General features: G+C 28.3%; 32 protein-coding genes, 1 pseudogene and 1 other annotated feature. Of the genes and pseudogenes, 31 read left to right on the forward strand and 2 right to left on the reverse strand.

The genetic code is table 11. From position 1 onward, the window contains the following. The first annotated feature begins 52 nt into the window (after positions 1–52). From HUJ77_RS02040 to HUJ77_RS02100, 13 genes are all read left to right on the forward strand, one after another. Positions 53–550 (forward strand): hypothetical protein, encoded by a 498-nt coding sequence (locus tag HUJ77_RS02040; protein WP_291706905.1) that lies wholly within the window; start codon positions 53–55, stop codon positions 548–550. 71 nt (positions 551–621) lie between these two features. Continuing rightward, positions 622–2,658 (forward strand): hypothetical protein, encoded by a 2,037-nt coding sequence (locus HUJ77_RS02045; RefSeq protein WP_291706906.1) that lies wholly within the window; start codon positions 622–624, stop codon positions 2,656–2,658. Between the two features lie 71 nt (positions 2,659–2,729). Beyond that, positions 2,730–3,236 (forward strand): hypothetical protein, encoded by a 507-nt coding sequence (locus HUJ77_RS02050; RefSeq protein WP_291706907.1) that lies wholly within the window; start codon positions 2,730–2,732, stop codon positions 3,234–3,236. 20 nt (positions 3,237–3,256) lie between these two features. Beyond that, entirely contained in the window at positions 3,257–3,943 is a 687-nt protein-coding gene (locus HUJ77_RS02055) for a hypothetical protein (protein ID WP_291706908.1), read from the forward strand. A 145-nt stretch (positions 3,944–4,088) separates the two neighbouring features. After that, a complete protein-coding gene (locus HUJ77_RS02060) occupies positions 4,089–13,862 on the forward strand; it encodes a DUF5011 domain-containing protein (protein WP_291706909.1) in 9,774 nt (3,257 codons plus the stop codon). 115 nt (positions 13,863–13,977) lie between these two features. Continuing rightward, complete coding sequence (locus HUJ77_RS02065) at positions 13,978–14,472, forward strand: hypothetical protein (RefSeq protein WP_291706910.1); 495 nt, start codon at positions 13,978–13,980, stop codon at positions 14,470–14,472. Between the two features lie 383 nt (positions 14,473–14,855). Then, complete coding sequence (locus tag HUJ77_RS02070; RefSeq protein ID WP_291706911.1) at positions 14,856–15,152, forward strand: DUF2628 domain-containing protein; 297 nt, start codon at positions 14,856–14,858, stop codon at positions 15,150–15,152. 162 nt (positions 15,153–15,314) lie between these two features. Beyond that, entirely contained in the window at positions 15,315–17,237 is a 1,923-nt protein-coding gene (locus HUJ77_RS02075; protein ID WP_291706912.1) for a PrkA family serine protein kinase, read from the forward strand. Between the two features lie 4 nt (positions 17,238–17,241). Next, positions 17,242–18,417 (forward strand): sporulation protein YhbH, encoded by a 1,176-nt coding sequence (gene yhbH, locus HUJ77_RS02080; protein WP_291706913.1) that lies wholly within the window; start codon positions 17,242–17,244, stop codon positions 18,415–18,417. Between the two features lie 2 nt (positions 18,418–18,419). Next, positions 18,420–19,790, forward strand: a complete 1,371-nt coding sequence (locus HUJ77_RS02085) for a SpoVR family protein (protein ID WP_291706914.1) — start codon at positions 18,420–18,422, stop codon at positions 19,788–19,790. A gap of 71 nt (positions 19,791–19,861) precedes the next feature. Next, positions 19,862–20,404, forward strand: a complete 543-nt coding sequence (locus tag HUJ77_RS02090; RefSeq protein ID WP_291706915.1) for a rubrerythrin family protein — start codon at positions 19,862–19,864, stop codon at positions 20,402–20,404. 11 nt (positions 20,405–20,415) lie between these two features. Beyond that, a complete protein-coding gene (locus HUJ77_RS02095; protein WP_291706916.1) occupies positions 20,416–21,129 on the forward strand; it encodes a hypothetical protein in 714 nt (237 codons plus the stop codon). A 21-nt stretch (positions 21,130–21,150) separates the two neighbouring features. Further along, on the forward strand, positions 21,151–21,516 hold the full coding sequence (locus HUJ77_RS02100; RefSeq protein WP_291706917.1) for a hypothetical protein: 366 nt from the start codon (positions 21,151–21,153) through the stop codon (positions 21,514–21,516). A 71-nt stretch (positions 21,517–21,587) separates the two neighbouring features. Here HUJ77_RS02100 and pssA read toward each other — a convergent pair whose 3' ends face one another. Next, a complete protein-coding gene (gene pssA / locus HUJ77_RS02105) occupies positions 21,588–22,109 on the reverse strand; it encodes a CDP-diacylglycerol--serine O-phosphatidyltransferase (RefSeq protein WP_291706918.1) in 522 nt (173 codons plus the stop codon). 246 nt (positions 22,110–22,355) lie between these two features. On the opposite strand from pssA, the gene HUJ77_RS02110 reads away from it, so the two are divergent. The 9 genes from HUJ77_RS02110 to HUJ77_RS02150 all read left to right on the forward strand — a co-directional run bounded on the left by HUJ77_RS02110 (position 22,356) and on the right by HUJ77_RS02150 (position 32,532). Next, entirely contained in the window at positions 22,356–23,240 is an 885-nt protein-coding gene (locus HUJ77_RS02110; protein WP_291706919.1) for a YegS/Rv2252/BmrU family lipid kinase, read from the forward strand. Between the two features lie 368 nt (positions 23,241–23,608). Then, positions 23,609–24,868: a CBS domain-containing protein gene (locus HUJ77_RS02115; RefSeq protein WP_291706936.1), complete on the forward strand. Its 1,260-nt coding sequence runs from the start codon at positions 23,609–23,611 to the stop codon at positions 24,866–24,868. Positions 24,869–24,937: 69 nt separating this feature from the next. After that, positions 24,938–25,165: a binding site (T-box leader), on the forward strand. Between the two features lie 87 nt (positions 25,166–25,252). Then, positions 25,253–26,161, forward strand: coding sequence for a cysteine synthase A (cysK, locus tag HUJ77_RS02120; RefSeq protein WP_291706920.1), 909 nt, complete (start codon positions 25,253–25,255; stop codon positions 26,159–26,161). Positions 26,162–26,267: 106 nt separating this feature from the next. Then, a complete protein-coding gene (gene epsC / locus HUJ77_RS02125; protein WP_291706921.1) occupies positions 26,268–26,852 on the forward strand; it encodes a serine O-acetyltransferase EpsC in 585 nt (194 codons plus the stop codon). A 22-nt stretch (positions 26,853–26,874) separates the two neighbouring features. Continuing rightward, positions 26,875–27,861, forward strand: coding sequence for a tRNA epoxyqueuosine(34) reductase QueG (queG, locus tag HUJ77_RS02130; protein WP_291706922.1), 987 nt, complete (start codon positions 26,875–26,877; stop codon positions 27,859–27,861). Positions 27,862–27,896: 35 nt separating this feature from the next. Further along, complete coding sequence (locus tag HUJ77_RS02135; RefSeq protein ID WP_291706923.1) at positions 27,897–28,601, forward strand: lysophospholipid acyltransferase family protein; 705 nt, start codon at positions 27,897–27,899, stop codon at positions 28,599–28,601. A gap of 8 nt (positions 28,602–28,609) precedes the next feature. Next, positions 28,610–29,260 (forward strand): endonuclease III, encoded by a 651-nt coding sequence (gene nth / locus HUJ77_RS02140; protein ID WP_291706924.1) that lies wholly within the window; start codon positions 28,610–28,612, stop codon positions 29,258–29,260. A 145-nt stretch (positions 29,261–29,405) separates the two neighbouring features. Beyond that, positions 29,406–30,311, forward strand: coding sequence for a D-alanine--D-alanine ligase (locus HUJ77_RS02145; RefSeq protein WP_291706925.1), 906 nt, complete (start codon positions 29,406–29,408; stop codon positions 30,309–30,311). Positions 30,312–30,432: 121 nt separating this feature from the next. Continuing rightward, positions 30,433–32,532 (forward strand): sodium-translocating pyrophosphatase, encoded by a 2,100-nt coding sequence (locus HUJ77_RS02150; RefSeq protein ID WP_291706926.1) that lies wholly within the window; start codon positions 30,433–30,435, stop codon positions 32,530–32,532. 193 nt (positions 32,533–32,725) lie between these two features. Here HUJ77_RS02150 and HUJ77_RS02155 read toward each other — a convergent pair whose 3' ends face one another. After that, entirely contained in the window at positions 32,726–33,745 is a 1,020-nt protein-coding gene (locus tag HUJ77_RS02155) for a hypothetical protein (protein ID WP_291706927.1), read from the reverse strand. Positions 33,746–34,046: 301 nt separating this feature from the next. On the opposite strand from HUJ77_RS02155, the gene HUJ77_RS02160 reads away from it, so the two are divergent. The 9 genes and pseudogenes from HUJ77_RS02160 to HUJ77_RS02200 form a co-directional block, all read left to right on the forward strand. Continuing rightward, complete coding sequence (locus HUJ77_RS02160; RefSeq protein WP_291706928.1) at positions 34,047–34,760, forward strand: response regulator transcription factor; 714 nt, start codon at positions 34,047–34,049, stop codon at positions 34,758–34,760. Further along, on the forward strand, positions 34,750–36,339 hold the full coding sequence (locus HUJ77_RS02165; RefSeq protein ID WP_291706929.1) for an ATP-binding protein: 1,590 nt from the start codon (positions 34,750–34,752) through the stop codon (positions 36,337–36,339). The genes HUJ77_RS02160 and HUJ77_RS02165 overlap by 11 nt, the downstream gene beginning before the upstream one ends. A gap of 68 nt (positions 36,340–36,407) precedes the next feature. Next, positions 36,408–37,349 carry a glycoside hydrolase family 25 protein gene (locus tag HUJ77_RS02170; protein WP_291706930.1) on the forward strand — a complete coding sequence of 314 codons (942 nt, stop codon included), beginning with the start codon at positions 36,408–36,410 and terminating at the stop codon, positions 37,347–37,349. A 192-nt stretch (positions 37,350–37,541) separates the two neighbouring features. Beyond that, positions 37,542–39,047 carry a VanW family protein gene (locus HUJ77_RS02175; protein ID WP_291706931.1) on the forward strand — a complete coding sequence of 502 codons (1,506 nt, stop codon included), beginning with the start codon at positions 37,542–37,544 and terminating at the stop codon, positions 39,045–39,047. Positions 39,048–39,177: 130 nt separating this feature from the next. Further along, positions 39,178–40,014 (forward strand): Cof-type HAD-IIB family hydrolase, encoded by an 837-nt coding sequence (locus tag HUJ77_RS02180; RefSeq protein WP_291706932.1) that lies wholly within the window; start codon positions 39,178–39,180, stop codon positions 40,012–40,014. A 52-nt stretch (positions 40,015–40,066) separates the two neighbouring features. Further along, on the forward strand, positions 40,067–41,071 hold the full coding sequence (splB, locus tag HUJ77_RS02185; RefSeq protein ID WP_291706933.1) for a spore photoproduct lyase: 1,005 nt from the start codon (positions 40,067–40,069) through the stop codon (positions 41,069–41,071). Positions 41,072–41,206: 135 nt separating this feature from the next. Continuing rightward, positions 41,207–41,668: a tRNA (cytidine(34)-2'-O)-methyltransferase gene (locus HUJ77_RS02190; protein ID WP_291706934.1), complete on the forward strand. Its 462-nt coding sequence runs from the start codon at positions 41,207–41,209 to the stop codon at positions 41,666–41,668. Positions 41,669–41,683: 15 nt separating this feature from the next. After that, complete coding sequence (locus HUJ77_RS02195) at positions 41,684–42,520, forward strand: DegV family protein (protein WP_291706935.1); 837 nt, start codon at positions 41,684–41,686, stop codon at positions 42,518–42,520. A gap of 249 nt (positions 42,521–42,769) precedes the next feature. Next, positions 42,770–42,978: pseudogene (locus HUJ77_RS02200) on the forward strand (CTP synthase); the annotation flags it as partial.

A 42,978-nucleotide genomic window follows, 5' to 3' on the forward strand; every position in this document is an offset into this window, starting at 1 on the left:
AATATATAGAGTTGTTTGTAGTATTAAATAATTTATTAAGGAGATTTTAATTATGAAGAATAAAAAACTTGTAATATCTATATGTTCTTTATTATTAATATTATTAACAATTGGAACAGTAATATATGTTAAGAAACAGTCAGATGAAAATCTTGGCAAAGGTCTATCAGGATATATTCTTGCTACTGGTGTAGAGCCGGATTTAACAGAAGAAGAAATTGCAGCCTTATTACAAAAACAAGTAGATGAATCCAAAGTTGTTTTTAGTATATATACTGAGCCAGTATTTGAAGGTAAAACAGGAACTATAATGTTTGCTAATCCACAAAATAGCGCTCATAATATAGACTTAAATGTTACAGTAGGTGGAAAAACAGTTATAAAAACTGATAAAATAGCTCCAAATCAATATATTGAAGAAATTCAACTTATGGGAAGAGCCTTAAAGAAAGGTACACATAAAGGAAATGCTTTAATTACAGCATATAAGCAAGATACTGGAGAAATGGTTGGACAAGTTGCTGTTGAATTAGATATAACATCAAAATAGAAATATTGCAATAAAAATTATCTTTTAATAATTCTTCTTAAATTATTCTAATACATAAACAAGGAGGGGAAATGAAAAAAGTAAATGATACTTCAAAGAGAATTGCTTTATTTCTAGGTGGAAAAAAAATAATTTCAATCTTTTCAATTATCGGTATATTACTATTATTTCCATTAGGTAAACTTATATATGATAGATTTTGGTCTAATCATAATGGAGCAAGTGAAGGAACTGTTAATAAAGATTTAACCCAAGGTACAATATATACAGATGTAGAGAAGGCTAATAAAGAGGATGAAAATATTTCAGAATATACTCTTGAAGAGGGGTATAGTGAAGTAGAGAATTCTACTGATTATAATAATAGCGGAAGTAATAGTGGAAGTTCAGCATCTTCTTATTTTGATTATTCTTCATTAAGTGGGAATAGTGTAATTATTTCAGAAGGGGACTCTTTTGAACCAGTAAGGGCTTTAAATTTAAGTGCTATAGATAAAGATGGAAGCAATATAAGTAATAAAATAACAATTACACAAAATAACGTAAATGCTGAAAAACCAGGTCATTATTCAGTTTCAGCAAGTGTAAAGTTAAATAGTGGACAAACACTTCAAAGAACTTTTAGTGTACAGGTAAAAGCTACGGACTTAAATGTTACAGTAAATTCATTTAAGGCAAAGGAAAGTGAAGTAACAAAGGGAGAAAATATAATTTTTGATCTCAATATTAAATCATCTAAAAGCTATGTTAAAGTTAGTGCTGTAAATATAAATGGAAAAGAATATCCAGTATATACAGATGGTACTAATGTATTTACAAAGACTCAAAAGTATAAAGTGAAAGTAAATAGTGGTGATTTAATAGGAGTTAATGATTACAATCTTACTTATATAAAAATGTCTGATAGTAGCATAATAGATGTATATAATAAAGCTACTTTGGAAATATTAAAATCTGAAGCGAAAATAAAAGATTTTAAATATGAAACTAACTTTGCAGCAAAAAATATAATTATGAATTTTAATATTGAAGATTTAGATAATTCAGCTTCTAATTTAAGACTTGAAGTCTATAAAGAAAATGAATTAATTTCTACAAATTATCTAAATAGAAAAGAATCATATGAAGAAAAAGTTATGACATATACTAATGGAACTTATAAAATAAAAGTTTTAGCAGATATAAATCTTCATTCAGCTGTAAATGAAGAAAATACTATTTTAAATAAAGTTCTTTTATCACAAAATATAAATGTTATTAATGTTGATGAAACTTCACTTACTGGAAGTGATATAGAAATCGTTGAAGGTGAGGATTTTAATATTGATTTATTAAATATTAAAGCTAAAGATGTAGATGGTGAAGATATAACAGATCAAGTAATAATCAGATATAACAATGTTAATAATAATGTTGCAGGAAAGTATAGTGTAATTGTGAATGTTACTAATAAAAAGAATAGAAAAATTGAAAAGACTTTTAATGTTACAGTAGTTAAACCCGTAATAACTGAAGAATCAGGTAATAATGATGATTTAGGAGCAGATTTATCTACTATTTTTGTTTTAGATAGAAATACTAATGAAGTTAAGGGAAGTAGAGCATTAACTAGAGATACTATTTCTGGAAATGATACAGAAACTTTAGATTTTAATGTTATTGTAACAGGTAATATTACAAAAGCTGATGGTACAGCTGCAAGTGGAAAAATTCAAGTAGAAGTTCCAACTAGCTTATCATTTTCAATTGATCAAAAAGGAAACTTCAATGGAACTGTATTTAATATAAAGAATTCTAGTGAAAGTGAAATTTCAGTATCAGTTGGTCAATTTAAAGAAACTAAAGTTGATTCAGGAATAACAGTTAGACCTTTAACAGAAGATTTAACAAGTATGGATAGGTCAAATATTCATCTATATCTGCAAGGAGATACTATAATAGATTTAGGTGGAAATATATCTGAAGATAAAGAGTTAGTAGCTATACCAGCATCAGATTCAAAATCAGTACAATTACTTGGGAATTCAGGTAAGGCTGATGGAAGTGAAGTAGATGCAAATGGCGCAAGTGAAGAGTTTAACTTAGTATTTAAAATTAAAAAAAGATAACTTTGAAAATTTATCTTTATGGAAGCAAAATATGTATTATATAACATATTTAAATAGGAAGTGATAAATATATGACTAAAAAGAACATATATACATTAAAAATAATTATAATCTTAGGAATTATAATATCCATAGCTTCCTTTGTGATTATAAATATAAGCAAAAAAGATAAAGCAAATGTAAAAGGAGGAATTATTTCTCAGGGAATGATTTCTGGATATACAGAAGATGAAATAAAAGAAATATTGCAAAGAAAAGCTGATGAATCTACATTTTCTTTTGAAATTAACTCAAGACCAGTTTTTAAAGATGGTGCATCAGAAGGTAATCTTAGAATTGCTAATCCACCATATAATAAATATTCTATAGAAGTGGATATAACATTAGATGATAATAATCAAGTAGTGTTTAAATCGGGTGAAATACCTCCATATCATTATATTGATAAAGCTAAGCTAAGTAAAAAGCTAAAGGCAGGAGAGTATGATGCAACTGCAACAATAAGTGCATTTGATTCAGAAACTGGTGAATTTAAAGGGAAAAGTACAGCTAAATTAGTTATAAAAATTGAAAGCTAAATATTATAGGAGACATATTTATGAAGAAAAATAAATTGAAGTATATAATATTTATACTTGTTTTATTTATAGCTAATATTCCATATTATACATTTGCAGAAACTACAAATAATAATACAAATACTACACCAAATACTATATTAGAAGGTGAAATTGGGGAGTGGGATCCTAATATGGATGATGCTCCTGATTTTAGCGAAATAACAGATATAGAAGGTAGTATTCCAAACGAAGGAGAATACGTTACAATATCAGTTACAGTTCCAATAGCAATGGAGTTTTATGTTCTACCTCACAGTAACTTAGCTTTTGGTAGTTTCTATTCTCCAGAATATACTATAAAAAATAATGGAACTAAAACTGTAGTTGCTAAAATTAATTCATTTTCTATGGAGAATAGTGAGGAAAGTGATACTAATACTCCATTATATATAGAAAAAGTTGTTGGTGGAGATGGAAAAACTCAAATGGAGCTTGGGATGTGTGAAGTTAAAAGTTTAGATTCCACTGGAAAATTAAAAAGAGTAGATTTAACTCAAATTGATAATTTGAGAGATGAAAATAGAATACTATGTGAACTTCAAACTAATGAAATGAAAAAAGTTAAGTTTGTTTCAGACAATTGGGAGTTACCACAGTTTGAATCTAATAAAGATACTGCATCCTCAAGCTACATTGTAGGTTTTGAGTTTTCAATAAAAAATTAAATTATTATGAAATCTTATTATATAAATTGGTTAAGAGAATTCATAAATGCCTCATAATTAAATAATATTTTATGAATTAATATAGGCTAGATATGCAATATATTACATCATAATATATTTTATAGAGAGGAGGGAGTAGTGTTTAATGAGACTAAGAAGATTTATCTCTACTATCTGTTTGGTTACTTTGATGGTACAAAATATACCAGTAAATGCCGTGACTAGCCTTTCTGAAAATAATAATTCTCAAATACTTGATAATGGAACTTTAAATGAAGTGATAAGTAACTCAGAAGATATAACAAATGTTAATGGAAGTGAAAATAATATTTCTGAGACATTAGATGAGGAAATATCAAATAAAGAAGTTGTAAATTCTGAAAGTATTACAAGTAATAAGAGTGAAATTAATAAAGAAGAAATATCTAATTTAGAAAGTACTGTAAGCAAAGAAGATAGTGAAAATGCTATTACTAAAATAGTAGGCTCTGAAAATATAAGGATTTATTTAGGCGAAGAAATAGACTATAAGGATGGAATAAAGGCTACAGATACTAATGGAAAAGATATAACTGATTTAGTAACTGTAGAAGGAAAAGTAGATAATTCCAAAGTAGGAACTTATGAGCTTAAATACTCTGTTAAAGACGAGCTTGGAAATACAGCTACATTAATTAGAAAAGTTAAAGTTCTTAATAAGAATATATTTAACGTATATGTTGAAAAAGTAAATGAAGAAACAAAAGAAGTAAAAAAGGAAACTTTATTTACATTTTATCTTGATAATAAAGATTCGAAATTTGTAGTTGAAAACCAATCTTCAAATATGATAGATCCTTCTAAAGAAAATGAAGTAGCTTTTGAAATTAAAGTAATAGATAAAGACAATAAAGAAAAGCTAAAAATAGAACTTTTAGGAAAGGATACTGGTAATTCTAATAAGTTAGAGGCGTTAAAAGAATTAAAATATTCATATGGAGATTATATACAAATAAAGCCAATGCAGATTGGATTAAGTATTGAAGGACCTATATTAGGGGACATCAATACTGAAAAAGAAGATTATTCAGATGGAATAGATAATTTAGACTATATTAATAATGTAAGATTTAAAATTGTAGAAGATGGAATAGAAGCTATATACAACAAAGCTCCTGAAATTAGAGGACTAGAAGCTATGGATAATCTTTTAACTACAAGAGAAGAACAGTTAAAAGGTGTTGAAGTAATAGATGATCATGATGGTGTGATATCAAATGAGAAGATTGTTATTACTGAAGAAAAAGATAATAATGGCAATACTATTGCTTTAAGATATTCAATAGAAGACAGCTGGGGAAGAAATACATCTATATTAAGAGAGCTAAAAGTATTAGAAGATAAAGAAGAAAAAATACAAGAACAATCTATAACCTTTAATACAAACATATTAATAAATAATATTATAGAAGTACATGGTTCGGAATATCCTGATGGAGATACCTTAAGATTTAAATTAAGATTTAATCAAAATTCTAATAAAGTGGAAATATATGATAGAGATTCAAGGGTATTTGATAATAAGATAAAAGATACATACTTTAAAATTATCATATATACTAAAGCTGGTACAGTAAGAAAAGTATTATCTCTTAATGGTTCAGATAGAGCTGATAATAAACTTTTAGATGAGTTTAATGGAACATCATTTACACTTGGTGATCAAATATATATCTATCATGCAAAATCTGATACAAAACTTAAAATACAAGGTAGTATAGAGGATGCAGACTTCTCTTATAATGAGGGGATTCCAGCAGATAAGTTAGAAGGTCATAGATTTCAATTATTAAAAAGTGGTTTTAAGTATTTAACTAATGAAGCTCCAGTAATAACATGGGAGAATCAAGATGAAAAACTTCAAATAACAAGAGGAGAGCATATAGACTTATTAGCTGATATTTCTGTAAGTGATGATATTGATGGAAAAATAAACAAATCTGCGGTATCAGTAACTGCATATGACCCTAATAGATTAGGAGATCAAACTGTTACATATACTGTTAAAGATAGCTGGGGAGTAATTGGAACAGCAACAAGAACTATAACTATTGTAGCAGATAGTAATATGGCGAACACATTTATGAATATCATGAGTAGTAATGGAGTAAGTACTATTTTCACCTTAAGATTTGATGATGTTGACAAAAAAATTATATTAAGTAATAGGTCTAATGAAAAATTAAATACAGAAAACCCAAATGAATTATCTTTCAGGATAAGAATATTTAGTAAAGCTGGTATTACAAAGAAAGATATTAAACTTAATGGGGGGGATTCTGGACTAAATAGTGCTTTAGATCAATTAGATGACTATAGATTTACAAGTGGAGATACAATAGAATTATGGTCATCAACTCCTGAAAACAGCATAAAAATTATTGGTACCATAGATAAGGATCCTGAAATAACAGAAGATTATGAAGATGGTATACAAGATGAAAAATTTATGAAGGATGTTAGATTTCAATTAGGTGGTGCTACTTTAAAGGCTATATATAATGATGCCCCTGTAATAGTATTTAATGATGATTTAACAATAAAAAGAGGAGAAGAATTTAACCCATTAAGATTTATAAAAGAAATAAAAGATGATCATGATAACTTAAATATCAATCTTGTTAGAGTTAAGTATAACAAGGATGAAGTGTTCAAAGTTGGAAAACATGAAATTCAATATACTATAACAGATAAATGGGGAAAATCATCTACTGTAATAAAAGAAATAGATGTGCTTACGAAAAATAAACTAGAACAAAATACAATAAGTTTGCTTAAGAATGATGAAACAAATAAGCCAATAATTACATTATATTTTGATGATGTTGAAAAATTGATATACAAAGAGATAGTAAATAATGAATTTATATCAGGTGATTTAAATTCAGATGTATTTATTATAAAAGTATTTGATGATGAAGGAATTGAATTAGGAAAATCAATCATTAAAGGGAATGAATTTTTAGATGAATTCTCTTTAGAAGAAATAACTGATCTAGATATAGATTATAATTATATGATTAGTATAACTGGATATCAATACAATAAAGTTAGTATTAATGGAGATGTTATAAGTTCTAAAAATCATAATTATTCAAATGGTTTTGAAGATGATGATCAAATGATTAATACTAGATTTAAAGTAACAGAAAATGGTTTAGAAGCAGTATATAATGAGGCACCTGAAATTCATGGAATTGAAGAGATTTCTATTATGAAGAATAGTTTATTTGATAAGTTAGAGAATGTTTATGTAACAGATGACCATGATTTAACTATCGATAATTCAGAAATAGAATTTATAGGTGAAATAGATACTTCAATAGTAGGAACACAAACTATTAAATATAAGGTAACTGATAGTTGGGGAAGAAGTGTTGAAGTTGAAAGAAAAATATATGTAAAGCCAGTAATTGAAAGTAATACTATTGAGTTTAATAATTCAAATAATGAGTTAGCATTTAAAATTGGTTTTGACTTTAAGACTTTCAGATTTAGCATTACAGATAGAAATGATCAACCATTAGATCAATCAAATGAAGATGTGGTATTTAGAATTTCAGTATATAATGCCAATAAAAAGCTTATTAAAGAAGTATCTCTTTTAGGAAGTGATACTGGAACTTCAGATAAACTTGACGAATTAAAAAATATACCTATAGGATTTGAAACCTATATAAGATTATGGGCTTCAGATAGTACTAAATTAAGTATAAAAGGTAATCTTATAAAAAGTGATAACATAGATGAAAACTATGAAGATGGTATTCAAAATATTGACTTTATGGATAATGTTATCTTCAAGGGGTCTATAGATGGATTAATGGCTGTATATAATAATCAACCAGAAATAACCGTTATTGATGAGGAATTATCAATATACAAAGGTGATGATTATAGAAGTGATTTATTAAATGCTATTACTATAACTGATCCTGACGAAACTATAGAAAAAGAATCCGTAGAAATTACTGTTAAAAAGGTAATAGATGATATTCCAGAAGAAAATCCAATGAGTTTAGATTCTATATCTGATTTAGGTGAATATGAAGCAGAATTTACAGTTACTGATAGCTGGGGAAGAGAAGATTCAGAAAAGAAGAGATTTACCTTACTAACGTCCATAGATAGAAATGAAATAATATTTGGTGGACATAATAAGAATATAGGAAGGTATACTGCTTTTAAAATTGGTTTTGACTCAGAAGCTATGCAAATAAAATTAAAAGATAGAAGTGCTTTACCTATGAATAATCAAGCAAGTAATTCCAGGTTTTATGTAATATCTGTATATAATGCAGATGGTACTCTTAAAACCGGTAGTCAAATTGTATTATCAACTTCAGATGCAGCAACTTCAACTAAGTTAAATCCATTACAAAATTTAGAATTTCAGTATGGAGACTATATTGAAATGAATGCCTATCAAGCATTTAGATTAAGTATTTCTGGTGTAGTTAGAAATGCATTAGAAGATTATAGTGACGGTATTTTTTACTCAGATGACTTTAATTATACTAGGTTTTATATAACAGATTCTGGTTTAGAAGCAGACTTTAGGCCAGAAGAACTTCAAGAGGGTCAATCTATTTTAGAATATGGAGGAACTCAAGGAGGTTTCCCATTTAAAATACAATTTAATCACAATGATGGAAGTGTTACCTTCCCAGCAACAACTACCTTCTATTGCTATGGTACTTCTTCTGTTGTATTTAGGTGTAGTTATTATAATAGTCAGGAAAATCAACTATATACTTATTCATCTGCTGGAGGTTCTAGTGGGGTTAGTAGTTACGTGAAAGATAAGCTTGCATCAGGATTTAATGATGGAGATTACATTAATATTGAATTGATAAATATTCCCGAAGAATTTACAGGGGTCCGTGTAAGAGGAGCAATATCAGAAGAAAATAAATCATATGCTGATAAAGTAGAAGGTCATAACGATATTAAAAATGTTAGATTCTATTTACGAAGAAATGAAAATCAAAGATATTTAGATCCTGTTTACAATTATGGACCAGTATTTAGTGGAGTTGAAGATATTAATATATTTGAAGAAGATATGGCAACATTTGATCCTAGAAGTGAAGTTAGCGTTACTGATGATATTGATGAAACAACACCACAGTTCACTGTAGAAGGACCACCAAATTTATCAAGTGTAGGAAAATATGTTTATACATATAGATCTACAGATAGTTGGGGTAGAGAAACAGTAGTACAAAGAAATGTTTATGTTAGACCTAGTATATATAAAAATAAAATTATGTTATATGCTAAGGAAGCAACAAAATCAACATTAGATATTACATCAGCAGAAATTGATCCAGCTTTTGAAATTTTATTTGATAATGAAACTAATAAATATGTTTTAAATAATCAAAAGGATACAATGATAAATGAAAGAATAGGTGATGGCATTGCTTTTAAAATATCAATATATGGGCCTAACGGAAATGAAAAAGCTACAATTAATCTTCAAGGTAATGATAAAGGGACATCTACTAAATTAGATATTTTAAATGAAGTTAATTATGAAGAAGGAGATTATATAAGATTATGGGCTTCAGAGCCTAAGAACCTAATAATAACAGGAGATATAGGCAAAGAAGAAGGTATAAATAATCAAGGTTATTATAATGAAGATTATAATGATGGTATAGATGATGATGATTTTATGAATAATGTAGCATTTATAGCTAATAATTCAGGATTAACATCAATATATAACGAAGCTCCTAAGATAATTAATGTAACAGATAGAATAGTTTTCTTTGGAGATGAACCAGAATTATTATCAGGAATTGTAGTGTCTGATGATAAAGATAATGATATAGAAGTAGAAGATATTAAGATTATTGGAGAAGTAAATCAAGACGAAATAGGAATATACTCAATAACTTATGTATTAACAGATAGCTGGGGAAGAAGCACTAGTCAAGATGTTAGAGTTATTGTAGTATCAAAAATCAGTCAAAATACTATAGATGTTTATGGTAATTCATCCAATAATACTAATGAGAAAAAATTCACTTTAAGATTTGATGTAAATACTTATAAGATAGTAGTTGATAAAAATTCAAATAGCACAAATTCCACAACATCTACTGAAAGATATTTTGAAATAGTAGTTAGGAATAGAGATGCAAAAGAAAAATTAAGAATAACATTAAATGAAAATGAAATGTCATCAAGTAGTGAAATTGATAAATTAACTCAAATAAACTATGCTAATAATGATACTATTAGTGTTTATTCAATAAACCGAAGTAATGTTAGAATTAATGGTAATATTGAAAATAGTAATGGAAAGACATTTGATAATGGTTTTGAAAGTGAAGAATTATTCGAAAATGTAAGATTTAAAATTACTGATAGAGGATTTGAGTTAATAGAGCGTGAAATATTACAAGTTGCAATTAATGGTGATTTAACTATTAAAAGAGGTGACTTAAGTCATATTTATGACGGTTTAATGATATCAGCTAATAACCCAGATAACTATTATGGAATTCAAGTTGATGTTCAAGGCTTTAATGAGAATATTTTAGGAGAGTACAACGCAACTTATTTATTGACAGATAGTTGGGGAAATTTAATAGAAATACCAAGAAAAATAACAGTAATAGAAAGAAATACCTTAGAAGAAAATAAAATTAGATTATTAGATAGCAATAATGGAAATTCTCAATTATTAGAATTTAATATGGATACTATTAATCAGCAAATAATAGTTAATAGATCTAATAAAAGTTATTCTGGAAATATTGAAGAATTAATGACATTAAATCTATATGATGAAAATGGTATTACAAAAGATATTATTACAGTTACTGCCACTAACTTAGATTCACTTTCAGGGTATGCTGTAGATTATAATTATGGAGATTATATTAGTGTTTCTGTATATAATAAGGAAGAAGGAATATCTATAACAGGAATAATAGAAGATCAAAATGAGTCATATGAAGATGGAGTATCAAATTCAGATAATATTGATTATGTAAGATTTATGATTAAAGAAGATAACTTTAAAGCAGTATTCAATAACGCACCAATATTAGAGGTAGGAGAAAATCTTACATTATATAAAGATGAGTCTATTGACCTATATAAAGGTGTTATAGCAAGAGATGATGACTTACATGATTCAGTTATATCAGAAGCAGATGTTCAAATTAATACAGATTTAGATATTACTCAAATAGGTAATTATAAAGCTATATATAGTGTAGAAGACACTTGGGGAAGAAAGACAGTTAAAGAGAGAAATATAACTGTTAAATCATCCTTAGAGAACACGAAAATTCAATTTTTTGAGCCAACATCAGAAGATCCTAAGTTTGAAATTCATATAGATAATACTAATAATAATTTAGTAGTTAATAAGAATTTTAATATTTTAGACTATTTCAAAATAAATAGAGGTTCAAATGATGAAAAGTTATATGAATTAAAGTTATTTGATTCATATGGAAATATTAAAAAGTCTATAGTAATTATGGGCGATATGAATGAACTACAAATAGATGCTGAGTTAAGAGCCTTTGATAACACTATATATGAATATGGTGATTATATAAGTGTATATGCTAGTGATTCTAAAAATGGTGTTAAAATTTTAGGAGCTATAGATAAGGAAACTATAATTACAGAAGATTATTCAGATGGTATAGATGATCCAGACTTTATGAATAATGTAAGATTTAAGATTAATAAAGAGGCACTAGGAGCAATATATAATGAAGCACCTAGTTTGCAGATTTTAAATCCTGAAGAAACAATAGAAGTATATAAAGGTGATAATCACAATTATGGAGAAAATACAATAATAAGTGATGATCATGATATTGATATTGGAGAATCAGACGTATCAATATCAGAAGAAGATAAAGAAAAAATGAATACATTAGGTACTCATAGAATTAATATTATTCTTACTGATAGTTGGGGACGTAGTGTTCAGGCTGAAAGAATATATAAAGTTAAGTCGGCAATAGATAGAAATATAATTACTTTTGGTGGACATAAGAAGGGCGAAGGAAGATTTACTGCTTTTAAAATGAGTTTTAATTCAGAAACTATGCGAATACAATTAAGTGATAGAAGCTCTAATGCTATGAATAATGAAGCAAGTAGTACCAGGTTTTATGTAATATCTGTATATAATAAAGAGGGTACTCTTAAAACCGGTAGTCAAATTGTATTATCAACTTCAGATGCAGCAACTTCAAGTAAGTTAAATCCATTAAATAATTTACAATTTGAGTATGGAGACTATATTGAAATGAATGCCTATCAAGCATTTAGAGTAAGTATTTCGGGTGTAGTTAGAAATGCATTAGAAGATTATAGTGATGCTGTAGATATGGCAGATGATTTCGAGTACACTAGATTTTATATTACTGATGCTGGATTAGAAGCAAGTTTTAAACCAGATTATTTACCTGATGGAAATGAATCAATTATAGAATATATTGGTACTTCGGGTGGGACACCTTTTAAAATAAAATTTAATCATGTAACTAAGGAAGTTACATTCCCAACTACAACAGGATTTTATAACTATGAAGTTGGTAGATCAGCAGCCTTTAAAGTTATATATTATAGCAGTGAAGATGGAATAGAGCATACATATATATCTATGGGATCGGATACTGGAGTTAATAGTGGGTTAAGAAGTAAACTTTCTTCAGGATTTAATGATGGAGATTATTTCAAATTTGAATATATAAATGTTCCAGAGAATTACTATGGAGTTCGTATAAATGGTAAAATTGGATTTGATAGTGATACTGATGAAGAACTTTTACTTGAAGATTTTACTGATGGTATTCAAAATAGAAGTATTCTTGAAAACACTAGATTTTATTTAAATAAAGATGGTGAGCAAAATATAAAACCTGTTAAAATAGGTTCCCCAAGTATATTAGGTGTAGATGATAGAGAAGTTCTTCAAGGAAGTGAATTTGATGAATCTGAAGGAGTAACAGCTATAAACTATGATGGAACAGAATTAACTGGTCAGATCATAATAACTGGTCAAGTTAATACTGGAAGAATAGGTTTAAATGAAATTAAGTATCAAGTTACAAACTCTGAAGGAGTAACAACTATTGTATATAGGAATGTTAATGTTTATTCTCAAGCTGTTCTTACGGTAAGAGATATGAATAGAGCTCCTGTGGAAGAAGGCAGTATTATTACAGAGGAAGAAAAAATTAATTATCTAAAATCAATAGTAGTTGCAAATGATTCAGATGAAGGTGATATTTCAGCTAATATTGAAATAACGGATACTAATTTTAATCCTGATGTATCTGGAACTTATTACGCTAATTATTCTGTTACAAATAGTTTTGGAAAAGTATCAACTTTAGAAAATGTACAGATAGAAGTTATAAGAACTATAAATGTATCAGTACCTACAGTTGTACCATTCCAAGTAGTTACAAATTTAATTAATGAAGAAGCAGATCCGTTTGTTTCAGGAATGTTAAAACTTACTAATAACAGAACCAGTGATGTAAGAGTATCTGTAAAATCATTCACTAAGGAAGCTGAATCTGGAAACTTAGATATTGTTGATCCAAATTCACTTGATTGGGAAAATTTAAATGAAGAAGACTCAATGAGTAAAATGGCATTAGGAATGTTTGTTAAGGAAGGGCTAAGAGGAGATAATTTAACTACTAAGCAAAATCCTCTATGGTTCTCAAATAACATGACAACTAAAACATTTATAGGAACTTTACCAAGAGCTACTAGTTTATCAGAACCTTATGAAGCAAAATTAAGCTTTACAAGTAAGCATGGTAATAACTTCATAGGAGGAAGGTCAAAAGGTAATTTCCAATTAGTTTTTGAGTTTGAATAAAAAATTCTGTCTAGAACTTTTAGTTCTAGACAGTTTTCTATTAATGAATTTTAAGTGAAAAAACTAGGTATAATATTTATAGGAAATTAATTTAATATAAAAATAAAGGAGAAATATGAGTAATTCAAATAATAATGTTAAGAAAAGAATTGAAAAAAGAAAAAAAAACAAAAAACAAATTAAAATATTAATGGTTATTTTGGTAGTGATAGTCTCAGTTTTAGCTTGTGGAATAGCTATAGCTAATAATAAAGAAAATAAAGTGGAGAATACTGTAAAGGATTTACCTTTAAAAGTAGATTCAACTCCTATAACTTTTAATATAGTAGAAGAAAATAAAACTAAAGTATTAAAAGCTACTTTTAAAAATGAGTCAGAAGAAACTATAAACAGAATTACTTTAATATTGAAATTAAAAGATACTGGAGAAACTATAGAAATGAAATATAATGAAGCTGTAGCTGCAGGAGGAACATCTAATGCATTTTCAGGAAAAGCTCCGAAGTCAGGAAAGCTAGAAGATGTTGAAATATTAAAATATAAGATTTCTTTAGCAAGTGGAATTTATATGGAATATGATGTGGAATTAAGGCAATACAATTGGTCATAATAAAAAGCTGTATGTAAGTATTTAAAAACTTATATACAGCTTTTTATTTAGGAATTTATATCATTTTTACTTATATCTCTCCTTGGATTTAAATTAATTTATGGTGATAAAAAACAAGTCTTTGATGGGTTAATTATTAAATTATCAAATTTTACAGCTTAAACTAATAAAAAATCTGTAGATATGCATGGTTCAATTCTCATAAATTAACAAAAATAATACTGAAAATAAAATTTTATTATAATTTATAATAAAAAAATGAATTATAAATTTACTTATATAATTATTTGTCGAAATACTTTAATAATAAGTACTATATGTTTATAATATTAACGTGAATTAAACAAAAATTATACCATATTTAACTTAATAGGGGGATTTTTATGAATATTACTTTGAAGAATCAAATAGGACAAATAAAACAAGTTAAAGTAGGCTTCTCATGGACAATGTTTTTCTTTGGATTTTTTGTTCCACTTTTTAGGGGTGACTGGATGTATATGATTATCACATTAGGTGCTTCATTTGTAACTTGTGGTATATCATGGTTAGTATTCCCATTTATATATAATAAATTATATATAAATAATTTAATTAAAAAGGGATGGAGACCTGTTGAAGCTGGAAGCCAAGCTATTTTAAAACAAAAGAATTTTGGAGATATTGAATTAGCTAGATAAAATAAAATGGGAGCTGTTTAACAGCTCCCATTTTATTTTATCTAGCACACTTTTTAAGTTTTAGCATACTTATAGAAAATTAAGGGATATATTTATACCCTAAATATTTGTCATATATAAACATGCAGAATGAATATATTTTATAAAAAGGGGGGAGTCATTTTGGATTTCAAGGAATTTATAAAAAGTGATAGAGAAAGCAGAAATAGAGATAAATTTGAAGGAACATTTCTGGATTATTTAGAAATAGTTAAGTCTAACCCTGATATAGCAAAGCTTTCACACGGACGAATCTATAACATGATAGTTAGTAAGGGAGTAGAAGTGCTAAAAGGTGAAGAAAATCCTAAGGTTAAAAAGATATATGGCAATGATTCTATAAGAAAATATGGATTCTTTAAGGATGATTTCTTTGGTATTGATAAGATAATTATGAAGATTGTAAACTACTTTCATTCAGCTTCTATGAATGGAGAAGAAGCAAGACAAGTATTATATTTAGTTGGACCAGTTGGTGCAGGAAAGTCTTCTTTAGTTGAAGCTTTAAAGAGAGCATTAGTAGAATGTGAGCCAATTTATTCCTTAAAGGGATGTCCTATGCATGAAGAGCCTCTACATTTGATACCAAGTCATTTAAGACCAGAATTTGAAAAGATGTTAGGAACTAAAATAGAAGGAGATTTATGCCCTGTATGTAGGTATAAATTATTAAATGATTATAATGGAGAATATGAAAATTTTCCAGTAGAGAAGAAAGAATTTTCTATTAGATCAAGAAAGGGAGTTGGTGTAGTACCACCTGTAGACCCTAACAATCAAGATACTTCTATTTTAACAGGTTCAATAGATATTTCCAAAATGGATATTTATCCAGAAGATGATCCAAGAATTTTTTCATTAAATGGTGCCTTTAATGTTGGAAATAGAGGCTTAGTTGAATTTATAGAAGTATTTAAAAATGATGTTGAATATCTTCATACAATTATTACTGCAACTCAAGAAAAGTCTATTCCATCACCTGGAAAGGGCTCTATGATTTATTTTGATGGAGTTATAATTGCACATTCTAATGAAGCAGAATGGAATAAATTTAAGTCAGACCACACCAATGAAGCTATATTAGATAGAATTGTTAAAGTTGAAGTTCCATATTGCTTAGAACTTGATGAAGAAGTTAAGATTTATAAAAAGATATTAAAGAAGAGTAATTTCAATGCTCATATAGCGCCACATACTATTGAAATTGCAGCTATGTTTGCAATTTTATCAAGATTAGCAGCTTCAGCTAAGGTAGACCCTATAACTAAGCTTAAGATATATAATGGAGAAGAAATAGTAGAAAAGGGTGGAACTAAGAGAATAGATATAAATGAGCTTAGAGAAGAAGCTGGCTCCTATGAGGGTATGAAGGGAATTAGTACAAGATTTATTATAAAGGCAATAGATAATGCCCTATCTAGTTCAGAGCATAATTGTATTAATCCACTAAGTATAATGGAAAGTATAATTAAATCTGTAAAAGAATTAGATATTGCAATAGAAGATAAGAAAAAGTATCTAGGCTTTATTCAAGATACTATAAGAAAAGAATATAACAAAATATTAGAAAAAGAAATTACCAAAGCATTTATTCATTCCTTTAGGGAACAAGCAGAAAGCCTTTTTGATAACTATATAGATAATGCAGAAGCCTTTGTTAATAAGAGCAAAATAAAGGATACATCTACTGGAGAAGAATTAAATCCAGATGAAGAATTTATGAGAAGTATAGAAGAGCAAATTGGAGTTTCAGAAAATTCCTCTAAGGGCTTTAGAGCAGATGTAACTTCATATATGTTCTATTTAGTTAGAAATGGAAGCAAAATAGATTATTCTTCTTATGAACCTTTAAAAGAAGCAATAGAAAAGAAGCTTATGGCATCTGTAAAAGATTTATCTAGAATAATAACTAAATCTAGAGTAAGAGATTCAGAGCAAGCAGAAAAATATAATTCTATGGTTGAGGAAATGCAAAATAATGGATACTGTCTACATTGTTGTGATGTAATACTTAAATACGCAGCAAACAACTTATGGAAGGATTGATATAATGGCAATCTTCAGAGACAATACAGATAATCCATTGGAGCATGATAGATCTATAGAAGATAGAAGAAGACATAGGCAATTAGTAGAAAAATCTATAAAAGAAAATTTAGGAGATATACTTTCAGAAGAAAGTATAATAGGTGAAAGTAAAAATAAGAAATTTAAGATTCCAATTAGAGGAATAAAGGAATACCAATTTGTCTTTGGTAAAAATAATAAAGGTGTTGCAACAGGAACTGGACAAGAGAAGCGTGGAGATAAAATTGGTGATGGTGGAAAAAGTTCTGGGAATTCAGGTAATACAGGAGCAGGTAATTCTCCTGGGGAAGATGTATATGAAACAGAAATAACCTTAGAAGAACTTATGGATTATATAGTAGAAGATTTAGAATTACCTAATTTAGATAGAAAAAAATATTCAGAGATAATAACAGAAAGTTCAGGTAGAAGGCGTGGATACCAAAGATATGGAATAAATCCAAGACTTGCTAAGAAGAAGACTGTTATATCAAAGATTTCAAGAAAACAAGGTCAAAAAAGAGCATTACTTGAAGCAGGAGTAGATAGTAAAATAACTAGATTTCCATTTAAAGATGAAGATCTTAGGTATCATAGGATAAAAAAGAAACCTAAGAAGGAAAGTAATGCAGTAATGATTTTTATTATGGACGTTTCAGGCTCTATGGATAGTAGTAAAAAGTATATGGCAAGATCATTATTCTTTGTTTTATCAAGGTTTATAAAAAGAAAATATAATAACATTGCCTTTGAATTTATATCTCATACAACTGTAGCAAAAGTAGTAAATGAATTTGAATTTTTTCATAAGGCAGAATCAGGGGGAACTTATATTTCTAGTGGAATTAATGAAGCTTTAAAGCTAGTTAGAGAAAAATATCCACCAGAAATGTGGAATATTTACCCTGTTTATGCTAGTGATGGGGATAACTGGAGCGAAGATAATGAAAGAGCTATGAAGTCTGTAAGAGAATTATGTGATATAAGTAATATGTTTGGATATGCTGAATTACTACCTTCTACTTATTCAACAACTATGTATTATAGATTTAATAAGGAAATAACCTGTAAAAACTTTGTATCTGTAATAGTTAAAGAGAAAAAGGATTTATGGATAGCTTTAAAGGTAATGTTATCTAAGGAGCTAAAGGAGGAGTAAAGATGGAATACACTATTAGAACTTTAGAAGAGTGGAATGAAATAATTGAAGGTAAAGCAAGAGAGTTTGGTCTTAATTGTTATCCTCAAGAATTTGAAATAATAGGTTTTAATGAAATGCTAGGATATGAAGCCTATTTGGGTATGCCTTCAAAATATCCTCACTGGAGCTATGGTAAGGCCTATGATAAAAATAAAACTCTTTATTCATTAAATATGACAGGACTACCTTATGAAATGGTAATAAATTCAGATCCTTGTCTTGGATATTTAATGAAGGAAAATACATTACTACTTCAAATCTTAACTATGGCTCATGTATATGGACATAATGACTTTTTTGCCAATAACAGACTTTTTATAGAAGGCACAAAGGCAAAATCAGTTTTAGAGATGTTTAAGCTAGATGCGGAAATAATAAGAGGCTATATTAATGACCCAAGTATAGGATATGAAAGAGTAGAAAAGGTACTAGATGCAGCTCATGCAATAAGATATCAAATACCTAGAACCATTGGAATTAAGGAACTATCTGAAGAAGAAGTAAGAAATAGTATTATTTCAGATTATAATTCTAAAAAAGAAAATAAAGGTATCTTAGATGTATATGAAGAAGTTCCATTTCCAGATGTATCTAAGATTCCATTAGAACCTTCTGATGACTTATTAGGCTTTATTATAAAATATGGCTCCTTAGAGGAATGGGGAAAGAATATATTAAAAATAGTAAAAAGAGAAACCCAGTATTTTTTACCTCAAATTGAAACTAAGATAATGAACGAAGGATGGGCAAGCTTTTGGCATTATAATATATTAAAATCCTTAGATTTAGATGAAGGACTTCATTTTGAATTTCTAAAAAGACATAATGATGTAGTTGCACCTATTTTAGGAGGACTAAATCCTTATTATATAGGTTTTAATATTTTTCAAGATATAGAAAGACGATATGGCAGAGAAAAGCTTTTTGAAGTTAGAAAAAATGAAAGAGATAGTTCTTTTATTAGAAGATATTTAACAAAGGAGCTTTGTAAGGAACTTAATTTATTCCAATATGCTAAAAAGAGCTTTGATTATATGGTAAAAGAAGTACCTGATGAAGAGGGCTGGAGAGAAATTAGAAATTATTTAGCTGATACTTGTGGGGTAGCATCAATTCCATATATAAGAGTTATTAATTTTAATAAACGAGATTTAAGTTTGACTTTAGAGCATAATTTTGATGGAAGAGAGCTAGAATTAACTTATGCTAAGGAAACCCTAAAGTATATACAAGATTTATGGGGACATAAGGTTATATTATTAACTAAGAGTAAAGATGAAAAGTCCTTAGAAATAGTTTGTAATGAAGATAGGAATATATATATTAATTAGAAGTTCTTTTATTTCACAATTAGATAAACCATGCATAATCTATAATAGATATAAATTTACAGGAGAATATTATGGATCTTAAAGGAAGTAAAACTGAACAAAATCTTTATAGAACCTTTGCAGGTGAATCTAGAGCTAGAAGTAAATATAATTTATACGCTGAAAAGGCTAGAGTTGATGGATATCAATGGGTTGCAGAAATCTTTGATGAAACTGCACATAATGAATTAGCTCATGCAAGAGAAGTGCTTGGTAGATATTTAAACTTAATTGGATGTACCAAAAACAACTTATTAGACAGCGTTTTAGGTGAAACTAATGAAAATGAAAATGTATATAAAAAGTTCGAGGATGATGCTAGAGCAGAAGGATTTAATGATATAGCTGATTTCTATAAGGAACTTAGAGAAGTTGAAGAAGGTCATTCAATGAGATTTAAGGAACTGTATGATAAGATTGAAGATGGAACAATGTTTAAGGGGCCTAAGAATTCTTTATGGGTATGTATGAATTGTGGATATATCCATGAAGGAGAAGAAGCACCATTAATTTGTCCATTATGTAAGTATCCAAGAGCATATTTTAAACCTTATTGTAAAGTTTCAAATGCTTAAGGAGGTAGCTTATGTTTATTTCAATACCAAGGGATTTTTTTGTTCCCGTAGTCTTTAGTGATGATTTTAGGTATAACAGTGAAAATGATTGTATGGAATATGATACAGATTTAAGTAATTCAAAGTATAATATTAACAGAAGAATGTTAATGGATTTAAATTCAGAAGGAAATTCAAGAGAAGATTCTGGCTTTATTGCAGAGGAGATGGAAAATTTAATTAACATAAATGATAAAAAAATAGAGGAACAAACATCAAATTATTCAAAGAGCTTTATGAAATTTATAGAAGAACTTAAAGAGGAAGGTTGCTTAGATAAAAATGGAGTTAATATTAAGACATTAGTTAATTATTATGCTAAAAGCTTTAGGGAGCTTTATAATAGTTATAAAGATTTAATATCTAATGTAACAATGCCTATTTCCTCATCTGATGAAGATCAAATTATAGATGAATATATAGGTAAACTTGAGGATATATATAATAAAAACTTAAAAGAACTTAATTGTAAAAATTTAAATTATGATTATATAGAGCCTACTTTAAATGAAATATTTGATAATGCAAGGGAAATTTTAAAAGAAGAAATAAGAAATATAAATTGTGACCTTGTAAATATAAGAAGTGTTTGTAACAAACCAGAAGTAATAAGAAATGAATTTAATAAGAATGAAAATATATATAATAAACTTGATGATGAGTTTGTTATGGAAATGCAAAAATAGGTAAATAAGCAGGTGAATTTATTGTCTTATAGAGGCATAATAAACAGTCAATATACTGATGTTAGTAATCTTACTAGCTTATTAAGTACTTTAGTTAATTCCTATAGATTATTAATAGGAGGTGCTTACGAACTTAATAATATATCTGAAGCTAAAAAAAGTGATGTTAAAGAAGCTGTTAAAAGAGCTGATAACTTAGGAGAAATAATAGATGAAATAATAAAGACTTTAGATGAATGTAATACATCCTATATTAAGTATTGTAAAATAAAGAAAAGCTTTATAGATGATAAAGTTATTAAGGATAATATATTAACAGAAATTAATAATGAGATAGAATTTCAAAATTCTTCATCAAGGGAAGATGATGAGGATGATGAATTTTAATTATTTAGAATTAAATGCTTATAATTTAAATAGGAGCTGTTTTACAGCTCCTATTTTTATATAAATAAATATTATACTTTCTTTAGTTTAAAAGTGCTTACCATAAGATAAGAACCTAATATTAATAAAACTATTGGAATTAATGGGCTAACTGCACGGTTAAGTGTAAAAAATGCAAATATAGCAATAAAACTTCCAGTAATAGTTATAGGTACTCCAGTAAATACCCCATCAAAAGTGGAAGTATTATATCTAGCTAATCTGTAAGCTCCACAAATAGGGAAGGATAGTAACACTATTGTACCGATTAGTCCTGATGGACCTACATTTCTTAATTGATACATTAAAAACATTAATATAGATGGTGCAACACCAAAGGAAACAAGGTCTGCAAGGGAATCTAACTCCTTACCTAGTTCACTAGAAACATTTAACCATCTAGCTATTCTGCCATCATATCTATCTACAAGTGCTGCTATTAATATAAAAAAGCTAGCAAATAAATAATTTTCTTGGAAAGTGTATAAAATAGATATTATGCCACATGATAAATTAATAAATGTAAAAATATTAGGAATACAACTTTTTCTCATATAATCACTCCTGATTTTAAGGCTACTTGAAATTTTTGCCTTAATCTTATTATCAATGCAATATTATATCATAAATTTCACGAAAAGATAAGCTAATAAAAGATTTAAAAAATTATTAATATAAAATTAAGATTTGTGGCTAATAAATAATTTGATTTATATGAAAATTATAGTAGTATAGTAATATATTATATTGTAAGAAATTTTTATAAATGCAGTTGTTTTTATAAAATAAGGAGGGGTAAAGTGAAAAAGGTTAAATTTATCTATAACCCATATTCTGGAGAGAACGTAATATTAGATCATCTAGATAGTGTAATAAAAATTCATCAGGAAGCAGGATACACTATTGTCCCCTACAGAATAGATAAGGAAATGGATGTAATTAATGCTTTTAATGACTTTAGAGACACAAATTATTACTATGTTTTAATTGCTGGTGGAGATGGGACTATAGATAATGTGGTTAATGCTATGACTAAGGCAGGAGTATCTGTTCCAATAGGTATATTGCCAGTTGGTACTGCTAATGATTTTGGAAAATTCTTAGGAATGCCATCAGATATAAGTAAAGCATGTAGACAAATTTTATCTTCAGAGGTTACTTCTGTAGATTTAGGAAGTATTAATGATAAGTATTTTGTTAATGTAGCAAGTACTGGATTATTTACTGATGTTTCTCAAAAAACAGATGTTAATTTAAAAAATACTATAGGAAAGTTAGCTTATTATTTAAAAGGATTAGAGGAATTACCTAACTTTAGAAAGCTTGAAATAAAAATTAAATCCGAAGAAATGGAGTATGAAGGCAATATGTACTTTATGCTTGTATTCAATGGACAAACGGCAGGTAATTTTAAACTTGCAACTAGAGCAAATGCTTCTGATGGATTATTAGATGTTATTATTTTTAAGGCTATTCCTATTATTGAACTTATACCATTATTTGTGAAGGTATTAAAGGGTGAGCATTTAGACTCTGATCATGTAATTTACTTTAAAACTAATAATATATATATTGAATCACATGAGGATATAGTAACTGATATAGACGGTGAAAAGGGACCGGATTTTCCTCTTAACATAAAATGTATAAAAGGTGGACTTAAAGTATTAGGTGTGAAACAGTAAGTTAAAATAAATATGAATTTAATTTAAAGCTACTTAGGTAGCTTTTTTATTTTTTAGGAATTTATAAAAATATTATTCTGTGAATAAATTTTTATAAATTCCTTTCCTTCAGTATATTCTTTTTATTTATTTTTTTATTTATAAGTTGCCTTTTTGCTTAATTTTAATATAATATAATATTGAAGAGAATGTATATTAATTTAGAAAATATAAAGTTTAAATAAGGAGTGAATTTAAATGGAGGGTGTCCCTCAGAGTAGTGATTTAATAAAATTGAATATTAGATTTTTAGAGGAGATAAGCTTCATTATAAATTAACATTCTTAAAGACCTCCTCTAAAAAATTGAGGAGGAAAGACATGAAGAATATGAAAAAGCTATCAGTATTTTTATATACAAATATTCTTGGAAGAAAGATTTACGACGAATTTGATGAAAGTATTGGCGAACTTAAGGATATTTATGTAACTACTGAAGATGGCTATCCTAGAGTAATTGGCTATAAAGTAAAACGTGATGGCTCTACTTTTCATTATGAGTTCAGAACTATTAGCTTTTATCAACAAGATGGTAATAGGATAAAGATAGTTACAAGAGGAAGTAAGGAAATACTACCAAGGACTTATTCCTATCTTTTATCTGAAAATTTATTAGATAAAAAAATAGTTGATATTAATGGAAAGCAAGTAGTAAGAGTTGATGATTTAAGAATAGCTGAAATTGCAGGAGAGTACAGGGTTATTGCAGTAGAAACAGGACCTTTAGCAAGATTTAGAAGATTAAATTGTGCAAAGCTTGGTGGATTTATCTATAAGCTATTAAGGAAGGAATATGATGATAGAGTTTTAATGTGGGATGATGTTGAGTCTTTAGAAATGGTAAATAATAATTTACAAATTTCAGTTCCATATAAGAAACTTTCAACACTGCATCCAGCTGATTTAGCAGATATACTAGAAAACTTAGATGCAAGTTCAAGAAAGCAAGTATTTGAATCCTTAGATGAAGATTTAGCAGCTGATACATTAGAGGAAATAGAACCAGAATATAAGGGTAGTATAATAAAGGAATTAAGTGAAACTAAGGCAGCAGAACTTTTGGAAATAATGTCTAATGATGAAATTGCAGACATATTAGATGAATTAGACGATGAAGAAAGAGAAAAAATTCTTGTTAATTTAGAAAAAGAAGATGCTGATGAAGTTAAAGAAATATTAGAATATGAAGATGAAGCTGTAGGAAGTATAATGAGCACAGACTTTATTTCATTTAATTTAGATATAACTGTTGGAGAAATAATAGATATATTAAGAGAAATGGAAGAACTAGAAGAAGATGAACTTTATAGAATTTATATAACTGATGAAGAAGATATAGTTATTGGATCTATTACACCAGCAGATTTAATTTTAAATAAACCAAATGTTAAAGTTAAGGATATAATGACAGAGGATATAGATGTGATAAGAAATGATGTTGATATCAGTGAAGCTATAGAACTTATAGCAAAATATGATTTATTAACAATTCCAGTTATTGATGAGGAAAATAAGCTAATTGGAGCGGTAAATACTCATGATATAATAGATGAAATCTTGTATCCAGTATGGAAGAAAAAAATAAGATAAATGTCAATATTGACATTTGTAATTTTAGTCATATAATATAAAATATAAAACTTAGTAAATTACTCGGAATTAAAAACTGTGAAAAAGAAAAGTAGTATAAAGGAAGGTTACAGAGAGAAAAGATAGATGAGAACTTTTCACCTATAATTTATATGAAGTGCGCTTTGGAGTTGAAGTTTGAAATAATAGTAGGACTTTCCGGTATCATCCGTTATAATGAAATGCAAGTTGCATTAAGAGTGAGATTAATTTTTAATCTAATTAGAGTGGAACCACGGAGTTTACTTCGTCTCTAGAAGGCTTAGAGACGAAGTTTTTTTGTGTACTTTTAATTTAAACTAATATATGAAGAGTAATTTATTTAATTAGTATATTGGAGGAAATATGATTTATAATAACACATTAGAATTAATTGGTAATACACCTATAGTTAAGCTTAATAATTTAGTTTCAAAAAATAGTGCGGAAGTTTATGTGAAATTGGAAAAATATAATCTAGGGGGAAGCGTTAAGGATAGAGCTGCCTTAGGTATGATTGAAAAAGCTGAAAAAGAAGGTCTTTTAAAAGAGGGATCTATTATAGTTGAACCTACTAGTGGAAATACTGGAATAGCTTTAGCAATGATAGGAAGACTTAAAGGATATAAAGTTGTAATTGTTATGCCAGATAGCATGTCTAAAGAAAGAAGAGATTTAATTAAGGCTTATGGAGCAGAGCTTATATTAACAGAAGGTTCTTTAGGAATGAATGGAGCTATAGAAAAAGCTACTGAGCTTTCTAAGAAAGATAATTATTTTATGCCACAGCAATTTGAAAATTTAGCTAATAGAGAAAAGCATTATTATACTACTGCTGAAGAAATTTATAATGATATAAATGATTTAGATGTTTTTATAGCTGGAGTTGGTACTGGAGGTACTATAACAGGAGTAGGTGAAAAATTAAAAGAAAAAATAAATAATATAAAAATAGTTGCAGTTGAACCTAAGAAGTCACCAGTATTAAGTGGTGGAAGAGCAGGTGCTCATAAGATTCAAGGATTAGGTTCTGGCTTTATACCTGAAATATATAACCCAGAAATTATTGATGAAGTAGTAAATGTTTCTGATGAAGATGCCTACAGGGTAACAAAATTAATAGCTGAAAAAGAAGGGATATTACTTGGAATATCATCAGGAGCAGCTGTTCATGTAGCTTTAGAAATGGCTAAGAAATTAGGAAAAGGCAAAAAAGTTTTAGCAATAGCACCAGATGGAGGGGAAAAGTACATATCTCTTGGTATTTATGATTAGATTAAGGTATTAATTGTACATGTAACTAATGTTTACATTGGTTCATAAGATTAAGTCTAATTTATAAAATCAAAGATTTTGGATTTCACTTATAGGAGGAATAGCTGTGTTTAAGAATTTAAAATATGATATAAATAATATATTAGAAAATGATCCAGCAGCAAGAAGTAAAATAGAAGTATTTTTATTATATCCTTGTATCCATGCATTAATAGCTTATAGAATATCACATTTTTTATATAATCATAATAGATTTTTTTGTGCTAGATTAGTTTCACAAATAGCTAGATTTATTACAGGTATAGAAATTCATCCAGGAGCAAAAATAGGAAAAGGGCTTTTTATAGACCATGGAATGGGAGTAGTAATTGGAGAAACTAGTGAAATAGGAGATAATGTTACTATATACCATGGAGTTACCTTAGGTGGTACTGGAAAAGAAAAGGGCAAGAGACACCCTACAGTAGAAGATAATGTTATTATTGGAGCAGGTGCAAAGGTTCTTGGACCTATAGTACTAAAAAAAGGAAGTAGAGTTGGAGCTAATACTGTGGTATTAAAGGATGTACCAAATAATGCAACAGTTGTTGGATGTGCAGGAAGAAATATAATTAGAAATGTTAATGATATAATTGAAATAGTAGATGAAGATGGTAATAAGAAAACTATATATAATCATATGATTATTTAGAGGGCAATATTAGAGGGAGAATATGAAGAAAGAGGATATTATAGATTTTTGTAATTCCATAGGGTTAGATACTCTAGGATTTATAAAATGTAGAAGGTTTGAAGAACTTGAAGCTTTTTTTTATGATAGAAAAGAAAAAGGTCTTGAAAATGAGTTTGAAGAAAAGGATATATCAAAGAGAATAAATCCTTTTATTTATATGGAAGAGGGAAAGACTATTATATCAATAGCTTTCCCTTATCTTCATAATGTGAAATATTATGAAAATGGTTTTTCAGTATATACTAGAGGAACTGATTATCATAGGGTAGTAAAGTTTTATTTAAATCAAATATGTGAATTTATTGAAAGTGCTGGTGGAAAAGCTTTATCCTTTGTAGATAGTAATGTCTTACCTGAAAGATATATAGCTTATTTAGCTGGAGTAGGCTTTGTTGGTAAGAATAACTTAATAATTACTAAGAAGTATGGTTCCTATGTATTTTTAGGTGAAATTATAACAGATTTAGAAATAGAAACTACAGAGAGAGATTACAAGGAAATACAGGATTTTAAAGAGTGTGGAAGCTGTGAACTTTGTTATAAGAGTTGTCCTAGCAAAGCTATTAATCCTTATAAAAAGAATAGTAATATTTGTGTATCTTATTTTACTCAAAAGAAGGATTTAGAAGATAGACATATAAAATTATTAAAGGGAAGAGTATTTGGCTGTGATAGTTGTCAAAATTGTTGCCCATATAATGAAAAGGCTGAATTCTCTAAAATTGAAGAGTTTTATCCTTTTGATTTTATGAATAATAATAATGCTCTAGAATTAGTAAATGCAAGTACAAAGGAATTCAAAGAAACATTTTTCAGAACTTCTTGTGGCTGGAGAGGTAAAAATGTATTAAAGAGGAATGCTTTGATAAGAATTAATAATGATAAGGGAGATATAAGTGAAGTAAAAACAGATTCTCCTTATTTGAAAGATTATGTTGATAGACTTTTAAACAGTAATAAAATATAATTATACATATATAAATTAGGAAGTGAGGTAGAATAATGTTATCACCAACATTAGTAAAGGTAATTAATGTATTACCAGAGTCATTAGTAATAAAGATAACTAAAGTCATTGTATATAGGTATTTTAAGAAGTATGCCAACATGAAGGTAGAGGGGTATGAAAAAATAAAAGACATAGAAGGTCCTGTAATATTCATTGGCAATCACTTAAGTAATGCGGATGGGCTAGTTTTAGCTAAGGTTCTTAAAGAAAAATTTGATCCAACCTTTGTAGCAGGAATTAAATTATCTAATGACCCAATAACAAAACTTGGGACTATGCTAATTAAAAACGTAGGAATTAAACCTAACTCTGCTGATAAGGAAGCTATAACTAAGATTGTTAAATTAGTTAGAGGTGGAGAAAATCTAATGATTTTTCCTGAAGGAACTAGAAGTAGAACTGGAGCAATGATAGAAGGGAAGAAGGGAATATTATTAATAGCAAGACTTACTAAGGCGAAAATAATTCCAATTGGGATAACAGGAACTGAGATTTTTCTTCCGATAAATAAAGATGGAGATATGGGCGGAGAAAAGTTTAATTATGCGGATATTAACATTAATTTTGGTGAACCTTTATCATTACCAGTTAAGGGAAAAGATGAAGAACGACACGCATATGATGATAGGTGTATGGAATACATAATGAAATCAATAGCATCCTTAATACCTGAGAAATACAGAGGAATATATAAGTAGGTGTTTTTATGAAAAAAAGAACTAAAGCTATTTTGGATATACTAAAAGAAGATTATCCAGATGCGAAATGTGAACTGAATCATGATTCTCCATTTCAGCTTTTAGTGGCAACAATACTTTCAGCTCAAACCACTGATAAGAAGGTAAATGAAGTTACTGAAACACTATTTAGAGATTATCCAGATTTAGATGCATTTTTAACTCTTTCAGTAGAAGAACTTGAAGAGAGAATTAAGCAAATAGGATTATATAGAAGTAAAGCTAAAAACCTAATTATGATGTGTAATCAACTTAAGGAAAAGTTTAATGGAGAAGTTCCAAGAACTATGGAGGAAATTACTTCTTTAGCTGGTGCAGGAAGAAAAACTGCTAATGTAGTTTTATCAAATGCCTTTGGTGTTCCATCTATTGCAGTAGATACCCATGTTTTTAGAGTATCTAATAGGTTAGGACTTGCGGATTCTGATAATGTTTTAGAGGTTGAGAAACAGCTTCAGAAGGAACTTCCAAAAAGAGAATGGAGTTTAGCTCATCATTTATTGATTTTTCATGGAAGAAGATGCTGTATTGCTAGAAATCCTAAATGTGTAATGTGTGATTTAACTAATCACTGTAAATATTATAAAGAAGTTAGGAAAAACGAAATTAAGAAGAAGTAGAATTCAGGCTAAGTTTAGCCTGAATTTTTTATTTATTTAATAACTAATAATATATTTGTAAGTTTTTAAAACTTTTATCATATTTTATATAGTGCTATAATTAAGATGAAGAATTTTTTAGCAAATTTGTATTGGAGGACAGTATATGAAAGTTGGAATTTTAATGGGAGGAATATCTTCAGAAAGAGAAGTTTCATTAAATAGCGGAAAGTCTATGATGCAACATATCAATAAAGATAAGTATGAAGTTGTTCCTGTTGTTATAGATAAGAAAGAAGAATTACTAGAAAAAGTTAAAGGCTTAGATTTTGCATTACTTGCATTACATGGAAAGTTTGGAGAAGACGGAACAGTTCAAGCGGTACTTGATACTTTAGGAATTCCTTATTCAGGTTGTGATGCTTTAAGCAGCTCTCTTTGTATGGATAAAGATTTAACTAAGAGTGTATTAAAAGCTAAAGAAATTAGAACTGGAAAATGGTTAAATGTTTCTTCTGTAGATGAAATAGATTATGAAAAAATAGAAGAAATGGGTTATCCAGTATTTATAAAACCAACAAATGGCGGTTCAAGTGTTGCTACTTTTAAAATTACTAAAAAAGAAGATGTAGAAAATGCCGTTGTAGAAGGCTTAAAATGGGATAAAGAAGTTATGATAGAAGAATTCATTAAGGGTGACGAAATTACATGTCCTGTATTTGATAATGAATTATTCCCAGTACTTGCTATAAAGGCAAAAACTGATTTTTATGATTATGAGCAAAAGTATTCTGCAAATGGAGCAGAACATTATGCTATAGATTTAGAACCTAAGATATACGAAGAAGTTAAGAAAATGGCTTTAGATACTTATAAAGCTTTAAAGTGTTCAGTTTACTCTAGAATTGATATGATAATAACAGAAGATGGAACACCTTACGTACTAGAAGTAAATACGCTTCCAGGTATGACAGCAACTAGCCTTTTTCCACAAAGTGCATCAGAAAAGGGAATAGGTTATCCAGAGTTTATAGATATGATAATTGAATATTCTTTAAAGAAAAATAAATAGATTAATTAAGGGAACCTAAGATGAAAAATAGAGGAACTAAAGAGTAATTTATTAGAATTTTCGACATATATTTATAAAGTAAATTTATTAATTTTATTTTATATAGATGGGAGGAATTTTTATGAATTTTATTTTTTTAGTTCTACTAGGATCAATTTTAGGTTTACTTTTTTGTGTTTACCAAGGAAAAATAGTTATGCAAGCAGATGAAGGTGAAGAAAAAGTAAAGAGTATTTCTGCTAAGATTAGGAAAGGTGCAAATGCATATTTAAAAAGACAATATAAGGGCGTTGCAATATTTTTTGTATTGATGTTTCTTGTATTTTTAGCTATGAGCTTTTTTAAATATGTTTCAATTTTTGTACCTTTTTCTTTTATTATTGGAGGATTCTTATCAGGTCTTACTGGATTTATAGGAATGAAGGTGGCAACAAATGCCAATTCAAGAACTACTACAGCAGCTAAAAAGAGCTTAAATGGTGCATTAAAAATTTCTTTTAAAAGTGGTTCTATAATAGGTATAGTTGTTGTTTCTCTAGGACTACTATATATAGCAGCTGGATATGTATTTTTAGACTGGTATTATAGTGACTTAGTAGAAGCTGATAGATTACTACAAGTTACAAATAACATATTAACTTTTGGTATAGGAGCTTCATCAATGGCTTTATTTGCAAGAGTTGGTGGTGGTATTTTTACCAAGGCAGCAGATGTAGGAGCTGACCTAGTAGGAAAAGTAGAAGCTGGTATTCCAGAAGATGACCCTAGAAATCCAGCAGTTATTGCAGATAATGTTGGTGATAATGTAGGGGATGTAGCTGGTATGGGGGCAGACCTTTATGAATCCTATGTAGGCTCATTAATATCATCTTGCGCTTTAGCAGTAGCAGCAGGGCTATCAAGAAATGGAGTAGCAGTTCCATTATTAGTTGCAACTTTAGGAGTAGTAGCTTCTATTTTCTCAAGTTTCTTTGTAAGTGCAAAGGAAGATGCAAGTCAAAAGAATCTTCTAAGTGCATTAAGAAGAGGAACTTATATATCATCTATAATCGTTGCAGTAGGCTCTTTCTTTATTGTAAGATACCTTCTAGGTTCAGAAAATATAGGTGTTTACTTTAGTATTTTATCAGGACTTTTTGCAGGTATGTTAATAGGATTCTTTACAGAATACTATACTTCAGATAGTTATAAGCCTACTAAAAATTTAGCTGATATGAGTAAAACAGGACCAGCAACTATAATAATTGGAGGCCTTTCTCTTGGAATGATGTCAACAGCGATTCCAGTTATAATAGTAGCTATATCAGTACTTATAAGCTTTAATTTATCAGGTGGAATTAATGACTTTAATTTAGGCTTATACGGAATAGCAATTTCAGCAGTTGGTATGCTATCTACTTTAGGAATTACTCTTGCAACAGATGCTTATGGTCCAATTGCAGATAATGCAGGTGGAATTGCAGAAATGTCTGAACAAGATCCAGAAGTTAGAAAGAGAACAGATGCTTTAGATTCCCTAGGAAATACAACTGCAGCAACAGGTAAGGGATTTGCTATAGGTTCAGCAGCGCTTACAGCTTTAGCATTTATAGCTGCTTATAAAGATTCTATTGAGAATATGGTTAAAGATGGAACAGCAAATTTTGAATTTAATTTATCTATATTAAACCCACAAGTTCTTATAGGATTATTTATAGGTGGAATGGTAACTTTCCTATTCTCAGCAAAAACAATGGATGCAGTAGGACGAGCTGCTTCAAAAATCGTTGTAGAAGTAAGAAGACAATTTAAAGAAATCCCAGGAATTATGGAAGGAAAGGGAGAACCAGATTACGAATCTTGTGTAGATATTTGTACGAGATCTGCTCAAAAAGAACTTATTACCATAGCAATAATAGCAATAGCAACTCCTGTAATTGTTGGATTAATTTTAGGACCAAATGGAGTAGCAGGATTACTTGCAGGCTCAACAGTAACTGGATTTGCAATGGCAATTATGATGTCAAATTCAGGTGGAGCTTGGGATAATGCTAAAAAATACATTGAATCAGGAGTTCTTGGAGGAAAAGGTTCAGACTGCCATAAAGCAGCAGTAGTTGGTGATACAGTAGGTGACCCATTTAAAGACACAACTGGACCATCAATAAATATATTAATAAAATTAATGTCCATGGTTTCAATAGTATTTGGAGCACTAATACTTGCTTTTGGAGCATTATAATAGAGAAAATATAAGATAAAAATGCTGTGCTTATAAAGTATGGCATTTCTTTATATTAAAAAAATGCTAGCAATAGGTTCAGATTATTTAACTAAATGCTGATAGTTAGATTTAAATTCTTGGAGTAAATTGTACTAGTATTATATTAAGACACTATTAGTGTGTGTTTTAAAATAATGTTGGTTAAAATACATTAATAAGTAATTTCATATCTAGGAAAATCTTTAATTTTTATATAATTAGTTTTTAGATAGTTATCTTTAAATAAATTAATTTGATTAATCAAATAGGTTTGATAATTATTTCTATAATCTAAAATATGCCAATTAAGATAGTTCTCTAAGTATTTTGTTGCAACTCCTCTAAATCTTATTAACCATCTCTTTATATTAAGTGAAAAACTGTGGATAAATATGCTATTACGGGGAAGATGTTCATTAATAGTTATAAGCTCTTCTGGAGAGTCAGTAGTAATTTTATTACTAATTACTTGTTGGACTAAATTTAATATTGAAGTTTTAGATAAAGGGAGGCTTGATGAATTATGTTTTTTAGCATAAGCAGCAAAATATCTATCATTATAAGCTGATATAATTGAGTGCTCAGATATATTGTGGGCAAAGTTTTTATTTATTGCTGGTAATGAGATAGTGTATCTACTTATAGGTTTTGAAATAATTGTATTATTGCTGTCCATTCCACAAGCTATAAATATATTATCCTTTCTATTATGTTTAGCAGATCTGTTGCCTTTAAAGTTTTCTTTCATTATTATTTTGCTTACTTCAACATAATTTTCAAGACGTTTATTATTATTTTCTAACTGAGTAATTAAGATTTTATGTCTCCAAAAGAATGCAGTAGCCAAATTTATTTTTAATATTGCAGCACACTCTCTAAGGGATTTGCCATTACTCATTAATATTACATATTTAAGCCAAAGATTTATTGGTTTCTTTGAATTATAGAATAAGGTATTAGTTTTTGAAGAAAAAGTTTTTTTGCACTTCTCATTTGTACATCTAAATCTTTGAATTCCTTTGTATTTTCCATACTTTATAAAGCTCTTACTATTACAATGTGGACAAGAGCCAACTTTTATATCTTTTAAAATATCAACTAATGTTAAATGGCTTTGATATTTAGTTACTATATTAAGTTCACTGCCATTATAATTATGATTTGTGATATCTATATTCCAGAAAATTTGCATAACAATCCCCTTTATAAAAATGTATTATCTAATGTTTGAATTGTTGACATAAATGACAAATAATAAACCAGAATATTTATAACTAACAACAACTTTTTAAAACACAGTATGAGCCTCTTGTAGTATTACTATAAGAGCCTTAAATTAGTTGTGAAATTCTAATGAAATAACATAAATTTCAACTGTATTAAGCTTTTCTTAAGAATTTTTTATGCTTATTATTAAGATATATATTTTAAAATGTAAATATAAGTTTAGAGTGTGGTAAACTTATATTTAGAACAGAAGGGGAGTTGATATTATGAGTAAAGAACGAATACTAATAGTTGATGATGAGAAAGAAATAAGAGATTTAATTGATATATATTTAAAAGGTGAGGATTATGAAACTTTAAAGGCTGAAAATGGAGAAGAAGCATTAAAGATTTTAGAAAATAATAATGTTGATTTAATAATATTAGATATAATGATGCCTAAAGTTAATGGAATAGAAGCATGTTTTAAAATTAGGAAGCAAAGAGAAATGCCAATAATTATGCTTTCAGCTAAGTCAGAAGATATGGATAAGATTTTAGGACTAAATACTGGAGCAGATGATTATTTAACAAAGCCTTTTAACCCATTAGAATTAGTAGCTAGAGTAAAATCTCAGCTTAGAAGATATAGAAAATTTAATAAGACAGCAGCTGAAGCAGAAAGCCGAAAGCAGGAAGATAATATACTAGAAATAGATGAATTAACTGTTAACTTAGAAACTCATGAAGTATTTAAAGATGGAGAAGAAATAAAATTAACTCCAACTGAGTTTGATATATTAGTTTTACTTGGAGAAAACAGGGGGAAGGTATTTAGTATAGAAAATATATATAATAGTGTTTGGAAACAAGATTTTATGCAGTCTGACAACACAGTTATGGTACATATAAGAAAAGTTAGAGAAAAAATAGAAGAGGATCCTAGAAAACCTAAATATATCAAGACTGTGTGGGGGGTAGGATATAAAATTGATAGGTAAACAAAAGGAAAAGAAGGAGAAAATAAAGAAGGAAAGGGTTGGACTAATAAAAAGATTAAAAAATTTAGGAGTAAGGACGTTTAATAAATTTTATAATTCTAGGCTTGGAAAGACAATTAGAAAAGTTTTAGAGTGGCTATTAAAAAATATTGAAAAAAGCATTCGATTTGAGCTTATGGTAGTCTTTGCAATATGTTTTGTTGTTGCATTTTTATTTTATGGATTTGCTAATAATATCTTGGCTCAAAATAGAACTGTTACTAAAATTCAGTATGATGCAGAAGATATACAGTATAAAGCTAATTCTGTTGCTAGGGAGTTAACTTCTAACAATATTTATTATAATGAGAATAATGAAGCTTACGGAATAGAAGGCTTAGATGATAAAGATTCTATAATGGAAGTGTTAAATAGATTTAATAATGGAAAAGCAAAAATATATTTAACTGATTTAGATGGGAATATTCTTTACAATATTAATGGTGATGGCCAAGATAAATTAGATATATATACTATTTTAGATAAAAGTAATACTGCTCAAGATGAAGGAGCAGAAAGAACTTATCTTTATCCAGTTAATATAAATGGCGATAGAGCATATCTTATTTATTTTGAATCCCCTATACCTTATCTTTCATATGAATATTTTATTGATACAAATTCATTTCTAGCGCTTATTCTATCTGTGATTGTATTTATTTCTATATTTATCATAATTACTAATAAGAAAATGAAGTATATAGAAGAAATTGCAGCAGGGGTTAGAATGATTTCTAGTGGAGATTTATCTTATAGAGTAGATGAGAAAGGTAAGGATGAAATTAAAAACTTAGCAGAGAATATTAATAATATGGCATCAGAAATACAAGAGAGAATGGAAGCAGAAAGAAGATCAGAAAAAACAAAAAGTGAATTAATAACAAATGTTTCCCATGATTTAAGAACTCCTCTTACTTCGGTAATGGGCTATATAGGTTTGATTAAAGAGGGTAAGTATCAAAATCAAGATATGATGAAGGAATATTTAGATATTGCTTTTAATAAATCAAATCAATTAAAGGAGTTAATTGAAGATTTATTTGAATATACTAAAATTAACAACAAAGGAATTGTATTAGAGAAGAATAAAGTAAATATAGTTGAATTTTTATCTCAAATTATAGAAGAATATATTCCTATATTTGAAGAAAATGAAATAGAGGTAGTTAGTAAATTTGTAGATGAAAAGTCTATAGTAGAAATTGATGCAAGTAAAATGGTTAGGGTTTTTGAAAATTTATTTTCTAATGCCATTAAGTACTCCTATAAACCAGGGGAAGTAACAGTATCTACATTTGAAAGTGAAGGCTATGTTACTATAGCTATTAAAAATAAGGGCGAAAATATTGCCAAGGAAAAGGTTGAAAGGTTATTTGATAGATTTTATAGAGTTGATGAAGCAAGGAATTCTAATGTTAAGGGAAGTGGACTTGGACTTGCGATATCAAAAAACATAATAAATTTACATGATGGACAAATTTGGGCTGAATCTGTAGGAAATGATATAAGTTTTTATATAAAGTTAAAATGCATTAATTAAAGAATAAAGTAACCTTTTAGAAAGGTAGTTAATAAATTGATATAGAGATTATTTTTCTTGGAGGAAAAATGCAAAATAAAAATCCTAACAGTACTTTTGGAATAGACATAAATGAATACACTCAAAATGTTAATTTTCAAACCTTGGCAAAGACTATTGACTTTTTATATCTAAGATCTTCAGGTTCTGGTTCTGGAAAGTTTAGAGTAGATAAAAAGTTTTTGGAATTTGCTAAAGAAGCAAGAAATTATGGAATACCAGTAGGAGCTTATCACTTTGGGGTACCTTCTTATGATTTAACAACTGCCGATTCACAATGTAATGATTTTATTAACATATTGCAGGAGGGCTTTGGAAATAAAAATTATGGTGATTTATTCCCAGTATTAGATATAGAGACTCCTGTAGATAATAAAATAAGTACAAAGGCACTAATAGATTGGATAGAAAGATTTAGAAAATGTTTTGAGAATAAAACTAGAAGAAGATTAATGCTATATACAGGAGCATTTTTCATTGAACTTTATAATGACTTTAAATTGCCAGATGGAAGTCAGCCTTTAAAGAATATGCCATTATGGATAGCATTATATACTAATGTCCCAGTTAACCCACCATATCCACCAGATTTAGGTGGTTGGAAAAGATGGAGAATATGGCAATATAGTGAGGGAGAAGTAGTTCAAGGTGTTGGAAATCCTGTAGATGCAAACTGGGGACCAGATAATTTAGATGAATTAATGCAACCAAAACAAATTAATGGTCTAAGAGCTGTAAAAGAAGGCGGTATACTAAAGGTAACTTGGAACAGAAATACTGATTCAGATCTTTTAGGATATAATATATTTGCTAATGGTTATTGGATTGGAACTGCTGATAAAAATGATACTAGCTTTGAAATTCCTTTATCTGAATTACCAGTTAAGACAAATGTACCAGTAACTATATCTATAGAAGCTTTTGATTATGATGGAGAAACTTCCCAAGTCAGAAGTAAAGTAACTGTATAATTTTAATTTAAAAAAGATGATATTTCTCTGTTGATAGAATTATCATCTTTTTCATTTTTTAATATATATTGGTAATAATTTCATATAAAAAATAAATAATATTATTAGATTTATATTAAATTTGTTGAAGAAATATAATATAATAGTATAGATATATTAATTGTTAGGGAAAGTTAGAAAGGAGTGGGGTAGGTGAAAAAAATAAATAAAAATACATTAATAGCTGCATCAGTTATACTTTTTTTAGTTATTGTAGGAATTATAGGATATGTTTTTTCTGTTAATAAAAAGGTTGCAGCTTGGGAAAATAAAATTTACCCAGAAGTTAGTGTCCATGGTGTAAACATAGGCGGATTAAACGAAGAAGAAGCTATAAACCTATTAAAAGAAAAGTTACCAAATTTAATTGTGGACAAGAAGATAACTGTTTTAGCTGCTGATAAAACTTTAGAACTAAATTATGATACATTAAATTTAAATTATGATATTGAATCAGTAGTAAATGAAGCAGTAGTTTATGGAAAAGATAATGGACTTTTTGCTAAAAATTCTTTGATAAATGGAAAAAATTCTATAGAATTAAATCCTAAAGTGAATTTTGATGAAGAGGCTTTAGTAGCTTTTGAAAATAAGGTTTTAGAAGAAGTTAATATAGAACCGAAAAATGCATCTATAAATGTTAATTCAGGTAATGTTTCAATTGTACCTGAAGAAGTAGGTAAAACTATAGATAAAGAGGACCTTCATAATAAATTAGTAGAAAGCATTAGTGGAAATCCAAGTAATGACATAGAGCTTTCTTTTGAATTAAAGGATCAAGAAGCTAGTGTTAAATCAACGGATTTAGAAAGTATAACAGGAAAAATTAGCGAATATAGTAGCCATTATAATAATACTGGTGATGGTAGAGTTAGAAATATGGAAATAGCTGCAGGAATAATTAATGGAACTTTAGTTATGCCAGGTGAAGAGTTTAGCTATAATGCTTTAATAGGAGATACAACTCCAGATAAGGGATATGAAAAAGCTAATACTTATGTAGGAAATGAAATAGTTCCTGATTACGGCGGAGGTATTTGCCAAGTATCAACAACTTTATATAGAGCTGTTATGAGAGCTAATATTAGATCTACTGAAAGAATGAATCACTCATTAACAGTTTCATATTCTGAACCAGGATTAGATGCTACAGTTGCTAACGGAGTAGTAGATTATAAATTTGTAAATACTTATGATTTCCCAATATATATTCAAGGATATGTTAGTGGTGGAGTAGTAAACTTTACTATATACGGTAATGTTGAAGCTATGGGTAATAAAACTTATGAGCTTGTAAATGAAGTTCATGAAAAATATGATCCTAAAAAGAAATACGAAGATGATCCAACTATGGAAGCTGGAACAGAAAAAGTAGTATCATATGGTATGCCAGGATATAAAGCAAGCTCTTATCAAATTACTTATGAAAACGGAGTTGAAGTAAATAGAGAACTTATTTCAACAGATGTTTATATGACAACTGATACTGTTGTTAAGAGAGGCACTAAGAAAAAAGAAGAACCTAAAAAAGAAGAACCTAAAAAGGAAGAAAATCAAACTCAAAAGCCTCAAGATTCAAATAATAACAGTGAAAAACCAAATGAAGAAACTACTAATCAAGAAACTACTAATGAATCTGAAAATAAACCAAATGAATAATAGAATTTTAATAAAAAACATTTTACTTTTGTAAAATGTTTTTTTTGAATTTATTTTATACTTAAGATTATTGTACAATACTTTTGCAAATGATATTATATAATATATTAAATTATCAAAGGAGTTTTTTATGACATACAAAATGGTCTGTATAGATATGGACGGAACTTTACTTGGGAAAAGGAAACGAGTATCTAAAGAAAGTAAGGAAGTTATAAAAAAAATACATGATAAAGGCGTTGAAATAGTAGTAACCACAGGAAGAATATACAATAATGCGGCATATTATTCACATCTTTTAGGAGTGAAATCCCCTGTAATTGCTGCTAATGGAGCAGTTGTTAGGGATAAGCATAATAATAGGGTAATATATGAGAATACTATAGATACTGATGTATGTGTAAAACTTATTGAACTTCTATATAAGATGGACTTTTTCTTTCATTTTTACACACTAGATAGTATTTATTGTGGAGATAAAATAACTAAATTAGGTACTGAGATATATATGACTAAACAAGTAGGTTTCGAAAATTTAAAAATTAAATATCATATTATAAATAATTTAGAGGAATGGAAAGAATTCTTTAAAAGAACAAATGGACAAATTACCAAATGTATAGCTTTTTCACCAAAACCTAGTAAAGTTGCAGCTTTAAAGAAAGAACTTAGAAACATGGAAGATATTGTTTATTTTGGTTCTGGCTCTAGAAGTGTAGAAATTAATAATAGAGGTGTTTCTAAAGGGAGAGCAGTAAAAGCCCTTGCTGATTATTATGGATTCACTAGAGAAGAAATAGTATGTATAGGGGATAATGAAAATGATATATCAATGATTGAGTATGCTGGGTTTGGAGTTGCAATGGGAAATGCTATAGATGAAGTGAAGGCTTTAGCAGATTATATTACAGATACTAATAAAGAAAATGGAGTTGCAAAAGCAATAAAGAAAATTTTCAATGTATAAATAATAGTATGGATGGTTTTATTTATAAGCATAATATATAAGAGGTGATATTATGTTTGTACCACAAAAGGTAGTATTTGAAGAAAAAGCTTTGAAATTTTCATTGGGGGAAGAGCTTTTTAATAATTTTAAAAAGCAAGGAATTGAAATTGAAGTTAATAAAACTGGAAGAGTAAATGGATCGAAGGATGATGCCGTAAAAAAGTTTTTTGATAGCAAAAGAACTTTAGTTATTGGAGTTAAAGGAAATGCAAAATTTCTAAGTTGTAAGCCTTCAGCACATTATCAACTTCCTTTAGTAAGTGGATGTATGGGAATGTGTGAATACTGTTATTTAAATACACAACTAGGGAAAAGACCTTATGTTAAAGTTTATGTTGATATAGATAATATATTAGATAGGGCCTTTGAATATGCAAATGAAAGACTACCACAAATAACAATATTTGAAGGTTCAGCTACATCCGATCCCATTCCAGTTGAAGGATATACTCATGGATTAAGCAAGGCTATAGAAGTATTTGGTGAAAATGAACACACAAGGTTTAGATTTGTAAGTAAATATTCTGAGGTAGATCCTTTTATAGGATTAAATCATAATAATCATACAGAAATTAGATTTAGTATAAATTCACAAGAAATAATAAAAAAATACGAGCATGGAACTGATAGTGCAGAGAAAAGAATAGAAGCTGCAAAAAAAGTAAAACAAGATGGTTATAAAATAGGCTTTCTAATAGCTCCAGTATTTATATATGAAGGCTGGAAAGAAGATTACAACAAATTATTAGATAAAGTACAAAAAGAGTTTCAAGGAGAAGAAATTACCTTTGAAGTAATAACTCATAGATTCACAGAAAGAGCAAAAAATAATATACTCACCATATATAAGGACTCTTCATTGCCAATGAAAGAAGAGGATAGAAAATTTAAGTATGGACAGTTTGGATATGGGAAATATATATACAAAGATGAGGATATGAAAGAAATAAAAGAGTTTTTTACTGAAAGATTAAGTAGGGATTTTGGAGAAAAAAGTATTTTATATATTGTTTAAACAATATTTCGTAAAATAATATGTTAATTAATGATAAATGACTTTGACTAATAGGTTACCATATAGTATTATTTTTAATAGGTGTTAAATTAAGTAAGGTTATAAAATCTTACTTTTTTGTTGGAGGTCATTAAAATGAATTTAAATATAGTTTTATATCAACCAGAAATCCCACAAAATACAGGAAACATTGCAAGAACTTGCGTTTTAACTAATTCAACCTTGCATTTAATTAAACCTATGAAATTTAAGATTGATGATAAACAAGTGAAAAGAGCGGGATTAGATTATTGGAGCGAACTAAAACTTGAAATGCATGAAAGTTATGAAGACTTTATGAAAAAGTATGGAGATAAAAAAATATACTTAGCAACCACTCATGGTGGTGAGCATTATGACGAAGTTTCCTTTAAAGAAGGAGATTTTATAATGTTTGGTAGAGAATCAGCAGGTGTTCCGGAAGAGGTGCATAAGGCACATGAAGGAATAAGAATTCCAATGATTAAAACTAGCACAAGAAGCTTAAATCTGTCAAATACTGTAGCAATAATAGCTTATGAAGCCTTAAGACAAATTGGTTTTCCTGAAATGAAATAATTAGGGGGAATAATAATGAAAAAAATAAAAATATTAACAGATAGTTGTTTAGATCTTCCTGACCAGTTGATTAAAGAGAATAACATTGATGTTTTACCACTTCTAATTAACTTTGGTGATAAAAGTTATTTAGATAGAAATGAAATAGATTTAAAGACAATGTTAGATAAGATTGACAAAGAAGGGATTGTCCCAACTACGGCACAAGTCACACCAAATAGATTTGAAGAATACTTTAGAAATGCTTTAAATGAAGGATATGAAGTAGTTGTGTTACTTATGTCTTCAAACATGAGTGGAACATATAATTCAGCATGTATAGCAAAGGAAATGGTAGATTCTGATGATATTACTTTAATAGACACTCAAGTTGTAACATCGGCTCAAGGATTCTTTGTGTTAAAAGCATGTGAACTTAGAGATAAGGGGTTAAGCCCAAAAGAAATTAAAAGAGAAATAGAAGAATTGATACCTAAAATGAATGCATCTTTATGCTTTGAATCATTAGACAATTTAGTTAGAGGCGGTAGAATATCTAAGACTGCAGGGGTTATAGGAAATGCTTTAGGTCTTAGAGTTATAGTAGGCTTTGAAAATGGAATGATGATAGCTAAAGATAAGGTAAGAGGCAATAAAAAGGTTATTAAGAAAATAATTTCTGAATATGAGAATTCTAACGCTGACAGAGATGAATATGTTATGCTAACAGAGATAGAAAGTCCAGAAATTAAAAGTGAACTTAAAAAATACTTAGATGAAAATAATATTAAACATATAGAAACTACTCCAGGCTGTACAGTTGGTATCCATTCAGGAGTTGGAGCATGTGGATTATTTTTTGTAACTAAATAATTGAAATTATATTTATATTAATATTAATAAGAATTAAAATTTAATTGAGAAATGCAATACAGAGCTACTTATGTGGCTCTGTATTTTTGTATAAAAATAAAAACTTCTTCCTAAGTATAACGTTTACTTAAAGAATGTGATATTATTAATTTTATGATGTTGATTTTAAAAATGATAATAAGAGAGGTAATTTAAATTATATCAGAAGTTAAATCAAGTGTCAATAGATTTTTTTCTTGGAGGGATAGTATGAATACTAAATATGTTTTTGTAACAGGTGGAGTTGTTTCAGGATTAGGAAAAGGAATTACAGCAGCTTCTTTAGGTAGATTATTAAAAAATAGAGGGTTAAAAGTATCAATTCAAAAGTTTGACCCGTATCTAAATATTGATCCAGGAACAATGAGTCCTTATCAACATGGAGAAGTTTTTGTAACTGATGATGGTGCAGAAACTGA

It is taken from the genome of Clostridium sp. (assembly GCF_021443865.1).
Taxonomy (GTDB): domain Bacteria; phylum Bacillota; class Clostridia; order Clostridiales; family Clostridiaceae; genus Clostridium.

What these genes read in the sequence shown, in the direction of transcription:
- HUJ77_RS02055 (WP_291706908.1), top strand. Translation starts at nt 3,257, where the DNA reads ATGAAGAAAAATAAATTGAAGTATATAATATTTATACTTGTTTTATTT.
- HUJ77_RS02190 (WP_291706934.1), top strand. Translation starts at nt 41,207, where the DNA reads ATGAATTTAAATATAGTTTTATATCAACCAGAAATCCCACAAAATACA.
- nth (WP_291706924.1), top strand. Translation starts at nt 28,610, where the DNA reads ATGAAAAAAAGAACTAAAGCTATTTTGGATATACTAAAAGAAGATTAT.
- splB (WP_291706933.1), top strand. Translation starts at nt 40,067, where the DNA reads ATGTTTGTACCACAAAAGGTAGTATTTGAAGAAAAAGCTTTGAAATTT.
- HUJ77_RS02160 (WP_291706928.1), top strand. Translation starts at nt 34,047, where the DNA reads ATGAGTAAAGAACGAATACTAATAGTTGATGATGAGAAAGAAATAAGA.
- HUJ77_RS02135 (WP_291706923.1), top strand. Translation starts at nt 27,897, where the DNA reads ATGTTATCACCAACATTAGTAAAGGTAATTAATGTATTACCAGAGTCA.
- HUJ77_RS02090 (WP_291706915.1), top strand. Translation starts at nt 19,862, where the DNA reads ATGGATCTTAAAGGAAGTAAAACTGAACAAAATCTTTATAGAACCTTT.
- HUJ77_RS02085 (WP_291706914.1), top strand. Translation starts at nt 18,420, where the DNA reads ATGGAATACACTATTAGAACTTTAGAAGAGTGGAATGAAATAATTGAA.
- yhbH (WP_291706913.1), top strand. Translation starts at nt 17,242, where the DNA reads ATGGCAATCTTCAGAGACAATACAGATAATCCATTGGAGCATGATAGA.
- queG (WP_291706922.1), top strand. Translation starts at nt 26,875, where the DNA reads ATGAAGAAAGAGGATATTATAGATTTTTGTAATTCCATAGGGTTAGAT.
- HUJ77_RS02045 (WP_291706906.1), top strand. Translation starts at nt 622, where the DNA reads ATGAAAAAAGTAAATGATACTTCAAAGAGAATTGCTTTATTTCTAGGT.
- HUJ77_RS02070 (WP_291706911.1), top strand. Translation starts at nt 14,856, where the DNA reads ATGAATATTACTTTGAAGAATCAAATAGGACAAATAAAACAAGTTAAA.
- HUJ77_RS02060 (WP_291706909.1), top strand. Translation starts at nt 4,089, where the DNA reads ATGAGACTAAGAAGATTTATCTCTACTATCTGTTTGGTTACTTTGATG.
- HUJ77_RS02150 (WP_291706926.1), top strand. Translation starts at nt 30,433, where the DNA reads ATGAATTTTATTTTTTTAGTTCTACTAGGATCAATTTTAGGTTTACTT.
- HUJ77_RS02095 (WP_291706916.1), top strand. Translation starts at nt 20,416, where the DNA reads ATGTTTATTTCAATACCAAGGGATTTTTTTGTTCCCGTAGTCTTTAGT.
- HUJ77_RS02065 (WP_291706910.1), top strand. Translation starts at nt 13,978, where the DNA reads ATGAGTAATTCAAATAATAATGTTAAGAAAAGAATTGAAAAAAGAAAA.
- HUJ77_RS02180 (WP_291706932.1), top strand. Translation starts at nt 39,178, where the DNA reads ATGACATACAAAATGGTCTGTATAGATATGGACGGAACTTTACTTGGG.
- HUJ77_RS02170 (WP_291706930.1), top strand. Translation starts at nt 36,408, where the DNA reads ATGCAAAATAAAAATCCTAACAGTACTTTTGGAATAGACATAAATGAA.
- HUJ77_RS02155 (WP_291706927.1), bottom strand. Translation starts at nt 33,745, where the DNA reads ATGCAAATTTTCTGGAATATAGATATCACAAATCATAATTATAATGGC.
- HUJ77_RS02040 (WP_291706905.1), top strand. Translation starts at nt 53, where the DNA reads ATGAAGAATAAAAAACTTGTAATATCTATATGTTCTTTATTATTAATA.
- HUJ77_RS02195 (WP_291706935.1), top strand. Translation starts at nt 41,684, where the DNA reads ATGAAAAAAATAAAAATATTAACAGATAGTTGTTTAGATCTTCCTGAC.
- HUJ77_RS02050 (WP_291706907.1), top strand. Translation starts at nt 2,730, where the DNA reads ATGACTAAAAAGAACATATATACATTAAAAATAATTATAATCTTAGGA.
- HUJ77_RS02145 (WP_291706925.1), top strand. Translation starts at nt 29,406, where the DNA reads ATGAAAGTTGGAATTTTAATGGGAGGAATATCTTCAGAAAGAGAAGTT.
- HUJ77_RS02115 (WP_291706936.1), top strand. Translation starts at nt 23,609, where the DNA reads ATGAAAAAGCTATCAGTATTTTTATATACAAATATTCTTGGAAGAAAG.
- cysK (WP_291706920.1), top strand. Translation starts at nt 25,253, where the DNA reads ATGATTTATAATAACACATTAGAATTAATTGGTAATACACCTATAGTT.
- pssA (WP_291706918.1), bottom strand. Translation starts at nt 22,109, where the DNA reads ATGAGAAAAAGTTGTATTCCTAATATTTTTACATTTATTAATTTATCA.